At 72.6% G+C, this 57,671-nt stretch carries 46 protein-coding genes, 5 tRNA genes and 1 pseudogene (1 of these 52 running past the window's edge); 33 read left to right on the top strand and 19 right to left on the bottom strand.

The features are described from left to right. Positions 1 to 122: 122 nt before the first annotated feature. On the bottom strand, positions 123 to 563 hold the full coding sequence (locus ABVB68_RS21800) for a carboxymuconolactone decarboxylase family protein (RefSeq protein WP_353602776.1): 441 nt from the start codon (positions 561 to 563) through the stop codon (positions 123 to 125). 306 nt (positions 564 to 869) lie between these two features. On the opposite strand from ABVB68_RS21800, the gene ABVB68_RS21805 reads away from it, so the two are divergent. The 5 genes from ABVB68_RS21805 to ABVB68_RS21825 all read left to right on the top strand — a co-directional run bounded on the left by ABVB68_RS21805 (position 870) and on the right by ABVB68_RS21825 (position 6,666). Next, on the top strand, positions 870 to 3,449 hold the full coding sequence (locus ABVB68_RS21805; RefSeq protein ID WP_353602777.1) for a YfhO family protein: 2,580 nt from the start codon (positions 870 to 872) through the stop codon (positions 3,447 to 3,449). Between the two features lie 21 nt (positions 3,450 to 3,470). Continuing rightward, positions 3,471 to 4,421, top strand: a complete 951-nt coding sequence (locus tag ABVB68_RS21810; protein WP_353602778.1) for a glycosyltransferase family 2 protein — start codon at positions 3,471 to 3,473, stop codon at positions 4,419 to 4,421. A gap of 131 nt (positions 4,422 to 4,552) precedes the next feature. Then, positions 4,553 to 4,948, top strand: coding sequence for a GtrA family protein (locus ABVB68_RS21815; RefSeq protein WP_353602779.1), 396 nt, complete (start codon positions 4,553 to 4,555; stop codon positions 4,946 to 4,948). A 151-nt stretch (positions 4,949 to 5,099) separates the two neighbouring features. Further along, positions 5,100 to 5,321, top strand: a complete 222-nt coding sequence (locus tag ABVB68_RS21820) for a transposase (RefSeq protein WP_353602876.1) — start codon at positions 5,100 to 5,102, stop codon at positions 5,319 to 5,321. A gap of 151 nt (positions 5,322 to 5,472) precedes the next feature. Beyond that, entirely contained in the window at positions 5,473 to 6,666 is a 1,194-nt protein-coding gene (locus ABVB68_RS21825) for an ROK family transcriptional regulator (RefSeq protein WP_353602780.1), read from the top strand. A gap of 932 nt (positions 6,667 to 7,598) precedes the next feature. On the opposite strand, the gene ABVB68_RS21830 is transcribed toward ABVB68_RS21825, so the two are convergent. Beyond that, entirely contained in the window at positions 7,599 to 7,838 is a 240-nt protein-coding gene (locus tag ABVB68_RS21830) for a hypothetical protein (RefSeq protein WP_353602781.1), read from the bottom strand. A 505-nt stretch (positions 7,839 to 8,343) separates the two neighbouring features. Between ABVB68_RS21830 and argC the strand changes: the two genes are divergently transcribed. Genes argC through ABVB68_RS21855 form a run of 5 tightly spaced genes read left to right on the top strand, consistent with a single transcriptional unit; the run spans position 8,344 to position 13,201 of the window. Further along, positions 8,344 to 9,372: an N-acetyl-gamma-glutamyl-phosphate reductase gene (argC, locus tag ABVB68_RS21835; protein WP_353602782.1), complete on the top strand. Its 1,029-nt coding sequence runs from the start codon at positions 8,344 to 8,346 to the stop codon at positions 9,370 to 9,372. Beyond that, a complete protein-coding gene (gene argJ / locus ABVB68_RS21840) occupies positions 9,369 to 10,520 on the top strand; it encodes a bifunctional glutamate N-acetyltransferase/amino-acid acetyltransferase ArgJ (RefSeq protein WP_353602783.1) in 1,152 nt (383 codons plus the stop codon). Before argC ends, argJ begins: the two co-directional genes overlap by 4 nt. Continuing rightward, positions 10,517 to 11,443 carry an acetylglutamate kinase gene (gene argB / locus ABVB68_RS21845; RefSeq protein WP_353602784.1) on the top strand — a complete coding sequence of 309 codons (927 nt, stop codon included), beginning with the start codon at positions 10,517 to 10,519 and terminating at the stop codon, positions 11,441 to 11,443. Before argJ ends, argB begins: the two co-directional genes overlap by 4 nt. Then, on the top strand, positions 11,440 to 12,648 hold the full coding sequence (locus ABVB68_RS21850; protein ID WP_353602785.1) for an acetylornithine transaminase: 1,209 nt from the start codon (positions 11,440 to 11,442) through the stop codon (positions 12,646 to 12,648). The genes argB and ABVB68_RS21850 overlap by 4 nt, the downstream gene beginning before the upstream one ends. Positions 12,649 to 12,655: 7 nt before the next feature. Continuing rightward, entirely contained in the window at positions 12,656 to 13,201 is a 546-nt protein-coding gene (locus tag ABVB68_RS21855) for an arginine repressor (protein ID WP_353602786.1), read from the top strand. 103 nt (positions 13,202 to 13,304) lie between these two features. On the opposite strand, the gene ABVB68_RS21860 is transcribed toward ABVB68_RS21855, so the two are convergent. From ABVB68_RS21860 to ABVB68_RS21890, 7 genes and pseudogenes are all read right to left on the bottom strand, one after another. Continuing rightward, the gene (locus ABVB68_RS21860) at positions 13,305 to 14,045 is read right to left on the bottom strand and encodes an FAD:protein FMN transferase (protein WP_503006213.1); all 741 of its coding nucleotides are present in this window, start codon (positions 14,043 to 14,045) and stop codon (positions 13,305 to 13,307) included. 67 nt (positions 14,046 to 14,112) lie between these two features. Continuing rightward, positions 14,113 to 14,565: pseudogene (locus ABVB68_RS21865) on the bottom strand (FMN-binding protein); the annotation flags it as partial. Between the two features lie 36 nt (positions 14,566 to 14,601). Next, on the bottom strand, positions 14,602 to 15,984 hold the full coding sequence (locus tag ABVB68_RS21870; RefSeq protein WP_353602788.1) for a ferredoxin reductase family protein: 1,383 nt from the start codon (positions 15,982 to 15,984) through the stop codon (positions 14,602 to 14,604). A gap of 476 nt (positions 15,985 to 16,460) precedes the next feature. Further along, on the bottom strand, positions 16,461 to 17,066 hold the full coding sequence (locus ABVB68_RS21875) for a hypothetical protein (protein ID WP_353602789.1): 606 nt from the start codon (positions 17,064 to 17,066) through the stop codon (positions 16,461 to 16,463). Next, on the bottom strand, positions 17,063 to 17,449 hold the full coding sequence (locus ABVB68_RS21880) for a hypothetical protein (RefSeq protein WP_353602790.1): 387 nt from the start codon (positions 17,447 to 17,449) through the stop codon (positions 17,063 to 17,065). Before ABVB68_RS21880 ends, ABVB68_RS21875 begins: the two co-directional genes overlap by 4 nt. Further along, complete coding sequence (locus tag ABVB68_RS21885) at positions 17,442 to 22,400, bottom strand: HD domain-containing protein (RefSeq protein WP_353602791.1); 4,959 nt, start codon at positions 22,398 to 22,400, stop codon at positions 17,442 to 17,444. Before ABVB68_RS21885 ends, ABVB68_RS21880 begins: the two co-directional genes overlap by 8 nt. Positions 22,401 to 22,466: 66 nt before the next feature. Then, positions 22,467 to 23,171: a L,D-transpeptidase family protein gene (locus ABVB68_RS21890; RefSeq protein WP_353602792.1), complete on the bottom strand. Its 705-nt coding sequence runs from the start codon at positions 23,169 to 23,171 to the stop codon at positions 22,467 to 22,469. A gap of 218 nt (positions 23,172 to 23,389) precedes the next feature. On the opposite strand from ABVB68_RS21890, the gene ABVB68_RS21895 reads away from it, so the two are divergent. The 5 genes from ABVB68_RS21895 (at position 23,390) to ABVB68_RS21915 (ending at position 30,060) form a co-directional block, all read left to right on the top strand. Then, positions 23,390 to 24,586, top strand: a complete 1,197-nt coding sequence (locus tag ABVB68_RS21895; RefSeq protein WP_353602793.1) for an argininosuccinate synthase — start codon at positions 23,390 to 23,392, stop codon at positions 24,584 to 24,586. Positions 24,587 to 24,722: 136 nt separating this feature from the next. Then, positions 24,723 to 26,156: an argininosuccinate lyase gene (argH, locus tag ABVB68_RS21900; RefSeq protein ID WP_353602794.1), complete on the top strand. Its 1,434-nt coding sequence runs from the start codon at positions 24,723 to 24,725 to the stop codon at positions 26,154 to 26,156. Between the two features lie 435 nt (positions 26,157 to 26,591). Further along, positions 26,592 to 27,563 carry an aldo/keto reductase gene (locus tag ABVB68_RS21905; protein ID WP_353602795.1) on the top strand — a complete coding sequence of 324 codons (972 nt, stop codon included), beginning with the start codon at positions 26,592 to 26,594 and terminating at the stop codon, positions 27,561 to 27,563. Positions 27,564 to 27,862: 299 nt separating this feature from the next. Further along, positions 27,863 to 28,411, top strand: a complete 549-nt coding sequence (locus ABVB68_RS21910) for a TetR/AcrR family transcriptional regulator (RefSeq protein WP_353602796.1) — start codon at positions 27,863 to 27,865, stop codon at positions 28,409 to 28,411. Between the two features lie 122 nt (positions 28,412 to 28,533). Further along, the gene (locus tag ABVB68_RS21915; RefSeq protein WP_353602797.1) at positions 28,534 to 30,060 is read left to right on the top strand and encodes an MFS transporter; all 1,527 of its coding nucleotides are present in this window, start codon (positions 28,534 to 28,536) and stop codon (positions 30,058 to 30,060) included. Positions 30,061 to 30,218: 158 nt separating this feature from the next. Here the strand turns inward: ABVB68_RS21915 and ABVB68_RS21920 are convergent, their stop codons facing one another. Together ABVB68_RS21920 and ABVB68_RS21925 are read right to left on the bottom strand one after the other, a co-directional pair. Continuing rightward, positions 30,219 to 31,865, bottom strand: a complete 1,647-nt coding sequence (locus ABVB68_RS21920; RefSeq protein WP_353602798.1) for a multicopper oxidase family protein — start codon at positions 31,863 to 31,865, stop codon at positions 30,219 to 30,221. Between the two features lie 124 nt (positions 31,866 to 31,989). Then, positions 31,990 to 32,661, bottom strand: a complete 672-nt coding sequence (locus ABVB68_RS21925; protein ID WP_353602799.1) for a lysophospholipid acyltransferase family protein — start codon at positions 32,659 to 32,661, stop codon at positions 31,990 to 31,992. A gap of 397 nt (positions 32,662 to 33,058) precedes the next feature. On the opposite strand from ABVB68_RS21925, the gene ABVB68_RS21930 reads away from it, so the two are divergent. The 3 genes from ABVB68_RS21930 (at position 33,059) to ABVB68_RS21940 (ending at position 35,379) form a co-directional block, all read left to right on the top strand. Then, positions 33,059 to 34,237, top strand: coding sequence for a glycerophosphodiester phosphodiesterase (locus ABVB68_RS21930; protein WP_353602800.1), 1,179 nt, complete (start codon positions 33,059 to 33,061; stop codon positions 34,235 to 34,237). A gap of 92 nt (positions 34,238 to 34,329) precedes the next feature. Next, the gene (locus ABVB68_RS21935) at positions 34,330 to 34,836 is read left to right on the top strand and encodes a sigma-70 family RNA polymerase sigma factor (protein ID WP_353602801.1); all 507 of its coding nucleotides are present in this window, start codon (positions 34,330 to 34,332) and stop codon (positions 34,834 to 34,836) included. 45 nt (positions 34,837 to 34,881) lie between these two features. Beyond that, on the top strand, positions 34,882 to 35,379 hold the full coding sequence (locus ABVB68_RS21940; RefSeq protein WP_353602877.1) for a GNAT family N-acetyltransferase: 498 nt from the start codon (positions 34,882 to 34,884) through the stop codon (positions 35,377 to 35,379). Positions 35,380 to 35,497: 118 nt separating this feature from the next. Here the strand turns inward: ABVB68_RS21940 and ABVB68_RS21945 are convergent, their stop codons facing one another. Both ABVB68_RS21945 and ABVB68_RS21950 read right to left on the bottom strand, forming a co-directional pair. Then, positions 35,498 to 35,917, bottom strand: coding sequence for a hypothetical protein (locus ABVB68_RS21945; protein ID WP_353602802.1), 420 nt, complete (start codon positions 35,915 to 35,917; stop codon positions 35,498 to 35,500). 1 nt (position 35,918) lies between these two features. Continuing rightward, positions 35,919 to 36,278, bottom strand: coding sequence for a hypothetical protein (locus ABVB68_RS21950; RefSeq protein WP_353602803.1), 360 nt, complete (start codon positions 36,276 to 36,278; stop codon positions 35,919 to 35,921). A gap of 70 nt (positions 36,279 to 36,348) precedes the next feature. Here ABVB68_RS21950 and ABVB68_RS21955 point away from each other — a divergent pair, with 70 nt between their 5' ends. From ABVB68_RS21955 to ABVB68_RS21995, 9 genes are all read left to right on the top strand, one after another. Next, the gene (locus tag ABVB68_RS21955; RefSeq protein ID WP_353602804.1) at positions 36,349 to 36,999 is read left to right on the top strand and encodes an HAD family hydrolase; all 651 of its coding nucleotides are present in this window, start codon (positions 36,349 to 36,351) and stop codon (positions 36,997 to 36,999) included. 411 nt (positions 37,000 to 37,410) lie between these two features. Then, entirely contained in the window at positions 37,411 to 38,454 is a 1,044-nt protein-coding gene (locus ABVB68_RS21960) for a methionine ABC transporter ATP-binding protein (protein WP_353602805.1), read from the top strand. Further along, entirely contained in the window at positions 38,451 to 39,194 is a 744-nt protein-coding gene (locus tag ABVB68_RS21965) for a methionine ABC transporter permease (RefSeq protein ID WP_353602806.1), read from the top strand. The genes ABVB68_RS21960 and ABVB68_RS21965 overlap by 4 nt, the downstream gene beginning before the upstream one ends. 69 nt (positions 39,195 to 39,263) lie before the next feature. Then, complete coding sequence (locus tag ABVB68_RS21970; RefSeq protein ID WP_353602807.1) at positions 39,264 to 40,094, top strand: MetQ/NlpA family ABC transporter substrate-binding protein; 831 nt, start codon at positions 39,264 to 39,266, stop codon at positions 40,092 to 40,094. Between the two features lie 211 nt (positions 40,095 to 40,305). Next, complete coding sequence (locus ABVB68_RS21975; RefSeq protein ID WP_353602808.1) at positions 40,306 to 40,944, top strand: GNAT family N-acetyltransferase; 639 nt, start codon at positions 40,306 to 40,308, stop codon at positions 40,942 to 40,944. A gap of 122 nt (positions 40,945 to 41,066) precedes the next feature. Further along, complete coding sequence (gene cbiE / locus ABVB68_RS21980) at positions 41,067 to 42,278, top strand: precorrin-6y C5,15-methyltransferase (decarboxylating) subunit CbiE (RefSeq protein WP_353602809.1); 1,212 nt, start codon at positions 41,067 to 41,069, stop codon at positions 42,276 to 42,278. Between the two features lie 342 nt (positions 42,279 to 42,620). Next, positions 42,621 to 47,594, top strand: a complete 4,974-nt coding sequence (gene cobT / locus ABVB68_RS21985) for a nicotinate-nucleotide--dimethylbenzimidazole phosphoribosyltransferase (RefSeq protein WP_353602810.1) — start codon at positions 42,621 to 42,623, stop codon at positions 47,592 to 47,594. Between the two features lie 144 nt (positions 47,595 to 47,738). Continuing rightward, positions 47,739 to 48,971: a uroporphyrinogen-III C-methyltransferase gene (gene cobA / locus ABVB68_RS21990; RefSeq protein ID WP_353602811.1), complete on the top strand. Its 1,233-nt coding sequence runs from the start codon at positions 47,739 to 47,741 to the stop codon at positions 48,969 to 48,971. Positions 48,972 to 49,044: 73 nt separating this feature from the next. Continuing rightward, the gene (locus ABVB68_RS21995) at positions 49,045 to 49,863 is read left to right on the top strand and encodes a TrmH family RNA methyltransferase (protein WP_353602812.1); all 819 of its coding nucleotides are present in this window, start codon (positions 49,045 to 49,047) and stop codon (positions 49,861 to 49,863) included. A gap of 17 nt (positions 49,864 to 49,880) precedes the next feature. On the opposite strand, the gene ABVB68_RS22000 is transcribed toward ABVB68_RS21995, so the two are convergent. Further along, complete coding sequence (locus tag ABVB68_RS22000; RefSeq protein ID WP_353602813.1) at positions 49,881 to 51,293, bottom strand: serine/threonine-protein kinase; 1,413 nt, start codon at positions 51,291 to 51,293, stop codon at positions 49,881 to 49,883. A 604-nt stretch (positions 51,294 to 51,897) separates the two neighbouring features. Here ABVB68_RS22000 and ABVB68_RS22005 point away from each other — a divergent pair. The 3 genes from ABVB68_RS22005 to ABVB68_RS22015 all read left to right on the top strand — a co-directional run bounded on the left by ABVB68_RS22005 (position 51,898) and on the right by ABVB68_RS22015 (position 54,115). Next, complete coding sequence (locus ABVB68_RS22005; protein ID WP_185091440.1) at positions 51,898 to 52,074, top strand: hypothetical protein; 177 nt, start codon at positions 51,898 to 51,900, stop codon at positions 52,072 to 52,074. A gap of 686 nt (positions 52,075 to 52,760) precedes the next feature. Beyond that, positions 52,761 to 53,741 carry a phosphotransferase family protein gene (locus tag ABVB68_RS22010; RefSeq protein WP_353602814.1) on the top strand — a complete coding sequence of 327 codons (981 nt, stop codon included), beginning with the start codon at positions 52,761 to 52,763 and terminating at the stop codon, positions 53,739 to 53,741. A gap of 80 nt (positions 53,742 to 53,821) precedes the next feature. After that, positions 53,822 to 54,115 (top strand): TFIIB-type zinc ribbon-containing protein, encoded by a 294-nt coding sequence (locus tag ABVB68_RS22015; RefSeq protein ID WP_353602815.1) that lies wholly within the window; start codon positions 53,822 to 53,824, stop codon positions 54,113 to 54,115. A 56-nt stretch (positions 54,116 to 54,171) separates the two neighbouring features. Here ABVB68_RS22015 and ABVB68_RS22020 read toward each other — a convergent pair. The 5 genes from ABVB68_RS22020 to ABVB68_RS22040 all read right to left on the bottom strand — a co-directional run bounded on the left by ABVB68_RS22020 (position 54,172) and on the right by ABVB68_RS22040 (position 54,647). After that, positions 54,172 to 54,243 (bottom strand) — tRNA-Val (locus ABVB68_RS22020). A 29-nt stretch (positions 54,244 to 54,272) separates the two neighbouring features. Then, positions 54,273 to 54,344 (bottom strand) — tRNA-Val (locus tag ABVB68_RS22025). Positions 54,345 to 54,389: 45 nt separating this feature from the next. Next, positions 54,390 to 54,461 (bottom strand) — tRNA-Val (locus ABVB68_RS22030). A 1-nt stretch (position 54,462) separates the two neighbouring features. Then, positions 54,463 to 54,536 (bottom strand) — tRNA-Cys (locus ABVB68_RS22035). 38 nt (positions 54,537 to 54,574) lie between these two features. After that, positions 54,575 to 54,647, bottom strand: a tRNA-Gly gene (locus ABVB68_RS22040). A gap of 178 nt (positions 54,648 to 54,825) precedes the next feature. On the opposite strand from ABVB68_RS22040, the gene ABVB68_RS22045 reads away from it, so the two are divergent. From ABVB68_RS22045 to ABVB68_RS22055, 3 genes are all read left to right on the top strand, one after another. Further along, a complete protein-coding gene (locus ABVB68_RS22045) occupies positions 54,826 to 55,884 on the top strand; it encodes a chorismate-binding protein (RefSeq protein WP_353602816.1) in 1,059 nt (352 codons plus the stop codon). Then, complete coding sequence (locus ABVB68_RS22050; RefSeq protein WP_353602817.1) at positions 55,881 to 56,702, top strand: aminotransferase class IV; 822 nt, start codon at positions 55,881 to 55,883, stop codon at positions 56,700 to 56,702. Before ABVB68_RS22045 ends, ABVB68_RS22050 begins: the two co-directional genes overlap by 4 nt. Positions 56,703 to 57,104: 402 nt before the next feature. Further along, positions 57,105 to 57,671, top strand: partial view of a GNAT family N-acetyltransferase gene (locus tag ABVB68_RS22055; RefSeq protein ID WP_353602818.1) — the 5' portion only. It continues 258 nt past the right edge of the window; only the first 567 of its 825 coding nucleotides appear in the window; it begins with the start codon at positions 57,105 to 57,107; its stop codon lies beyond the right edge, outside the window.

Genomic DNA, 57,671 nt, shown 5'->3' on the forward strand with positions numbered 1-57,671 from the left:
CCCGCTGGAACAGCTCCCACAACTCGTCCGGCACCATTCGCTCAACCATCACCACACAGTGAAGATTACCCAGCACTCCAAATGAGACGACGTCTTAAGGGGGGCGGCAGCCGACCCCGTCCTCAGGAGGAGGCGGCCGGGGGCTGCGGCGCGGACTCCGGCGTGAGCGGCAGCAGCCCGCGCTCGGCGAAGACCTTCTTCGCGACGAAGGTGGCGTTGAGGGCCTTCGGGAAGCCGCAGTAACCGGCCGAGTGCAACAGCGCCTCCACGATCTGCTCCGGGGTGAGCCCCACGTTCAGTGCCGCGTTGACGTGGACCTCCAGCTGCGGTTCGCAGCCGCCCAGCGCGGTCAGCATGCCGAGGGTCACCAACTGGCGGTCGCGGGGCGCGAGCTGCGGCCGGTCGTAGATCTCGCCGAAGCCCCAGGAGACGATCTGGTGCCCCAGCTCGGGGCTGATGTCGGCGAGCGAGTCGACGACCCGCTGTCCACTCTCGCCGTCGACGCGGCGCAGCACCTCCAGGCCATGCGCGAAACGCTCCTCACGGGTGGTGCTCTCGTTCATGTCGGCTCGTCCGTCCTCGGGTGATCGGTCTCGTGTCCGGCGCGGTGCACCGGCCATGCCCCGAACGGTAGGAGTTGGAGTGCGCTCAAGGTCAAGTGCCCGAGCGTGCCCGCACAGGAGCGTGATTCACCCAGGCATCACCTTCCGGAAATCCTCGGTTTCCCGGAACACCGAGGAATTCATAATTCGTTTACCGGATTCGAAAGGATGCACCTGAATTTTGCGTGGGTGGACAACCAATAGGCATGTGCGCCCGTCTAAGACGGCGAAATCCGTGAAGTGAATTCGCTGGGAGCCTGCCGATAAATGGAACGCTCGACCTCACCCGGTGGACCCCGCCCGCCCGCGCGGGCCGCCGCGCTGCTCGCCGCGGCCGTCACGATCACGGCGTTCTGCGCCGCCGACGTCCTCGCGCGCAGCTATCCCTTCGGCCCCCGCACCCGCAGCGTCAACGACCTGGGCAACCAGTACGTGCCCTTCCACGCCCATCTGTGGGACCTGCTGCACGGCAGGGCCGACGGGGGCCTCCTCGTCAACTGGCAGTCCGGCTACGGCTCGAGCTTCCTGCCCGACCTCGGCACCTACCTCAGCAGCCCGTTCGCCCTGCTCGTCGCCCTGTTCCCCAGGGACCGGATCGACCTCGCGGTCTACGCCGTGACCGTCCTGAAGACCGCGTCGGCCGCCGCGGCGATGGCCTGGCTGCTGCTCAGCCTGCGCCCCGGCCGCTGGTGGGCGGCGGGCCTGCTCGGCGCGTCCTACGCCCTGTGCGGCTGGAGCGTCGCCGACGCCTCCTACAACCCGATGTGGCTCGACGGCCTGATCGCCCTGCCGCTGCTGTGCCTGGTCGGCGAGTGGGCCCTCGCCGGACGCCGCCGGGTGCTCGGCGTCCTGATCGTCGCCCTGGCCTGGACCGCGAACTTCTACACCGCCTACATGGCCACCCTGGGCGCCGGCCTGGTGCTGGTGCTGCGCCTGGTACTGGCCCGCCCGTCGCGCCGGCAGGCGCTCGTCACGGCCGGCCGGGCCGTCCTCACCGTCGCCCTGGGCGTGGGCCTGGCCGCCCCGCTCGTGACGGTCGTCTACTTCGGCACCAAGCACGCCTACCCGGGCCGCGTACGGCAGTTCGCGCCCGTGCCGGGCGAGGACGTGGCGGCCCGGCTGCTGCCCGCGACGTACGGCTTCGGCTCCCCGGCGCTCTACGTCGGCATCACCGCCCTGCTGCTCGCCCTCGCGCTGCCCTTCCACCGGGCGGTCCCGCCCCGCGTGCGCGCGGGCTGGACGGCGCTGGTGCTCGCGGTCGCCCTGTCGCTGCAGTGGGCGCCCACCCACCTGGTCTGGCACGCCTTCGCCACCCCGCAGGGCAGCCCCTACCGGCAGGCCTTCGTGCTGTGCGGGCTGCTGGTCATCGCCGCCTGGCACGCCCTCGCGTACGGCCCGCCCGACCGGCGCGCCCTCGGCGCCGCGACCGCGCTGCTCGCGCTGATCACCGCCGTCGCGAGCCGCAGTGAGCTGATACGGCCGTCGTACACCTGGCCCGTGCTGCTGCTCGCCGTCGCGGGGGCCCTGGGCGGCCTCCTGCTGCTGGGCCGCACCGGGCAGCGCGGCGCACTCGCCGCACTGGCCGTCGCCCTCCTGCTGGGCGCCCAGCTGGGGGAGACCGCCGCGACCTCCGCCGTGGCCACCCGGCTCCGGCTGGGACACCTCGACGACTACGCGCCCTGGGGGCAGCGCCAGGACCGGCAGACGGCGGCGGTCGCCGCGGTCGACGGCTGGCCCCGGTACCGCACCGACCCCGGCCGCGAACAGACCGTCGGCAACGACCCGATGCTGGTGGGCGGCCAGGGCGCCCAGTACTACAGCAGCCTGACCTCGGACGTCCTCAGCCACACCCTCACCGCTCTCGGAGGCGGCTGGACCTCGCGCGGCCGCAGCGTGCAGAGCCTCGACAACGCCGTCACCGACGTCTTCTTCTCCGTCGGCGCCCGGGTGCACAACCCGCCGGACCCGCACCAGAAGTACCTGCCGGGGACCGGCGGCCCGGTGTCCGTTACCCGGCAGGACGTGCCGCCCCTGGTCACGGTCCGGACCGCACCCGGCACCGCGCCCTTCGGCCCGTCGCCGTACCGCAACCAGGAACTGCTGCTCGGCAGCCGCGTCTACACCGTGCCCGGCCGTGTCGTGCGCGACGACGCCGGGCAGCCGGTCCCGGCGGCCCGGGTCGGCACCGGGCACGCGAAGACCAAGCCGACGATCACGGCCCGCTGCCCGGCCGGGACCCAGGTGAACCTGTGGGCTCCGCACTACTCCGGCACCGCGCGGCTCGCCGGCGCCAGCACCCCCGCCGCCCGGTTCCGGTTCGAACTCCCGCGCAACCGCGCCGCCATGGAACCGCTGGGCATCACCCCGGCCTCCGGGCGGCTGACCGTCGAGCTGTCCCCGGAGCGCCCCGGCCGGATCCCGGCCGGCGCCGTCGGCTGCCTGGACACCGGGCGGCTGCACACCGCCGCCGCCCGCCTGAAGGCCACCGGCGCCACGCGGGTGACGGTCTCCGACGGCACCGTGCGGGCCCGGCTGCCCGCCGGCAGCAAGGGGATCGCCGTGGTCGCCGCGCCCCGCATCGCCGGCTGGCGGTGCGCCACCGGGACCGGCCCCGCCCGGCCCGCCGAGGACTACCACGGGCTCGTCGCCGTCCCCCTCGACGCCGACTCGACCAGTCTGACCTGCACCTTCCACCCACCCGGCCTGCGGCTCGGCGGGTACGTCGGGGCCGCTTCGCTCGGCGTCCTGGTGCTGATCACCGCCCTGACCGCCGTCCGCCGCCGGCGACGCGCCCCGGCGCCGCCCCCGACCCCATCACCACGCGAGCCCGTGGCCACCGCTTCCTGACCGCGCCCTAGGGGACCCACCATGCTGATATCGATCGTCGCGCCCTGCTACAACGAGGAAGACGTCATAGAACGCTTCCACACGGAGATCCAGAAGATCGCCGACGAACTGCTGCCGCTCGGCCACGACATGGAGTTCGTGTACGTCGACGACGGCAGCCGGGACCGCACGCTCGCCGCCCTGGAGCACCTCGCCGACCTCGACCCGCGGGTGCGCTACGTCTCCTTCAGCCGCAACTTCGGCAAGGAGGCGGCCCTGCTCGCGGGCCTCCGGCACGCCTCGGGCGACTCCGTGGTCGTGATGGACGCCGACCTGCAGCACCCGCCGGCGCTGATCCGGCGCATGGTGGAGCTGCGGGAACAGGGCCACGACCAGGTCATCGCCAGGCGCAGCCGCACCGGCGACCGTTTCACCCGGACCCTCACCGCCCGCCTGTACTACCGGATCATCAACCGCCTGGTCGACGTCGAACTCGTCGACGGCGCGGGCGACTTCCGCCTGCTGTCACGCCGGGTGGTGGACGCCGTCCTGAACCTCACGGAGTACAACCGCTTCTCCAAGGGCCTGTTCGCCTGGGTGGGCTTCCCGAGCGTCACCTTCGAGTACGAGAACGCTGTGCGCGAGGCGGGCCAGAGCTCCTGGTCCTTCCGCAGCCTGCTCAACTACGGCCTCGACGGCCTGCTCTCCTTCAACAACCGCCCGCTGCGCGCGGCCCTCTGGCTCGGCATCAGCCTGCTGGCGTGCGCCGGGCTCTACACGGCCTGGATCGTCGGCGCGGCCATCGTCCAAGGGGTCCAGACCCCCGGCTATGTGACCATCATCACGGCCGTCACGGCCCTCGCGGGCGTCCAGATGGTCATGCTGGGAGTCATCGGGGAGTACACCGGCCGCATCTACTACGAGGTGAAGGGGCGCCCTCACTTCCTGGTGAAGGCGACCAACGTGGAACGGACGAAGGACCTCATCCCCTGATGTCGAGACAGACACCGAGCCGGACGCCGGGGCAGACACCGGGCCGCATGCCGGGGCAGACACCGGGCCGGACGCCGGGAGGGGCGCCGGGGCAGACGCCGAGCGGGGCGCCGGGACAGACGCCCGGGCAGATGCCGCGGCAGATCCTCACCTTCGCCGTGGTCGGCGCCGTCAACACGGCCACCTATTACGGTCTCTATCTGCTGTTCCTGACCCGGCTGCCGTATCTCGCCGCGCACATCCTGGCATTCCTGCTCAGCATGATCGGCTCCTTTTTCCTGAACGCGCGTTTCACCTACCGCACGCGGCCGACCTGGCGGAAATTCCTGCTGTTCCCGCTGACCAACGTCACCAATTTCCTGATCACCACGGTGGGCGTGTACGTGATCGTCGACGTCCTCCACGCCGGCAGCCGATTCGCTCCGCTGATCGCCTCGGCGGCGGCGATCCCGGTGACCTTCGTGGTCTCCCGCTGGGTCATGCTGCCCACGGCGGACGCCGCGCCCGAGGCCGCGCCGCACCGGTGAGAGGCGCTCCGGCGCGTGTGACCGATAATTTTAGTTGGTGCTACATGCCTATGTCCGTGCAGCTGAGACAGGCGTGGAGAATCCTTGCCAGCGGATCTTGAGAGTTCTAGGCTCCGTCTTCAAAGATCATCGGGTGGTGGATCCTGGCCAGGTGATACGTCGCCATGAACTCGCCGACCAGGCGTGGGAGTTACTCGTTTCGCTGATACCACGAGCCGTGACGGGGCGACCCCGCGTCGCGGACCGGCAGGTGGCCAACGGCATGGTCTACAAGATCCGGACTGGTGCCTCCTGGCGTGACCTGTCGGAACGCTGCGGGCCATGGATGCCCGACTCGCCTGAGTGTGACGCCGGGGCCACCGGGCTGAGGTGATTGTCACCCCCGCGACGCCAGATCCTCGATGCCCGCAGATCGGCCTTCGACTTCCGTACCGGAAGCTCAGCCGGTTCGAATTGAAGGTCCTGCTGCTAGTATTCCGATTCGATCATAAAAAATCGCAGTGCGGCTATCGAGGCTAGGGGCAATGGCGGACGTGCAAGATCTTTTCGGTCGGCTGCCGGAGGCGGGCCCCACGCGAGCAGCTAACCGCAGGAAAGTGCTGCTCGCTGTGGCGATCAAGTCCGGCACCCAGGCCGACATCGCGTACCGCACCCTGCTCTCGCAGGCTACGGTCTCGGCTGCGGTCCGCGAACTCGTGGAGGCCGGACTCGTACCCGGGACCAAGGAGCGCGGCAAGATCGTCCTGTCACCCGTGAATGACGTCGGCGTCGGCGTGCACCTCGGGACGAACCATACGACGGTGGTTGCACGCAGACTTGACGCAGATTTCGACCAGGTGACCTCGCGGGTCAGTTCGGAAGGTGTCAGCAGGGGCTGGCATCGGGCTCTCCCGGAAGTCCGGCAAATGATCGACGCAGCGATCGCGGGGACAGGGGGGCGGCGCTCCGACGTGTTCTCGCTCGGGATCGCCGTACCTCGGATGATCAACCCCCGCACCGGCGGCTTCACCCAGCCGATCCTGCCTCCCTGGCGAGAGGGCGACGATCCGGCGGGCGATCTGGGCGCGTGGCTGGGTGTGCGTACGTTCATTGACAACGACGCCAACCTTGGAGCGTTGGCCGAACGGACGTACGGTACACGAGAGCACGCCGAAACAGTGGTCTACGTGAAGGCGTCGACGGGTATCGGTGCCGGGATCATCGTGCACACCTCCGTGCTGCGCGGCCACGGTGGCATGGCCGGTGAGATAGGGCACCTCACCGTGGATCCGAACGGTGCGGTCTGCCAGTGCGGCGGACGGGGTTGTTTGGAGACCGTCATCGGTGCCGATGCCCTGATTGCGCAGGTCCATGGCGCGCGCACCAGGAACGGCGCGCCCGTGCTGGAGACTCTGGAGCAGGTCATCGCGGCAGCCCACGCGCGGGACGCGGTCTGCATGCGGGTGATCCGCGATGCAGGGCGGATCCTTGGTCAATCCCTGGCGCAGTTGTGCAACCTGCTCAACCCTGACCTCGTGGTCCTTGGCGGTCGGCTCGCACAAAGCCAGCTCTTGCTGGAAGGCTGCCGCGAGTCCCTACAACGTTTCGCGCTGCCCGGGGCCGTTGTCGAAAACCCTCAGTTCGTCCTGGACTCAAGTGAACTGGGCACCTGGGCCGAAGCGCAGGGGGCCCTCATTCTTGGACTTCGCGGTATGGAGTACGCAGGCAGCAACGCATAGGCAAGCCACGGTGCCGTGCTGAGCTGTCGCAGTGGGAGAGGGCCACCTGGGAGCTGCCCTCGCCCACTTGTCCCGGTCCGAGAGGTGGCATCAGGCCGATCTCGCGGTGGTGGCGTCAATGACAGCGTTCAGTGCCACCTGCATGATCAGTCTGCATTCCGGCCCGCTGCCGGCGGATCACCAGCCGGTCGGCGAGGTACCTACGACAGGCGAAGCGCGGTCTGACGGGGGATGGGACGGGACTTCGTCGTGCGGGCGCGTGTCTCCGGGCCGTTGGGGACGCCCGAGACGGCTGACGTCGACGGTCACGGCATGCTGCACTTCCCCTCGATCCCGGCGGAGCGGTAGGTGCATTAGATTTGGCTTGACTTGCTGGTCCACCCTCGAGTGATTCATTCAAATCGATGATGCCTCTAGCCGTGCAGGCGTGTCTCGCTTAGAATCAGCGTACTGAGGATCTCAAGGGGCCCACGCGATCTTCTGTACGGGTTCGGGTCCCTGACTCTGGGGCGCCCCCGCAAGTAGGGTTCTCGCTCCCGCGACCGATGCACGTAAGTGAACCTGGCGCACCGCAACGAACCCCCGTCGATGGAGATCGCCATGCCACCGAAGCCTCGCAGGAGCAAGGAACCAGTGCCGGATGCAACGTGCGGGGAGCGTGGGGCTGTCGTGCCGTCCGAGAGCGGCCGTCACGCGCGCGGGTGGAAGAAGAGGCAGCTGACGTTCTGGACACCACCAGTACCCCCAGCGACGGGCCTCGGTGTCGGTGCCGGAAGTGGCTGGTTCACCTTCGCCTTAGCGACAGAGAATGTGGATCCCGGATATGTCTGGCCGTCAATTGTGTTCATAGGAATGGGTATGTCCTATGATCTTGGCCGTCGCTTCCTCGAAAGGTCGAAATAGGCTGTCTGGGGGTGAAGGCTGCTTCTGCCTCACAGGCATGCCGGGGGCTCATATTCGCTGGGCCGTGCCGGCTCCCACCCGTTGACCGGCCGTCGGCGCTCGTTGTTGGCGGTGCGGCGGCCTTCGTCCATGAGGCCGGAGCCGGGGATGTCGACGCCGACCAGGGCGAGGGTGAGGTGCATGCTCATGAATGCGCGGATCAGGTCCAAGGTGTCCTGGTCATCGGCGCGGTGCATCCGCAGCCGGGTGATGTCGTCAGGGATCAGCAACTTCGTGCCGTGGTCGGTGAGTGAAGCAGCGACCTGGGCGACCAGCTCGGGCAGGTCCAGACCCTTCGTCGGGGCGCCGTAGAAGTCGAGGATCGCCTCGGGCCAGGGTCATGTGCGGCGTGGGCGTGAAGTCGTGCCGAGTGAGCCGCCACGCGCCCCAGCCCGCCATCGTGTCCCGAACCGGGATGTCACCGCTCGTCCTGTCATCCCTCCCCGCCCGCCGTATCGCCGGTGTCCTCGGTACCGCGGTCATCGTGATCGGATCGGGGTCTGGCCGTCGGGTAGAGCATGCGAGCGCACGTCGTCGCCGAGTGCCTGCGCGGGCACCGGAGGTGTACCGCCCCGTTGCCTCACGGCGGCGCCGGGCACGGTCGGCAGTGATCGCCTCCCGTGCGGCCGCGGCGGCTATCGCGCTCAGTCGCAGCGGTCAGGCGTCCCTCACCAGGGCCTCATTGCATAAAAGTGCAGCGAAACGTATAGTCATGCCATCTAGAGGAGGGTGGACATGGCGGTACGTGCGGCGGTGGCCGGAGCGAGCGGATACGCGGGCGGAGAACTCCTGCGCCTGCTCCTCGCGCATCCCGAGATCGAGATCGGTGCCCTGACCGGCAACTCCAACGCCGGGCAGCGCCTCGGCGCCCTCCAGCCGCACCTGCTGCCGCTGGCCGACCGCGTCCTGACGGCGACCACCGCGCAGGCCCTCGCCGGACACGACGTGGTCTTCCTGGCGCTGCCGCACGGGCAGTCCGCCGCTGTCGCCGAGCAGCTCGGCCCGGACGTCCTCGTGATCGACATGGGCGCCGACTTCCGGCTCGAGGACGCGGCCGACTGGGAGACCTTCTACGGCTCCTCGCACGCCGGCACCTGGCCCTACGGCCTCCCCGAGCTTCCCGGCGCCCGCGCCCGGCTCGCGGGGTCCAAGCGCGTCGCGGTGCCCGGTTGCTACCCGACCGCCGTCTCCCTCGCCCTGTTCCCGGCCTACGCGGCACGGCTCGCCGAGCCCGAGGCGGTGATCGTCGCCGCGTCCGGCACCTCCGGCGCGGGCAAGGCGCCCAAGCCCCACCTGCTCGGCAGCGAGGTGATGGGCTCCATGTCGCCGTACGGCGTCGGCGGCGGCCACCGCCACACGCCCGAGATGATCCAGAACCTCAGCGCGGTGGCGGGGGAGCGTATCTCCGTCTCCTTCACGCCGACCCTCGCGCCGATGCCCCGCGGCATCCTCGCCACGTGCAGCGCCAAGGCCGCCGGCCCCCTGACCGGCGAGACCCTGCGCGCCGCCTACGGCAAGGCCTACGCCGACGAGCCGTTCGTCCGTCTGCTCCCCGAGGGCCAGTGGCCCGCCACCGCGTCCGTCCACGGTTCCAACGCCGTTCAGGTGCAGGTCGCGTACGACGCGGCCGCGGGCCGCATCATCGCGATCGGCGCCATCGACAACCTGACCAAGGGCACCGCCGGCGGTGCCGTCCAGAGCATGAACATCGCCCTGGGTCTCTACGAGACCACCGGGCTCTCCACGATCGGAGTCGCACCGTGAGCGTCACGGCAGCCAAGGGATTCACGGCGGCGGGCATCGCCGCCGGGATCAAGGAGAACGGCAACCCCGACCTGGCCCTCGTGGTCAACGAGGGGCCCCGCCGTGCCGCCGCGGGCGTCTTCACCTCCAATCGCGTGAAGGCCGCGCCGGTGCTCTGGTCCGAGCAGGTCCTCAAGAGCGGCCAGGTCTCGGCCGTCGTCCTGAACTCCGGCGGCGCCAACGCCTGTACCGGCCCCCGGGGCTTCCAGGACACCCACACGACCGCCGAGCGGACGGCCGAGGTGCTCGGCCGGGGCGCCATCGAGATCGCCGTCTGCTCCACCGGCCTCATCGGCGTCCTGCTGCCGATGGACAAGCTGCTCAAGGGGGTGGAGAAGGCCGCCGCCCAGCTCTCCGAGCACGGCGGCGAGAAGGCCGCCATCGCCATCAAGACCACCGACACCGTCCACAAGACCGCCGTGGTGACCGTGGACGGCTGGACGGTCGGCGGCATGGCCAAGGGCGCGGGCATGCTCGCCCCCGGCCTCGCCACCATGCTGGTCGTCCTCACCACCGACGCCGACCTCGGCGACGAGGTGCTGGATCAGGCCCTGCGCGCCGCCACCAAGGTCACCTTCGACCGCCTCGACTCCGACGGCTGCATGTCCACCAACGACACCGTGCTGCTGCTGGCCTCCGGCTCCTCCGGCGTCACCCCCGAGTACGGCGTCTTCGCCGAGGCCGTGCGGCAGGTCTGCGACGACCTCGGCCGGCAGCTCATCGGCGACGCCGAGGGCGCCGGCAAGGACATCAAGGTCGAGGTGATCAACGCGGCCAGCGAGGACGACGCCGTCGAGGTGGGCCGCTCCATCGCCCGCAACAACCTCCTGAAGTGCGCGATCCACGGTGAGGACCCCAACTGGGGCCGCGTCCTGTCCGCGATCGGCACCACGCGGGCCGCCTTCGAGCCGGACCAGCTCAACGTCGCCATCAACGGCGTGTGGGTGTGCAAGAACGGTTCCGTCGGCGAGGACCGGGAACTGGTCGACATGCGCTACCGCGAGGTCCACATCGTCGCCGACCTCGCCGCGGGCTCCGAGACCGCGACCATCTGGACCAACGACCTGACCGCCGACTACGTCCACGAGAACAGCGCCTACTCCTCATGAGCGACTCCGGTACCAGCGGCACCACACGCAAACACACGGCACTGCCCAAGGCGCAGATCCTCATCGAGGCGCTGCCCTGGCTGACCCGGCACCACGGCAAGACCGTCGTCATCAAGTTCGGCGGCAACGCCATGGTGAACGAGGAACTGAAGAGCGCCTTCGCCCAGGACGTCGTCTTCCTGCGGCACGCCGGCCTCAAGCCGGTCGTGGTACACGGCGGCGGCCCGCAGATCAGCGCCGCCCTCGACCGGCACGGCATCGTCAGCGAGTTCAAGGCGGGCCTGCGCGTCACCACCGAGGACGCCATGGACGTCGTACGCATGGTCCTCGCCGGGCAGGTGCAGCGCGAACTGGTCGGCCTGCTCAACCGGCACGGCCCGCTCGCCGTCGGCCTGACCGGCGAGGACGCCCACACCATCACCGCCACCAGGCACCGGCCCGAGATAGACGGCGAACGCGTCGACATCGGCCGGGTCGGCGAGATCACCGCGATCGACACCGGCGCGATCGAGGCCCTGCTGGCCGACGGCCGCATCCCGGTCGTGTCGTCGATCGCCCGATCCGAGGACGACGGACATGTCTACAACGTCAATGCTGATACGGCGGCTGCGGCACTCGCTGCGGCACTGGGCGCCGAGACCCTCATGGTCCTCACCGACGTCGAGGGCCTCTACGAGGACTGGCCCCACTCGGACGAGGTGATCAGCCGTCTCACCGCGTCCCAGCTGGAGAAGCTGCTGCCGGAGCTGTCCTCCGGCATGGTGCCGAAGATGGAGGGCTGCCTGCACGCCGTGCGAGGCGGCGTGACCACCGCCCGGGTCATCGACGGCCGGGTCCAGCACTCGATCCTGCTGGAGATCTTCACCGACGAGGGCATCGGCACCATGGTCGTGCCCGACGAAGCCGAGGGGGAGCAGTCATGACGGATACCGCGACCAACGCAGAGCTGACCGCGCGGTGGCAGGGCGCGCTCATGAACAACTACGGCACCCCGCGCCTGCCCCTCGTGCGCGGTGCGGGCACGAAGGTGTGGGACGCCGAAGGCCGGGAGTACCTCGACTTCGTCGGCGGCATCGCCACCAACGCCCTGGGCCACGCCCACCCGGCGATCGTCGAGGCCGTCAGCGGGCAGATCGCCTCCCTCGGCCACATCTCCAACTTCTTCATGGCCGAGCCCACCGTCGCCCTGGCCGAACGGCTGCTGCAGCTGGCCGGCCGCGAGGGCAGGGTCTTCTTCTGCAACTCCGGCGCCGAGGCCAACGAGGCCGCTTTCAAGATCGGCCGGCTGACCGGGCGCGCCCACATGGTCGCCACCGAAGGCGGCTTCCACGGCCGTACCATGGGCGCCCTCGCGCTCACCGGCCAGCCCGGCAAGCAGATCCCCTTCCAGCCGCTGCCCGGCGACGTCACCCACGTCCCCTACGGCGACGCCCAGGCGCTGGCCGCGGCGGTCACCGAGGAGACCGCCCTGGTCGTCCTCGAACCGGTCCAGGGCGAGAACGGCGTGGTCGTGCCGCCCGCCGGCTACCTGAAGGCGGCCCGCGCCATCACCGCCGCCACGGGCGCCCTGCTGGTCCTCGACGAGGTGCAGACCGGCATCGGCCGCACCGGCAACTGGTTCGAGTACCAGGCGCACGAGGGCGTACTGCCCGACGTCGTCACGCTCGCCAAGCAGCTCGGTGGCGGACTGCCGCTCGGCGCCACCATGGCCTTCGGCCGCGCCGCCGAACTCCTGCGGCCCGGACAGCACGGCACGACCTTCGGCGGCAACCCGGTCGCCTGCGCCGCCGGGCTCGCCGTACTGGACACCATCGACCGCGAAGGGCTGCTGGAGAACGTCAAGCGGCTGAGCGCCGCGCTGCGCGACGGGATCGAGGCGCTGGGCCACCCGCTGATCGATCACGTCCGGGGTGCGGGCCTGCTCCTGGGTATGGTGCTCACCGGGCCGCACGCGTCGCAGGTGCAGCAGGCGGCCCAGGAGGCCGGGTTCCTGGTGAACGTGCCCGCTCCCGACGTCGTACGGCTCATGCCGCCGCTGAACCTCCGCGACGACGAGGCGGGTGCGCTGCTCCAGGCGCTGCCCGGCATCCTTGACGCGGCCCACGGGGACGGACGATCCGGAGAATGAGACGACGATGAGCCAGGCGCAGGACCATGAGCAGGCGGCGGGCAACGGGCCCGCCGTGCCGCAGACCCGCACCGCGCGCCACCGCCGGATCGTGGACATCCTCAACCGGCAGCCGGTGCGCTCGCAGAGCCAGCTGGCGAAGCTGCTGGCCGACGACGGGCTGAGCGTCACCCAGGCGACGCTCTCCCGGGACCTCGACGAGCTGAACGCGGTGAAGATCCGCAACACCGACGGCGACCTGATCTACGCGGTACCGAGCGAGGGCGGCTTCCGCACCCCGCGGGCGCCGCTCGGCGGGTCGGCGAAGGAGGAGCGGATGCGGCGGCTGTCCCAGGAGCTGCTGATCTCCGCCGAGGCCTCGGCGAACCTGGTGGTCCTGCGTACGCCGCCGGGCGCGGCCCAGTTCCTCGCCTCGGCCATCGACCAGGCCGAGCTGCACGACATCCTCGGCACCATCGCCGGCGACGACACGCTCCTGCTGATCAGCCGGGACCCGACCGGAGGCCAGTCCCTGGCGGACCACCTGCTCCGCCTGGCGCAGAACGGCCACTGAGCGCTTCGGCGGTGGGCGGCGGCCGAGCGTCCCGGCGAGGCCGCCGCCCACCGGGGTACCTGCCCCGCCGGCCGGCATCGGAGGGACGCCGGGCCGGCCGCGGTCAGCCCAGCCTCGCCGCCAGGCCGCCCGTGCACCGCACCTCGTCGCCCGCCGTGATCAGCAGGGCCTCCACCTCCGGCAGGGACTCCAGCCAGGTGAGGCCCGCGCGCGATCCCATCGCGAAGGCTGCCGTGGCCCAGCAGTCCACCCAGGTCAGCCGAGGCCCCACCACGGTCACCGAGACCAGGTCGGTGACCGCGGACCGGCCCGTACGCGGATCCACGATGTGGGCGCCGCGCTCCGCCGTCCCGGACGTCGCGACGGACAGCTCCGCCGCGCCCGCCGACGAGACCACCGCAGCGAGACCCCCGGTACGCAGCGGATCGGCCACGCCCACCCGCCACGGCCGCCGTGGTTCCGGCGCGCCGAGCATCTGGACGTCCCCGCCCCCGTTGACGCTGACCCCGCGCACCCCGTCGACCGCCGCCAGCAGCCGCGCCGCCCGCTCCGCCGCCCAGCCCTTGACGATGCCCGTGGGGTCCAGCGAGCCGCGGTACCGGGCGCTGAACCAGCCCCCGCTCAGCCGCTCCGCCTCGGCCGCCAGCTCCAGCACCTCGGCCACCTCGGGAGCGCACCGCGCCACGGTGAGTTCGCCCCGGGCCAGCCGCGACACCTCGCTGTCCTCGCGGTAGGTGCTGAACAGCGCGTCCGCCCGGTGCAGGCCGGCGACGGCCGTGGTGAGCGCCGCCCGCACCGCGCCGGTTTCCCCGCCGCGGACGTCGAAGGAGAAGACGGTCCCCATGACCTCCTCCGCATGGCGCACCACTGCGGCCGCCCGGTCCGGTTCGGCCACCGTCTCAGCCACCGGCCCGGTCCAGCGCCGACTGCAGTGACTGCCGGTAGCCGGTGCTGGTGTAGGTGGCACCGGAGACGGCGTCGATGTTCGCGGTGCCCGAGGCCACGGCCTCCTGGTTGAGCTTCGGGACGGCCAGCCGTGTCTTCTGGTCGCTGGTGCCGCCCTTGGGGGCCTGGACCGCCTCCGCCTTGGTGATCTTCCCGTTGCTGACCGTGATCCGTACCTGGACCGGGCCGTACTGCGTCTGCGCGACGTCGCCGGTCACCGTGCCGGAGCCGGTGGCGCCCCGCGCGCCGCCCCGCGGGGACTCCTGCCCGGCCGCCGGCCGCTGCTGGGCCGAGCCCGCCGCCGACGCCGACGCCGAGGCCGGGTCGGACGCCGGCTTCAGCGACAGCAGCAGCACGACACCGGACACGGTCGCGGCGGTGGTCAGCACGACCCGCCGCAGGGGGTGGCTCTTCCTCATGGGTGCGTAACTCCCGCTCTCTCTCGTCGCTGCCGCTCACATCTCGAACGACTCGTGATGGATGCGGCGGGCGGGGACCCCCGCGCCGCGCAGTGCCTCGTACACCGTCTGCGCGAACCCGGGCGGGCCGCACATGAAGACGTCGTGGTGGTCGATGTCCGGGATCTTCCGCTGGAGGGTCTCCGCGGAGATGTCGGGCCGCTCGCCCTCCGGGCTGTTGACCGCGTACATCAGCCGGGCGCCCCGCTCCTCGGCGATCGCCGCCAGCTCGTCCCACAATGCCAGGTCCTGCGTGGTGTTGGCGCGGTAGAGCAGCGTGATGTCACCGGCCGCACCCGGCAGCGTCTCGAACAGCGCCCGCATCGGCGTGATGCCCACGCCACCCGCGACCAGCAGCACCTTGCCCCGGCTGCGGCGCTGCGCGGTGAGCGCGCCGTACGGGCCCTCGGCCCACACCCTGGTGCCGGGCGTCAGCTCGCGCAGCCGGGCGCTGTGGTCGCCGATCGCCTTCACGGTGATCCGCAGCAGGCCGGGCCGGGGCGCCGCCGACAGGGAGTACGGGTGCGAGCTGAAGCGCATGCCGGGCGCGAGGAAGCGCCAGCGGAAGAACTGGCCCGCCTCCGCGCCGATCCGGTGCAGCCTGCGCCCGCTGATCAGCACCGACACGATGCCCGGGGTCTCCTCGATGACCGCCTCCACCCGCATCCGGTGGCGCAGGTTCAGCCGGACGGGGGTCAGCACCCGGTACCAGACCACCAGCGCGGTGACCGTGCCGTACAGCGCGTACCAGAAGGTCCTGGCGGTGGGCTCCACCGCGAAGTCGTTGCCGGCGGTGATCTGGTGCCAGAACGTCAGGAACACCGCCCCGTAGGTGAGCAGATGGACGTGGTACCAGGTGTCGTAGGGCAGGCGGCGGCGGATCCCGCCGATCGACGTCAGCCCGATCAGCACGAACAGGCCCATGCCGATCGCGGCCTTGCCCATGTCCGGCAGCTGGTTGATGGAGTCGACGGTCTGCTGGACGATGTCGCCGAGCGACTTGCCCGCCTGCAGGGCGTACCCCCACATGGTGAGGAAGACGTGCGCGAGGATCAGGCAGAGGGTGTACCGGCCGCTCATCGCGTGCCAGCGGGCCACCCGGTCGGAGCCGACGCGCCGTTCCAGCGCCGGTACGCGCGCCATCTGGAGCACGACCAGGGCCATCAGATAGCCGGCCAGCAGGCCGGTGATCCGGCCCGCGTTCAGGATCCTGCTGTTGTCGTCGGCGATCGAGGGCGTGTTGTGCCACCAGAGCCACAGCACGGCGGCGGCCCCCGCCCAGACCGCCAGCAGCAGCGGAACGGCCGGGGAGCGGCGCGGGCGGATGCGGCGCATCGTCTGGCGGCGGGCGGCACGTCCGCCTGCGAGCGTGGTGGTCACGGTTCCTCCGTCGGGACTCGGCCCTTGGCCCACAGATACGTGGGCGGCCCGCCGAGTGTTCAGAGGCGGACGATGCGGGAGGGGAACCGAGTGACCGGCGGTAACCTCCAGGTCGCCGGAGCCGCCGGAGCCGCCGGAGCCGCCGGAGCCGCCGGAGCCGCCGGAGCCGCCGGAGCCGCCGGAGCCGCCGGAGCCGCCGGAGCCGCCGGAGCCGCGGGAGCCGCGGGAGCCGCGGGAGCCGCGGGAGCCGCGGGAGCCGGGGGAGCCACCGGAGTCGCGAGCCGCGGGAGCCGCGAGCCGCGGGAGTGGCGGGAGTGGCGGGAGTGGCGGGAGTGACCGTAGTGGCGGGAGCTATCGGAGTGACGGAAGTGGCCGGAGTCGCCCGAGCAGCCCGGGCTGCGTCCGCGCGGGCGCGGACGGCCGGGGCCGCGGCGGAGCGGGTGCTGCTCCGGAGCGGGCGCCGCTCCGGAGTCCGGCTAGCCGCCCGAGTCGCAGGCCGGGACCGGGCTCACCGAGGTGACCGTGCGCGCGGGCAGCACGGCACGCCGGCCGCCGTCCGTGCGCAGCACCACACCGTCCGGCCCGGACCCGAGGAACTCCCCACAGCGCTCGCCGCTCGTCGTCACCACCCGCACCAGATGGTCCGGGGCGGTATCGGTCGTCAGCCAGGCCACCATGACGGCCGCCGCCACCAGCGCCACTCCGGCCAGACAGCACACGGCCGCGTACCGCAGCGCTCCGGAGACCCGGTCGACCTCCCGCCGGCTCCAGTCGCGCAGTGCCTGGCCGGCCAGCAGCACCCGGGCACCGGGAACGCCGTGAGCGGCGCGTACGGCGAGGACGGAGCCCAGCAGCAAGAGCAGGAACGCGAGGCCGAGCAGGACGCCCACGGCCTGCTGCGCGGCGGACGGGAGCCGGGTGAGGTCGTCCCGTCCCTTCAGCGTGACCAGGACCGCCAGCAGCGCGGTGAGCCCGGTCAGCCCGGTGCGCCAGCCCTCGGCCTGCCGCCTCAGCTCGGGGAGCTGGGCGAATTCCAGTTCACGCGCGAGCTGTGCCCAGCGCCGGTCGGACCGGTCACTCATCCGGTCGCCCCCTCCTCGCTCAGGCCGGGCAGCCGCCAGCTCGCCCCGCAGCCCACGAAGGGGGCGTCGGCCGGCAGGCCGCCGTGCGCGTACCCGCACTCGCAGAAGTGCACCTCCCGCAGCAGCGCCGCGTCCTGCTCCCGCGGGGCCGGCGCCTGGCGGCCGGCTCTCAGCCGGTCCAGCAGTCCCTTCGTGCCGGTGCCGGGTGTGCCGTAGCGGTACTCCGAGGCGGTCCCGCCCAGGCAGCGCGGGCAGGTCCCCTCGACCCGGACGCCCTGTCCGTCGGCGGTGGGGCCGCGCACGAATGCCTCCGGAGCCACACCCACGTAGTCCTCGCCGTACGCCGTGGCGAAGTCGTGCCGTATGCCGCGGGGTTCACTCATCGCCGTCGCCTCCCGACCCGTCGTCTGCGCCGCTGCCTTCCCACTCGTCCCCGACCAGGCCGAACATCGGCGCGTACAGCCGGAGCCGCTTCGCCACCCACGCCTCGCTCTCGCCTGTGGCCCGTGCGGCCAGCCGGATCCGCGCCGCGGTCACGGTGCCTTCGAGGGCGGGCAGCAGGCCGTCGCAGCCCTGGGTCAGCAGCGCCAGATCCTGCCACAGCGGTACGGTGTCGGGCACCTGGGGGAGCGCGCTGGGGGCGGAACACAGGGGCAGGTAGGGGGCGATGCGGGCGACGGTGCGGGGGAGCGGCTCGCCGAGGCGCCCGGCGATGCTCACCAGGTCCAGGGCGCAGTAGGGGTCGTACCAGCGCGACACGCGGTGACCGCTGCCCAGCGCGACGACGTCCCGGGCATCCGGCACGGCACCCCGCAGGGCCTCCACGTCAGCGGCGCTCAGTTCCGGAACGAGGGCGCCGATCGCCCGCAGCGGACGCAGCCGCAGATAGGCCGTCGCCGCGTCGACCGCGGACCGCCGGGCGTACCGGGCCAGCGCGAGCGGTGTCAGGGGCACCCAGGCCGCCGTGCCGAAGTCGATCGCGGCACGGCTCAGTTGGTCGACGAGTGCGGTCTTCATCGTCTCGGTGGGGAGGAAATCGGCCAGCTCCACGGGCAGCCGGGGAACGGTGAGCCCGAAGCGTCCGGCGTGCCGGGCCGCCAGCGCCCAGACGTCCTTCAGCGGCTCGTTGAGCCGCTGTGCGGCGTGGAAGAGGGCGGCCGGGGTCAGCTCCGCAGCCGCGAAGTCCTCCTCCTCGTTGAAGGGTTCCTTGCCCGACAGAACGTAGCGATCACGCAGCGAGAGATCGTCCCAGGCGAACAGGAGGGAGATGTCGTCCGGGACCCGGACACCCGAGGCCCGCAGATCGTCGACGGTCGTCTCCAGGTCGAGGTCGTCCGTGCGGACCACGGCCAGGTCCTCCAGACTCACCCCCGCCTCGAGGTCGATGCCCATGCCCGCCAACCGCCTCACCAGGATGGCCGTGTAGGACGAGGGGGTGTGGGCGGCGGACGGGTCGCCGTCGGTGTACCTGCGCCGGTAGCGCAACCCGAGGTCCTCGGCCAGCGCGGCGAGCCGCTCGTCAGCCTCGGCGAGGTCCGTCTCGAGCGTGTCGGCGTAGTCCACGGTGGCGGCCCAGGGCAACACGCGAGAGCCGCTCTCGGTCTCCGACGCGAACACGTTCACGACGTCGTACAACTCCTCGTCGATCTCCTGCCAGCGGGCCAACTCCTCAGCGGCCGGCGGGGTCCAGCCCAGCCAGGCGAAGTCGCCGAGCCGGCGGGCCACCTCCTGGGCGGTCACGTTCCCGTTCTCGCACAGTTGGCTCAGTTCCAGGGGGCCGTCCGGCAGGCGCCAGGTGACGGACTGCCCGCTGTGGTAGCGGAGGAAGAGCCCGTCGAGGTCGCTCTCGGCGCACACGTGGTGCTCGTGACGGGCGGGCACCTCGGGCAGGGCGGCCGGAAGGAGGGCGGTGAACCGTGCCAGCCGGCGCACGAGTTCGCCCAGCGGAAGGGAGAGGCGCGCCGAGGCCAGCACCAGACCACCCCAGTGCTGGGTACCGGCACCGCCCACCACCGTGCCCTGGCCCATGCCGGCGTCGTGCAGACACTGCGCGAGGGCGAGGTCCGCCTCGTCCGGGACCCAGTCCAGGTCGCCCTCACGGACGGGCAGCGGCGCGAAATCGGTGTGCACGATGCGCAGGCACCGCTGCCGGCGCAGCACCTCCGCCAGCTGCAGCCGGTGCCTGGCCGCGTAGGCGACCACCCGAGACCAGGCTTGCAGAGGGGTCGTCGCGATCCGGGCGTCCCCGGGTGCCGGTACGGGATGTCCGGCGAGGCTCGCCGGCGGCTCGACGTTCCGTCGCGTCACGCCCAGCACGGCCGATCGCCACGGAAGGATCTCGTCGAACCCGGCCTGACTCATTCTCGCGGTGGTGTCGGCGACGGCTCGGTCGACGTGGAACCAGCCCACCCGGTCCAGTTCCACACTCTCTCCGTGCCACCCCGGCACCCGGAGCCCCTTCCCCCGCCACTCACCGTCCAGCACCCGGGCCAGTTCCGTGCTCTTCTCGTCCAGGTGCGCCAGCCAGTCCAGCGACAGGTGGGGCCAGTCGACCAGCGCCTTGGCCCCCTGACGCCACAGCGACCCCACCCACTCGGCGTCGAAGGCCTGCAGTTCGTTCCGGCTGACGCTGAGCTTTCCCGCGTGCGACCCGGTCAGGTTCACGACGTAGCCGAACGGCTTGTGGTCCGTCACGATCCCGTCGCACAGGGTCGCGCCTTCCCCCAGCACCCACCACAGCGTGTCCGGTACGGCCGTGAGCGCCGTGTCCGGGGTCTCGCCCGGCGCGGGTTGCAGCACCCCCGGCTCCCAGGCATGCGAGGGACCCTCCTCCTCCCCGGCCTCCAAGGTGAACTCGCTCACCCTGACGAGCCCGCGCAGCACCGACACGCAGGACAGCCGGTCGGTCGCACCGTGTTCACGCAGATACAGCCGCACCCGCGTGCCGCCCTCGGCGAGACCGTCGTCCGAGCCGTCGTGGCGCCGGATGCGGAAGAGGCTCCCGCTGCTGGGGATCTCCACCCGCAGCGCGTGCTCGGCCGGGATGCCCTCGGGGCTCACCTGCCGGGTGACGATCGTCATCTCGTCGGCGAGCATGAAGTAGCTGAACACACCGATCCCGAAACGGCTGTTGGGATACAGCCGCAGCGCGGGATCATGGCGCAGCCACCGGGACTGCTCCTGGCGGAAGGACCGGGACCGCTCGAAGCGGCTGCCCGCACGCGTGAAGGTCTGTTTGAGCTGCTCCGCGCTCATGCCCACGCCGTTGTCCCGGCACTCGACGTAGCGGCCGCGCTCGTCCCGTCCCTGGGTGAACACGATTCGGCCCGCCCAGTCGGCGGGCGGGGACGCGATGCGGTTCAGGTACTCCCGGCGCATGGCCCGGTAGCGGCAGGCGTCCATGGCGTTCTGGTACAGCTCCCGGAGCGCCAGTTCCGGCCGCCCGCCGTACAGTTGCTCCCCCATCAGCAGGTCCCGGACCTCGGTCTGGGCGAGGTGGAAACGCAGCAGTGGCACCTCGTAGGCGGGGTGGCTGCCCAGCCGGAGCGGCCGCAGGTCGCGGTCGGTGACGCGGCCGGGCACGGCCGACAGGAGCACCGCCTCCGCCTCGCGCAGGTCGCCGGCCAGCCGCTCGGTCTCGGCGGCCATCCGGTCCGCCTCCTCCGTGACCTCCGCGAGAGCGGCGTGCATGGCCTGGTGCGGGCAGAGCGCGTCCAGGTGCAGGGCGTTGCCCTCCCGGTGCCAGCTGAGGCCCCGCGCCATCGCGACGGTCTGCTGGGGCAGCACGGGATCCGTCACGGCCAGGTGCTCGGCCACGATGTCCGGCAGGGTGCGCACGTCGACGGCCAGCAGGCCGGCGAGCCGGAGCAGCGCGGCCAGGGGGCGGATCCGCAACGTCTGGTACCCGCCGGACAGCAGCACCTTGCGGGACGCCCAGGTGTGCGAGTCGTCGAACGGCTCGTCCGCGGCCAGGGCCGATGCCGCCGTGAGCAGCAGCTGCGAGACCTCCTGCACCCTCTCGTCCGGGACCCCGAGCAGGGCGGCCAGCTGCTCGCCGCCCGTGGCCGGACCGCCCTCGTCGTCGGTCCGGAAGCGGTCAGCGATCCAGCGGTGCACCAGCCACATGACGATGGCGTTCGCGTCCTCGGCGCGGTCACGGGCCCGGCAGTGGGCCAGCTGGCGGGCCAGACGCCCGTACTGGCCGACGATCTGCTCGTAGTGCCGGCGGTGCGCGCTCGCGTGCCCGGGGCTCTCCAGCTCCGCGGGGGACACCTCCGCGGCCTGGCTGAGCCGCTGGGCCCAGGCCACCTCGTGCAGGAACGGTGCCGCGACGAGCAGGGCCACCTCGATCGCCGCCAGCGGCTGGTCGGCGGGCAGCAGCTGGGGCAGCCGGTCGCACAGCAGCCGGACGGGGAATCCGTCGTCGGCCCACGGGTCGGGGAAGGGCAGGCGCTGCTGGGCGAGATGGACGGAGCGCGCGCACTCCTCGGTGAAGACGCCGAGGGCGTCCTGGAAGCCGGGCACGCTCGCCGCGTCCCCGGCCGTGACCCGCTGCCACAGCGGGGTCGACCGGGCCGCGTCCAGCCAGGCTTCGAGCAGGGGACGGCCGCCGCAGATCTCGCGCTCCCTGGTCTCCGTCTCGGCATGGGTGCCGTAGCGGATCAGGGGCGTCTGCGACAGCCCGTGGCGGCGGGCGGCCTCGCGGGTCCTGGCCCGCGCGGTGGCGAACACGTCCTGGACCGTGCGGGCCGGCGTCAACGGACCGAGGGCGTCGGCGAGTCCGCGGGTGAAGAAGCTCCCCTCGCTCGTGAAGCCGCTGTGCTCACCGGCCGAGCAGCCGGTCAGGACCGCGAAGCCGCCGGTGGGCGGCCCGTTGTCGATGCTGTTGCCGAACGCCTCGCCGTCACTGGCCGTGTCGGTCCGGCAGGCGTCGATGAGCCACAGCACGGTGCCCGCCCGGCAGTCCGCCAGCAGGGGACTGATGTTGGCCGGCAGCAGCAGATCCGTGTACGGGGCCCGCCACTTGCCGTCGGCCGGCGGGACGGCGTCGGCCGGGACGAGGTAGTCGGTGCGGCCGACGCGCAGACCGTGGCCGGTGAAGTAGAGCAGCAGCGTCCCGCCCGCCGGGATGGCGGCCGCGGCCTCGTAGATCCTGGACTTGATCAGGCTCAGCCCGGCGCCGGGAAGCGTCTCCACCTCGTAGCCGGAGGCCTGCAGCGCCGTACTCATCAGCCGCAGGTCCGCCTCGACCGGCTCCTCGATCGGCTCCAGCGTGCCGGCCACCGCCGGCGCCTGCCCGATGCCGATGAGCAGGGCCTTGCGCGCCTCGTCCATGTTCCCCGTTCCCCTCCGCTGCACAGGGGAACATGATGGCATCGCGCACCGACGGTGCGGCGGCTGTCAGTAGTTGATGAGCGCCGTGGGCCCGTCCACCGTGCCGATCGCGATGTGCGGGCCGGCCGCGGGCCGCGCCCACTGCAGGATCCGCTGCATCGCGTCCAGCGGTACCGACACGCAACCGGCCGTCGCCGCCTGCCCGTTGACGTGCAGGAAGATGCCGGCGCCGCGGCCGTGCACGGGCCGCTCGTAGTTGAAGCCGATGACGAGGGCGTGCGCGTACTGCGTCCCGTAGTCGATCAGGTGCTCCGACTCGGCGGCGCGGCAGTCGGCGGGCAGCGGCTCGGTCCAGCGGTTGTAGGAACTGGAGTCGTTGTCCTGGCACCACCAGGAACTGTCCCGCACCGGGCGGTACTCGACGCTCGTGCCGGACGGCGCCGCCTTGATGCCGAAGGCGAAGGGCAGGTCGTACAGGCCGGTCGGCGTCGTCTGGGTGCCCTGCTTGCGGGAGCCGCCCTCCGCGAGCCCGTTCGCCCCGAACCGGGCCGGCGCGGTCCCGGCCTGCACCCACCGCCCGTCCCGCAGGTCCCACCAGGTGACCGTCCCCGACGTCGAGCCGGTCGCCGGTGCCTCGGCGGTGATCAGCTGTGTGCCGCCGCCCGTGTCCGCCAGCCGCGCGGGCAGCGGGTCCGGTTCGGGGCCGCGCGTGAAGCCGGCCAGGGCCAGACAGGAGAGGGACACGAGGGCGAGGGTGAGACCTGGGCGCATGACTCAGACGCTAGGCGGGGGGAGCGGCGGCGGCAGCCCGGGTGGTCCGTCCGGGCCGCTCGCCGCAGGCCCTGCTCGGAGGCCTTTCCCAGGTCCGTGGAATCGCGACCGAGCTCGGTGGACCGTCCGAGGAGCTCCCCCGAACGGGTTGATTGACGAATCATGCGGAGTGCTGCATACTCATGCATATCAGCGAATGCACTGTGAGGAGAAAACCCGTGACCGAGCGCGTCGTACTCGCCTATTCAGGCGGTCTGGACACCTCCGTCGCCATCGGCTGGATCGCCGAGGAGACGGGCGCCGAGGTCATCGCCGTTGCGGTCGACGTCGGCCAGGGCGGCGAGGACCTGGACGTCATCCGCAAGCGCGCCCTCGCGTGCGGCGCGGTGGAGGCCGAGGTCGCCGACGCCAAGGACGAGTTCGCCGACGAGTACTGCCTGCCGGCGATCAAGGCCAACGCCCTCTACATGGACCGCTACCCGCTGGTCTCGGCCCTCTCCCGGCCGACGATCGTCAAGCACCTCGTCGCCGCCGCCCAGAAGCACGGCGCCACCACGGTCGCCCACGGCTGCACCGGCAAGGGCAACGACCAGGTCCGCTTCGAGGCCGGCATCGTCGCCCTCGCCCCCGACCTGAAGTGCATCGCCCCCGTCCGCGACTACGCGATGACCCGGGACAAGGCGATCGCCTTCTGCGAGGCCAAGCAGCTCCCGATCGCCACCACCAAGAAGTCCCCGTACTCCATCGACCAGAACGTCTTCGGGCGCGCGGTCGAGACGGGCTTCCTGGAGGACATCTGGAACGCCCCGATCGAGGACATCTACGAGTACACCTCCAACCCGGCCCTCCCGCGTGAGGCCGACGAGGTGGTCATCAGCTTCGAGGCCGGCGTCCCGGTCGCGATCGACGGCAAGCCCGTCTCCGTCCTGCAGGCCATCCAGCAGCTCAACGAGCGCGCCGGAGCCCAGGGCATCGGCCGGATCGACATGGTCGAGGACCGCCTCGTCGGCATCAAGTCCCGCGAGGTCTACGAGGCCCCCGGCGCGATCGCGCTGATCACGGCCCACCAGGAGCTGGAGAACGTCACCGTCGAGCGCGAGCTGGCCCGCTACAAGCGGCAGGTCGAGCAGCGCTGGGGCGAGCTGGTCTACGACGGCCAGTGGTTCTCCCCGCTCAAGCGGGCCCTGGACGGCTTCATCGACGAGGCCAGCCAGCACGTCACCGGCGACATCCGGATGACCCTGCAGGGCGGCCGCGCGGTCGTCACCGGCCGGCGCTCCCCGTCGTCCCTGTACGACTTCAACCTCGCCACCTACGACACCGGCGACACCTTCGACCAGGCGGCGGCCAAGGGCTTCATCGACATCTACAGCCTGTCGTCGAAGATCGCCGCACGCCGGGACCTCCAGGCATAGCCTGACCCGAGACCTCGCACAGGCCTCCGGGCCACCTCGCAGCATCGCCTGACAGCCGCCTCCCCGCCCGCAAAGGCGGGGAGGCGGCCGCACACAGAGACCTGTGCACGAAAACACCTCCGAGGAGCAACGCAAAGTGAGCAGCAACAGCGGTGACGTACGGCTCTGGGGCGGCCGTTTCGCCGACGGTCCCGCCGAGGCCCTGGCGAAGCTGTCCGCGTCCGTCCACTTCGACTGGCGGCTCGCGCCCTACGACATCGCCGGCTCGCGCGCCCACGCGCGCGTGCTGCACAAGGCGGGGCTGCTCACCGAGGACGAACTCACGCGCATGGTCGCCGGCCTGGACCGGCTCGAGGCGGACGTCGCCGACGGCTCCTTCACCGGCACCATCGCCGACGAGGACGTCCACACCGCACTGGAGCGCGGCCTGCTGGAGCGCCTCGGCCCGGACCTCGGCGGCAAGCTGCGCGCGGGCCGGTCGAGGAACGACCAGATCGCCACCCTCTTCCGGATGTACCTGCGGGACCACGCGCGGATCATCGGCGGCCTGATCGCCGAACTCCAGGACGCGCTGATCGGCCTGGCCGAGGCCCACCCGGACGTGGCCATGCCCGGCCGCACCCACCTCCAGCACGCCCAGCCCGTGCTCTTCGCCCACCACGTCCTCGCCCATGTGCAGTCCCTGTCCCGGGACGCGGAGCGGCTGCGCCAGTGGGACGAGCGGACGGCCGTGTCGCCGTACGGCTCCGGGGCGCTCGCGGGCTCCTCGCTGGGCCTGGACCCGGAGGCGGTGGCCGCCGACCTCGGCTTCGAGCACGGCAGCGCCGGCAACTCCATCGACGGCACGGCCTCCCGCGACTTCGCCGCCGAGTTCGCCTTCATCACCGCGATGATCGGCGTGAACCTCTCCCGGATCGCCGAGGAGATCATCATCTGGAACACGAAGGAGTTCTCCTTCGTGACCCTGCACGACGCGTTCTCCACCGGCTCGTCGATCATGCCCCAGAAGAAGAACCCGGACATCGCGGAGCTGGCGCGCGGCAAGTCCGGCCGCCTGATCGGCAACCTCACCGGACTGCTCGCCACCCTGAAGGCCCTGCCCCTCGCCTACAACCGCGACCTGCAGGAGGACAAGGAGCCCGTCTTCGACTCCTGCGACCAGCTGGAGGTACTGCTCCCCGCCTTCACCGGCATGATCGCCACCCTCACGGTCAACCGCGAGCGCATGGAGGAACTGGCCCCGGCCGGCTTCTCGCTCGCCACCGACATCGCCGAGTGGCTGGTCAAGCGGGGCGTGCCGTTCCGCGTGGCGCACGAGGTCGCGGGGGAGTGCGTGAAGGCCGCCGAGGCCGAGGGCAAGGAGCTGGACGGTCTGACCGACGAGGAGTTCGCGAAGATCTCCGCGCACCTGACCCCCGAGGTCCGGACGGTCCTCAACGTCCCCGGCGCCCTGGCCTCCCGCAACGGCCGTGGCGGTACGGCGCCCAGCGCGGTCGCCGTCCAGCTGGCGGAGGTCAAGGCCGACGTGGCGGCCCAGCACGAGTGGGCCGAGGCCAAGGGCAAGAAGTAGGGAAGCGCCCCCACGCCCCGGGCGCCCGTCGGCGGACCGGTGTCACGCGACCGGCGCCGCGTCGGGGGCGCGGGGAACTGCGCGACGGGCCAACGGCGATCGGCCGCCCGTCGACATGGACCGGTGTCACGCGACCGGCGCCGCGTCGGGGGCGCGGGGAACTGTGCGACAGGACACGGCGATGGGGCACCCGTCGGCGGGCCGGTGTCACGCGATCGGCGCCGCGTCGGGGCCGCGAGGAACTGCGCGACAGGCCACCGCGATCGGTCGCCCGCCGACGCGGACCGGTGCCCGCCGACCCCTCCGCTTCCCGACTCCCCGCGCCCCGATCCGGGCCTCGGCTTTCCGAGCCCCGGTTCCCCGCTCCCCGGGTGAAGCGCCGTCGCGGGTTACGTTGGTCGCGAGCCCTACCGGAGCCGACCCACGGAGCCCGCGATGCCCTTCGACCGTCTCGCGCACGCCACGACGCCGACCTGCCACATCGGACTGGGTCTCGCCGCCGTCGGCCGCCCCGGATACATCAATCTGGGCAGGGACCGGGACCTCGGGGAGGACCGCAGCGTCGAGACGCTGCGCACCCGCACCCACGAACTCCTCGACGCCGCCTACGCCCAGGGCGTCCGGTACTTCGACGCGGCCCGCTCCTACGGCCGTTCGGAGGAGTTCCTCGCCGGCTGGCTGGACGCCCGCCCCGACGTGGACGACGTCGTCGTGGGCAGCAAGTGGGGTTACACCTACACCGCCGGCTGGTCCGCCGACGCCGAGCGGCACGAGGTCAAGGACCACGGCCGCACCACCTACGAGCGGCAGCGGGCCGAGACCGACGCCCTGCTCGGCAGCCGGCTGGACCTCTACCAGATCCACTCGGTGACCCCGGACAGTCCCGCGCTCACCGACAAGGAACTCCACGCCGAACTGGCCCGGGCCGCCGCCGAGGGACTGACCGTCGGCTTCTCCACCAGCGGTCCGGCCCAGTCCGACGCCATCCGCGCCGCCCTCGCCGTCACGGTCGACGGCGAGCCCCTCTTCCGTACCGTTCAGTCGACGTACAACGTCCTGGAGACGTCGGCGGGACCCGCTCTCGCCGAGGCGCACGACGCCGGAGTCACCGTGATCGTCAAGGAGGGCATGGCCAACGGCCGGCTGGCGGCGCCGCACGCCCCGGACACGCTGCGGGCCGTGGCCGAGGAGGCCTCCCTCGGCTGCGACGCCGTGGCCCTGGCGTGGATCCTGCGGCAGCCCTGGACCGGTGTCGTCCTCTCCGGCGCCGCGACGGTCCCGCAGCTCGTCTCCAACCTGCACGCTCCCGCCGTCGACCTCGACGTGGACCAGCTGACCCGCCTCGCCACGCTCGCGGAGGACCCGCACGCCTACTGGGAGCGGCGCGGCCGGCTGCCCTGGCACTGAGCCGCCCCCGGGCGCCGACGGAAACGCCGTCGGGCACCGGCGGCCCCGTCCCGCACCGCCGACCGCGTCCCGCACCGGCGGCCCCTATCCGAACCGCGAACCGCGAACCGCGCACCGCGCACCGCGAACCGCGAACCGCAGCCCGCGTCCCGCGCCGGCGGCCCCGTCCCGCACCGCAGCGCGCGTCCCGCACCGCAGACCGCCGTCCCGCACAGGTGGAACACCGTGATGACCTGCATCTATGAGTCGCCCGTGTCATAGGTGAGACAATTATGTCTCACCTGGGTTACCCTTGTCTCATGGCTCTGGATCGTGACCACGTACTGCGCAGTGCGGCCGCCCTGCTGACCCGTAAGTCCACCGCGACCATGGACGAGGTCGCCAAGGCCGCCGGGATCAGCCGGGCCACGTTGCACCGCCGCTTCGCCGGCCGGGACGCGCTCGTGCGGGCGCTGGAGGCGCTCGGCATCGCCGAGTGCGAGGCGGCGCTGGACGCCGCCCGGCTGGACGAGGGTCCGGCGGGCGCGGCCGTGCACCGCCTGGTCGCCGCGATCGAACCCGCGGCCGGACTGCTCGCCTTCCTCTACACCGAGAACCAGCTGTTCGAGGGCGAGCAGCAGAACCAGGGCTGGGCCCGGATCGACGAGCGCCTCACGGCCCTGTTCCGGCGCGGCCAGGAGGCCGGCGAGTTCCGCATCGACCTCACCCCGGTCTGGCTCACCGAGGCGCTGTACGCCCTGCTGGCCTCGGGTGCCTGGGCGGTGAGCGAGGGCCGCGTGGCGGCGAAGGACTTCACCTACATGATCACCGAGCTGCTGCTCGGCGGCGCCCGGCGCACCGATGCGTGACGGGACACCCGCACACGTACCCCCGCACAGGAAGACGCGTGCCGAACACCCGCACACGAAGACGCATGACTAAGACGCGTGACCAAGACGCGTGACCAAGACGCGTGACGGAGAGAGGAATCATGACCAGCACCCTGCAGCCGGCTCGCACGGCCGAGGTGGAGAAGCGCCCGGGCCGCTGGCTCGCGCTCTCCGTCCTCGTCCTGGCCGTGCTGCTGGTGGCCGTCGACGCCACCGTCCTCGGCCTGGCGACCCCTTACATCAGCGAAGACCTGGACCCCTCCGGCACCCAGTTGCTGTGGATCGGTGACGTCTACTCGTTCGTCATCGCCGGTCTGCTCGTCTCCATGGGCAGCCTCGGCGACCGCATCGGCCGCAAGCGGATCCTGCTCGGCGGCGCCACGGCGTTCGGCGCGATCTCGGTGCTCAACGCCTACGCGACGACACCCGAACTGATGATCCTGGCGCGGGCCCTGCTCGGCGTCGCGGGCGCGACCCTGATGCCCGCCACCCTCGCCCTGATCCGCAACCTCTTCCACGACTCGCGCGAGCGCAGCCTCGCCGTCGGCATCTGGGGCGCCACCGCCTCCGCCGGTACGGCGGTCGGACCGATCGCGGGCGGGTTCCTGCTCGAGCACTTCTGGTGGGGCTCGGTCTTCCTGATCAACCTGCCGGTGATGGCGGTGCTGGTGCTCGTGGGCATCCGCACGCTGCCCGAGTCCCGCAATCCGCGTCCGGGCCCGTGGGACCTGATCAGCGTCCTGCTGTCGCTGGTCGGCATGATCGGCCTGGTCTACGCGGTCAAGGAGGCGGCCACCCACGGCTTCACCGGGACGACCGCCGGCACCGGTCTGCTGGGCGCGGCGGCCCTGTACGGCTTCGTCCACCGCCAGCTGACCATGCCGATCCCGCTGCTGGACATGCGGCTGTTCAGGAGCCGCGGCTTCAGCGGAGCGGTCCTCGCCGACCTGCTGACCGTCCTCGGCATGTCCGGCCTGGTGTTCTTCCTCTCCCAGTATCTGCAACTCGTGCAGGGCAGGCGTCCGTTCGAGGCGGGCCTCGCCGAACTGCCCGCGGCCGTGGGTGCGGTGGTGGCCGGGCTGGTCGCGGGCCGCGCGGCCCGGCGCCTCTCGGTCCGCACCGTGGTCTCCGGGGGCCTCGCGGCCGTCGGACTGGCCCTGGCCGTGCTGACGGTGCTCGGCCGGTCCACCGGCTATCCGATCCTCGGCGCGGCCCTGCTGGTCGTGGGTGTCGGCGCGGGCTTCTCCTTCACGGTCACCTCCGACGTGATCCTCTCCAGCGTGCCCAAGGAGCAGGCGGGCGCCGCCTCGGCGGTCTCCGAGACGGCGTACGAACTGGGGGCGGCCCTGGGCATCGCCCTGCTGGGCTCGATCGTGACCGGTGCCTACCGCGACTTCGCGGGACCGGCCGGCACCCCGGCCGGGGCCCACGAGTCCCTGGGCGCGGCGGCGCAGGCCGCGGCCGGGATGCCCCCGCACCAGGCGGAGGCGCTGCTCGACGCCGCCCGCACATCCTTCGTCCACGGCCTCCACCTGGCCTGCGGTGCCGGCGCGGCGGTCCTGCTGGGGGCCTCGGCGGTGGCCTGGTTCCTGCTGAAGGGACAGAAGCTGGACGGCGGCCGGAACTGACCGGTCAAGGGGCGCGGGGACCCACTCGCCCGCGCCCCGGGAACAAGTGGGCACCTCTCGCTCACCCACGCCCCCGGAACGAGTGGACACTCCCACGCCGGGACGGGGGGCGGCACCCGCTCACCCGGATCCCGGGGCGGCCCGCACCGCCCCGGACGTCACTTCTTGTAGCCGAGCACCGTCATCATCCCGCTCTCCGAGTGGTACTGGTTGTGGCAGTGCAGCATCCACAGCCCCGGATTGTCGGCGTCGAAGTCGACCACCAGCTTGCGGTGCGGCAGCACCATCGCGGTGTCCTTGCGCGCGCCCAGGCCGTCCAGGCCGGTCACCGCGAAGGTGTGCCCGTGCAGGTGCATCGGATGCCACATGTCCGTGGCGTTGATGAGGGTCAGCCGCACCCGTTCACCGGACCTGACCGGGTGGCGTTGCTGCACGGAATAGGCCTTGTGGTCGAATCCCCAGTCGAACTTCTTCATGCTGCCGGTGATCCTGATGCGCATCTCGCGGTCGGGATCACGGTCTGCGAGGGCCACCGAGTCGTCGGGCAGGAGGCGGCGCGCGGGGACGGTCTGCCCGTCGAGTTCGTCCGGGCGGGCGTCGGCCGAGGGCAGGTTCCCGGTCCTCTTGTCGGTGCGCAGGACGGCGAGGGCCTTGCCCTTCTTGCCCTCGGGGAGCGCGACCAGCGGGAAGACGCCGTCCTTGACGGTGACCAGTACGTCGTACCGCTCCGCCATGCCGATGATGAGGGCGTCCGTCATCTTGTGCTTCACGGGATAGCCGTCGGTGTGCGTGATGGCCATCGTGTGGCCGCCCAGTGCGACCCGGAAGGCGGTCTCGGAGCCGGCGTTGATGAAGCGCAACCGGACGCGGTCGCCGGGGCGGCAGCGGAACACCGAGGGGTTGCCGGGCAGGTGCCCGTTGATCAGGTAGTGCGGATAGGCGACGCTGCCGCCCTCTCCGTGGAGGATGCGGCTGTACGAGTCGTGCAGCACCCGGTTGGGGCCCGTGGACTTCTTGGGCGACGAAGGGTGCGCGCTCGCCGACCGGCCGTGGCCGGCGCTGCCGTGCCCGGGACCCATGGCCGCGTGCCCCATGTCCATGCCGCCCATGTCCATGGCGCCACCGGGCTTGAGCTGCTCCAGGACGCCCTCGGGGGTGGAGCCCTCCACCCCGTCCAGCCAGTCGTCCAGCACCACGATCCACTCCTTGTCGTAGGAGAGGGGTTCCTTGGGGTCGTCGACCACCAGCGGCGCGTACAGGGCCCGGTCGGGCTGCATTCCGACGTGGGAGTGCAGCAGATAGGTCCCCGGATGCTTGACGGTGAAGCGGTAGCGGAACTCGGTCCCCGGGTGGATGGCCTGCTGGGTCAGGTCGGGCACGCCGTCCATGTCGCAGCGCAGCCGCACCCCGTGCGAGTGCAGTGTGGTCGTGGCGGGCAGCCGGTTGGTGAGCGTCAGGTCGAGCGTGTCACCGGCGGTCACCCGGACCAGGGGGCCGGGCACCGTCTCGTTGTACGCCCACGTCCGGACGGATCGCCCGCCCAGGTCCAGCTTGGCCTCGGCAGCGGTGAATCCGAAGGTGCGTACACGGCCGGACCCGCGTCTGCGCTCGGCGGCAAGAACCTCCGGGTCCGACGGGTTGACGTACCCCTTGGGCCCGGCCGGGACGAACGTCCCCCCGCCGCTCGCCCTTTGGGGGCCGGAGCTGGTGGGCTCGGAACCGGAGCTGGTACAGGCTGCCAGGAATCCCGCGCCGACGGCGGCGATCGGGGTACGGAGCAGAGTACGCCGAGAAGGTTTGCGCATGTCTGCATCAGACATGTTGTGTGGTCATATGGGCGGTTTATACGGCCGAATGCCCGAAGTGTCGGCGGTAGATTCCACCTGCAGGCGGACGGGCACCGGCACCGCGTCGGCCGGCCGGAAGGGGCTAGGCGGCCTTGGCCTTCGTGGCGTACATGTCCACGTACTCCTGGCCGGACAGCCGCATGACCTCCGCCATGACGGAATCGGTCACGGCGCGCAGCACGTAGCGGTCCCGGTCCATGCCCTCGTACCGCGAGAACTCCATCGCCTCGCCGAACCTGACGGTCACGCGGCCCGGCCGCGGAATGCCGCTACCGCCCGGCTGCAGCTTGTCCGTACCGATCATCGCGAAGGGGACCACCGGCGCCCCGGTCATCAGCGTCAGCCGCGCGATGCCGGTGCGCCCCCGGTACAGCCGTCCGTCGGGCGAGCGCGTGCCCTCGGGGTAGATGCCGAAGACCCTGCCCTCCTCCAGGATCCGACGCCCGGTCATCAGCGCGGCGACACCGCCGTTCGCCCCGTCCCGGTCGACCGGGATCATGCCGACGCCGGTGAAGAACCAGGCCATGAGCCGGCCCTTGAAGCCGGTGCCGGTGACGTACTCGTCCTTGCCGATGAAGCAGACCTGCCGCTTGGTGACGATCGGCAGCACGATCGAGTCGATGAACGTGAGGTGATTACCGGCCAGGATGACCGGTCCGTCCCCCGGGATGTGCTCCGCGCCCTCCACCTGTGGGCGGAACATCAGACGCATGATCGGTCCGAGCACTGCCTTGATGAGCGCGAAGCGGGACAACGGGTCCTCCGGCGTCGGGGGGAGCGATATGAGTCTGTGCAGGTGAGGACATTACTCGCGGCGCCCCGGCGAACGCACATCGGGGAGGCCCGGTTCACCGAGGTCTTACGAAGTGTTGACGCGGGTTTACCTGCGGTGGCGCGCCGGGGGCGGCCCGTCGCGGCGGGGTGCCGGTGTGACGGACATCGCGCCGAGCCCTCCCCCCTCCGGGTGCCCGGCCCGCACCGGACGATGCCGACGGGCCGTCATCTCCCGCCGCCGACAGGACACGCGGCGGCACCCGCGTGTTCGGGCCGAGGACTCCCTCCCGTCATGCGCGCGCCCCTACGATCAGCGCGCACCGAAGGCGCGGAGCGCCGAAGACGGAACCCAGTGCGAAAACGGCAGGAGGGCCCCGATGGGCGGCGACAGGGTGAACGAGCGGACACAGGGCACCACCGGACGGCGGGCGATCCTCGGCGCGGCGGTGCTCGGCGCGGGGGGAGCGGTCCTCGGACTGCCCGGCGCGGCCGGAGCCGCCGAGGCGCGCGGCGCCGGGCGCGGCGGGCGGGGTCTGAAGGGCCTCCCGGTGCCGGCGATCATCGGTCACCGGGGCGCCAGCGGCTACCGCCCCGAGCACACCTTCGGCTCGTACGACCTGGCCCTGGACCTCGGCGCCGACGTCGTCGAGGCCGGTGACCTGGTCCCCACCCGGGACGGCCACCTCGTCTGCCGGCACGAGCCCGAGATCGGCGGCACCACGGACGTGGCGGACCGTCCCGAGTTCGCCGGCCGCAGAACCACCAAGGTCCTCGACGGCGTTCCCACCACCGGCTGGTTCACCGAGGACTTCACGCTCGCCGAGTTGAAGACCCTGCGGGCGGTGGAGCGCATACCGGCCAACCGCCCGCACAACACCCTCTACGACGGGCGCTGGGAGATCCCCACGTTCGAAGAGGTCCTCAAGTGGCAGGACGAGCAGACCCGCAGGCGCGGCCGGCAGGTCTGGATCTACCCCGAGACCAAGCACCCCACCTACTTCCGGCGGCTCGGCCTCGCGGTGGAGGAGCGGGTCGCGAAGCTGCTGCGGAAGTACGGCAAGGACGGCCGGAACTCGCCTGTCATCCTGCAGTCCTTCGAGCCCACCAGCATCCAGAGACTGAACCAGCTGGTCGACAACCCGCTCGTGGTGCTGCTGTCCTCGGCCGACAGCCGCCCCTACGACTTCGTGGCGGCCGGCGACCCGCGCACGGTCGCCGACCTGATCACGCCCAAGGGCCTCCGGGAGATCGCCGGCTACGCGCAGGGCATCGGCCCCACCCTGGACCTGGTCATCCCGAAGAAGGCGGACGGCACCCTGGGGCAGCCGACCACGCTGGTCGCCGACGCGCACCGGGTGGGGCTGGTCCTGCACCCCTACACCATGCGCAACGAGAACCCCTTCCTGCCGGCCGAGTACCGCAAGGGGAGCGCGGCCGACGCCTACGGTGACGCCTTCGGCGCCTTCAAGGCTTACTTCGCGACCGGCATCGACGGCGTCTTCACCGACAACGCCGACACCGGCCTGCTCGCGCGCGCCGACTTCCTGAACGGCTGACCGCGTCAACCGGCGACCGCGCCGGCACCCCGTTCGGGGTGACTACGAGCCGCCCCGGCAACTCACCGCCGGGGCGGCTCGTCGTTCCGCATATGACAGACGACCTGGTGGACACCCTCCGCCCGCTGCTCACCGCCGAGGCCTTCGCGGAGGCATATTCCTCCGGAAGCGAGCCGGGCGACCTCGAACAGGCCGTCTGGCTCCGCCTGCTGGAGCGGCTCGAGGCCGGCGGTCCGCCGCCGGATCCACAGGGCTGGCTGCGCAAGGCCGTCCGGGCCGAGGCGCGGCGCATCCGGCGCACCACCCGCCTCGAACGCCCGTACGGTGCCGAGCCGGCCGACGACATCCGTCCCGGCCCCGAGCAACTCGCCGTGACGGCGGCCCGGTACCGGGCCCTGCGGGACGCCGTGCGCCGGCTGCCCGGCCGTTGCCCCCGGCTCCTGGAGGCGCTGCTCTCGCCGAAGGACCTGACCTACCGGGAGATCGCGGGGGAGTTGGGTATCTCACAGGGAAGTCTCGGGCCGGAACGCTCCAGATGTCTGGGATGTCTGCGTCGTTTGCTCGGCCCGGAGGTTGCCTCCCCCGAAGGGCGGGGATAGGAGTGAGGGACGACAGGTGATCAGGTGAGCGGGAGGCATGCGCACATGGGCATGAGCGTGACCATCTCGGTGGCGTCCGAGCAGGACGCGGAGCAGATCTTCAGGCTCCAGTACCTCTGCTTCCAGAGCGAGGCGGCGCTGTACGGCAACTACCGCATCGACCCGCTCGTGCAGACTCTCGACTCCGTCCGCCAGGAGGTCGACGCGGACTGCGTCTTCGTCGCGCGGCTCGGCGACGAGGTGGTCGGCGCGGTGCGCGGCAAGGTCACCGAGGACGGCGCCGCGGCCATCGGCAAGCTCTGCGTCCATCCGCGCCTGCAGGGGCACGGCATCGGCGCACGGCTGCTGCGCGCGGCCGAGGCGGCGCTCGCCGGGGAGCGCGGGGCCAAGAGGTTCCGCCTGCACACGGGCCACCGCAGCGAGGGCAACCTCCGCCTCTACCGCCGCTCCGGCTACGAGACGGTGGGCCGCTCCACCGGCGCGGACGGCGTGGAGCTGATCGTCCTGGAGAAGCAGGCGGGGACGTACGCGGCCACGGCGTGAGGAGCACCCCGGCACGGGGCGCGGCGAGGGGCGCGAGGCGTGGGAAGAGGCGCGGGGCCGCATGACGGGCCCCGGCACCGCATGACGGGTCGCGCGGAGCCGGCGGCCGCCGGTGTTCTCAGGCGGCCGTGCGAGCCCGCGCCCTGCGCAGCCAGTACATCGCGGAGAGCGGCAGCAGCACGGGGATGAACACGTAGCCCATGCCGTAGTCGGACCACACGGTGGAGTCGGGGAAGGCGGACGGCTCGACGACGGTCCACGTGCCCACGATCAGCACGCCCGCCAGTTCGACGGCGCAGCACACCAGCGCCGCCCGCCGGGCCTTCTCCCCGCCCCGGACCAGCGTGTAGGTGATGAACCCGTACACCACGCCGGCCACGGCCGACAGGGAGTAGGCGAGCGGCGCCCGCTGGAAATCCGTGGCGATCTGGTAGGCCGAGCGCGACACCGCGCCGACCACCATCACGCCGTAGAACCAGACGAGCAGCATGCCCGGCCCGCCGATCAGCCGGGCCGGCTTGTCCTGCGCCGTCGTCATCTCAGCCTCCCCAGATGTCGAAGAGCCGTACTTCCAGCACGGCCAGCACCACGCCGCCCGCCGCGGCCGTCACCGACCCCCAGCGGGACCGCTCGGACAGGGACATGAGCCCCGCCGCGGGAACGCACGCGAAGGCGCCCAGCAGATACGCCACGAAGATCGTCGTGCCCTGCTCCGGCTTCTCGCCCCGCGCCAGCTGCACGATCCCGACCACCAGCTGCACGAGGGCCAGCAGCGACACCACGGCCATGCCGATGAAGTGCCAGTCCTTGGTCGGCTGGTCGCGGTAGGCCGCCCAGCCGCACCACGCGGCGAGCAGCAGCGCGGTGATCGCGACCACCAGCGTCAGGGCATTGAGCATGCCGTGACCTTATTACGGCCGAAACGACCCACCGCCGCCGCCCCCGTCGCACGCCCGTAGGGTCGGAAGCATGACGATCCACGCAGACGCCCTCCTGTTCGACAACGACGGCACCCTGGTCTCCTCGCTCGACTCCGTCCGGCGCTGCTGGACCCGCTGGGCCGGGGAGTACGGGATCACCGCCGAGGAGTTCGGGCGCGTGGAACTGCACGGGCGGACCGCGGTGGAGATAGTCGCCGACCTGCTGCCCGCCCACCTGGTGCCGGAGGCCGTCGCCCGGGTCGAGCGGCTGGAGGTCGAGGACGTACCGCGCGGCGGTGTGCGCCTGCTGCCCGGCACCCGGGACTTCCTGGACTCCCTGCCCGCCGACCGCTGGGCCGTGGTCACCTCCGCCACCCGGCGCCTGGCCGAGGCCCGCCTCGGTGCCGTGGACATCCGCCCCAAGGCCCTGATCTGCGCCGACGACGTCACCCACGGCAAGCCCGACCCCGAGCCCTACCTGCTCGCCGCCCGGCAGCTCGGCGTGGACCCGGCCCGGTGCGTGGTGTTCGAGGACGCCCCCGCCGGACTTCGCGCGGGCCGCGCGGCCGGCATGACCACCGTGGCGTTGGCCACAACCCACCCGGCCGGGGAGCTGGACGCCGACCTCGTGGTGAGGGACCTGTCGGCCTTGTCCGCACTGGCGACCGACGGGGGAGTGGAGATCTCCGTCCGCGACTGAGCGCTGTCCGCCGCCGTCCAGCATGCGGACAGCGGCCGCGGGTCAGCACCGTACGTCTGGTTTACTGATCGCATGACCACGACGAGCAGCCGCATCCTTGCGACCGAGGCGACCAGCACGCCCGGTGTTCGTTGTATGTGTCCGTGCCGAATGTGCGCCTTCTAGAGGGCCCCCGCACCACCTGAGCCTCGCGCCCCGAAGCGAGAGCCGTGGCCCGTCCGCCGCCGACGTGCGTGCGGACCGAGGCCGCCCCCACCGCCCGCACGGCATGGGGACCCCCACCGCGCACGCCGTTCTCCCCGGTTCCACCGCCACCGCGAGAACCGTGCCGCGTCCCTGAACGAACGCACGAAATGCACCCGTGTCCCGGGCACACCCACGCCCGCGCACTCGACAGTGACGGAAACCCACGTGATCACCACCTCGGGCCTGACCAAGGTCTACCGCTCCCGCGGCCGTGAGGTCACCGCCCTCGACGGCGTCGATCTGCACGTCCGCGAAGGCGAGGTCTACGGCGTCATCGGCCAGTCCGGTGCCGGCAAGTCCTCCCTGATCCGCTGCGTCAACCTGCTGGAGCGCCCCACCGCCGGCACCGTGACCGTCGCCGGGCGGGACCTCACCGCCCTGGCCGGCCGCGGACCGCGCGCCGGACGGGAACTGCGCCGGGCACGCAGCCACATCGGTATGGTCTTCCAGCACTTCAACCTGCTGTCCTCGCGGACCGTCCAGGAGAACGTCGAGCTGCCGCTGGAGATCCTCGGCAAGTCCGGCAAGGAGCGCTCCCGCAAGGCGCTGGAGCTGCTGGACCTGGTCGGCCTCGCCGACAAGGCCGGGTCCTACCCGGCCCAGCTCTCCGGCGGCCAGAAGCAGCGCGTCGGCATCGCCCGGGCCCTCGCCGGCGACCCCCAGGTGCTGCTCTCCGACGAGGCCACCAGCGCCCTCGACCCGGAGACCACCCGCTCCATCCTCCAGCTGCTGCGCGACCTGAACCGGCAGCTGGGCCTGACCGTCCTGCTCATCACCCACGAGATGGACGTCGTGAAGTCGGTCTGCGACTCCGCCGCCCTGATGGAGAAGGGCCGGATCGTGGAATCCGGCACCGTCACCGAGCTGCTGGCCACCCCCGGCTCCACGCTCGCCGCGTCGCTGTTCCCGGTGAGCGGCGAGCGCACCGGCGCCGACCGGACCGTCCTCGACGTCACCTTCCACGGCGAGGCCGCGACCCAGCCGGTCATCTCCCAGCTCTCGCGCACCTACAACATCGACATCTCGATCCTCGGCGCCGCCATCGACACCGTCGGCGGCCTGCAGATCGGCCGCATGCGCATCGAGCTGCCCGGCCGCTACGAGGACAACGTGGTGCCGATCGGATTCCTGCGCGAACAGGGCCTGCAGATCGATGTCGTCGGCCACCGGGACGAGGCGCCCGCGCTGGTCAAGGAGGGTGCGAAGTGACCTGGTCGGAGATGCAGCCGGTGCTGTCCCAGGCCTGTTGGGACACCCTCTACATGGTCGGCTGGTCCACGCTGATCGCCGTCGTCGCCGGACTTCCGCTCGGCATCCTGCTCGTCCTCACGGACCGGGACGGACTGCTGCGGAACGTCGTCGTGAACAAGGTCATCGGGCAGGTCGTGAACGTCGCGCGCTCGATGCCCTTCATCATCCTCATGGTCGCGCTGATGACCTTCACCCGCTGGGTCACCGGCACCACCATCGGCCGCGACGCCGCCATCGTGCCGCTCGCGATCGGTGCCATCCCGTTCTTCGCCCGCCTGGTGGAGATGTCCGTCCGCGAGGTGGACGGCGGGCTCGTCGAGGCCGTCCAGTCCATGGGCGGCAGCACCTGGAAGGTCGTCCGCAGCGTCCTGGTCCCCGAGGCGCTCCCCTCGCTGATCTCGGGCGCCACCACGACCGTCATCGCCCTGATCGGCTACTCCGCCATGGCGGGCACGGTCGGCGCCGGAGGCCTCGGCGACGTCGCCGTCCGCTACGGCTACCAGCGCTTCGAGACCGGCATGATGTGGATCACCGTCGCCATCCTGGCCGTCGTGATCTCCCTGCTGCAGGTCGTCGGCGACGTCGCGGCCCGCTCCCTGCACCGCCGCGGCGGCAGGTCCGGCGCCCCGCTGCTCTTCAGGCCGCTCCGAGGCGTCTTCGCCGGCACCGTCGCCGCCGACGCCGTGAAGAAGAGCTGACCGCTCTCTCCCGAACTCCCCGTTCACCCGTACACGGGGTCGCACCACCTTTAAGGAAAGGCACTTTTCGTGCGTAACACCGCAAAGCTCACCACCGCCGTCCTCGCCACCGGAGCCCTCACCCTCGGGCTGACCGCCTGCGGCTCGGGCAAGAACTCCGGCTCCTCCGACACCAGCGGCCCGCTCGTCGTCGCCGCGAGCCCGACCCCGCACGCCGAGATCCTCGACTTCGTCAAGAAGAACCTGGCGAAGAAGGCGGGGCTCGACCTGGAGGTCCGCGAGTTCACCGACTACATCACGCCGAACACGGCGACCGAAGACGGCGACGTGGACGCCAACTACTTCCAGAACCAGCCGTACCTGGACGACTTCAACAAGAAGCGCGGCACCCACATCGTGCCCGTCGTCACGGTGCACCTGGAGCCGCTCGGCCTCTACTCGCACAAGGTGAAGAAGGCCGACGCCCTGAAGAGCGGTGCCACCATCGCCGTGCCGAACGACGCCGTCAACGAGGCCCGCGCGCTGAAGCTGCTGGCCGCCAACGGGCTCATCACCCTGAAGGCCGGCGCCGGCAACGAGGCCACCCCGCAGGACATCGCGAAGAACCCCAGGAACCTCAGGTTCAAGGAGGTCGAGGCGGCCCAGACCGCGCGCTCCCTCGACGACGTGGACGCGGCCGTGGTCAACGGCAACTACGCCATCTCCGCAGGCATCAAGCCCGCCAAGGAGGCGCTGGTCCTGGAGTCCGCGAAGAACAGCCCGTACGGCAACTTCCTCGCCGTGAAGAAGGGCGACGAGAAGGACCCGCGGGTGCAGAAGCTCGCGAAGCTCCTCACCTCCCCCGAGGTGAAGAAGTTCATCCAGGACAAGTACCAGGGCTCGGTCATCCCGTCGTTCTGATCCACCGGAACGACACCTCCGCAGGACGGGGCCCGCACCCGGCGCCGGCCGTCCACCGCCCTCGGCGACGCACGGGGTCCACTCCCTCACGAGGAGTGGACCCCGTCGTGCGGTTCAGTGGTTTCATGCTGCATGCTGGGCAGTTCAGCAGGCCGGCCCCCCACGGTCCTGATGGCCCATCAACGGTTTTCCGAAGGTTACGGAGCGGCGCATGACTAGCACCTTCCCCAACGTCTCCATCAGCACGGAGCGGTTGGTGCTGCGTCCCCTCGACGAGGACGACGTGCCCGCGCTGGCCGAGATGATGAACGACGAGCAGATCGCCGCCTGGACCGACGTGCCCCAGCCGTTCACCGAGGGCGGCGCCCGGCACTGGATCACCGAGTACACGCCCGCCGAGCGCACCGCCGGCCGCGGCCTGGACCTCGCCGTCACCGAGTTCCTCACCCAGCGCCTGGTCGGCATCGTCCAGCTCGCCAAGACCGACTGGCACATCCGCTCGACGGAACTGTCGTACATCATCGCCCCCTGGGCCCGCGGGGAGGGCTACGCCTCCGAGGCCGCGCTCGCCACCGCCCAGTGGCTCTTCGGCGACCAGAAGTTCGAGCGCATCGAGATCCGCACCGCCGCCGACAACACCGCCTCCCAGCAGGTCGCCCAGAAGATCGGCTGCATCAGCGAGGGCGTACTGCGCAACGCCTGCATAGTCCACGTGCGCACCGAGGACGGCACCTGGACCGACATGCGCACCGACTTCATCGTGTGGAGCCTCCTGCCGGAGGACCTCGAAGGCACCGAAGGACAGCTCGCCGACCCGGACGGTTTCGCGTCCTACTCCGACTGGAACTGACCCCGACGGGGAAGGCGGCCCTCGGCCCCCGCGCACGGCCGACCGCCCCACCGGGTAGTCTCACGGAGCCCGACACGGGCCCTCCCCCCTGACGACCTGCGGAAACCAGGAGACACACGACGATGGCCGACCGGGTCACGGTGATCGGCTGGGACGGTTCGCCGCCGACCGACGCGGCACGCTCCGCCCTCGCCGCCGCCACGCTCGTGGCGGGCGCCGCCCACCACCTGGCGCTGCCCGAGATCCCTCCCGCCGCCGAACGCGTCCGCCTCGGCAGCGTCGCCCTGGCCGCCCGCCGGATCGCCGCCCACCGCGGCACCGCGGTCGTGCTCGCCGACGGCGACCCCGGCTTCTTCGGCGTCGTACGCACCCTGCGCGCCCCCGAGTTCGGCCTGGAGGTCGAGGTCGTGCCCGCCGTCTCCCCCGTCGCCACCGCCTTCGCCCGCGCCGGCATGCCCTGGGACGACGCCCAGGTGGTCGTCGCCCACCCCCGCACCCTGCGCCGCGCCGTCAACGTCTGCCGCGCCCACACCAAGGTCGCCGTCCTCACCGCGCCGGGCGCCGGCCCCGCCGAACTCGGCCTCCTGCTGGAGGGCGTCCACCGCACCTTCGTCATCTGCGAGGAACTGGGCACCGAACGCGAGCAGGTCACCGTCGTCACCTCCGACAAGGCCGCCGACCACAGCTGGCGCGACCCGAACGTCGTCATCGTCATCGGCGGCCCGATGGAGGTCGCCGCGGGCGGTGGCTGGATCGCCGGGCGCGACCCCGGCGCCGGGCCGCGCGGCTGGGTGCAGCCCGCCCACGCCTACGGCGGCGGCCTCGGCGAGGGCGAGACCGAACTGCTCCGCGCCGCCCAACTCGCCCGCCTCGGCCCCCGGGTCGGCGATCTCGTCTGGGACATCGGCTGCGGCAGCGGTGCGTTCGCGGCCGAGGCCGCGCGCGCCGGAGCCGCCGTCATCGCGGTCGACCGGGACGGGCAGGCCTGCGCCCGGACCGAGGGCGCCGCGCGCCGGTTCGGTGTACAGCTGCAGGTCGTGCAGGGCACGGCCCCGCACGTCCTGGAGAACCTGCCCGAGCCGGACGTCGTACGGGTCGGCGGCGGGGGAGCGGCCGTCGTCTCCGCGGTCGCCGACCGGCGCCCGCAGCGCATCGTCACGCACGCCGCCACCCGAGACGCGGCCGAACTCGTCGGCCGCGACCTGACCGAGCACGGGTACCGGGTGGAGTGCGCCCTCCTGCAGTCCGTCGAACTCGACACCCGCGCCTGGACCGAGACCGAGCGGAGCGTCGCGTTCCTGCTCAGCGGCGTTCTGCCGGATCGCGCCCCGTGATCGGGTTGTCGTACCGCGCGCGGTAGGCTGGCCGATCGTTGTACCGCACCGAGCCCGGAGCTTCGTTCGCCAATGTCCGGAACGCGCGCCCCGTTTGAGGTGGGTGTGGTACGGCGGACCGGAGGACGCGCAACGTGGCGCAGTCCACAGCGGACTGTCGCGGATCATGCTGTCGCGACGGCGGAACGGCCGGGACAATGCCACTGAATGGCTTTGTCGTCTTTTGCGGGCGGGTCGTTCGTGCCGCTGGGCACGGACGCTCGTTCTTCACAGCGGGGCGGTCGGTGCGCCGTTCCGGGTGAGCTGGTCGTGGAAGCACTAACCGATGGGCGAGGGGTACGCATGACGGACACCGGCCAGGTCCCGGGCGAGGGGCAGCCGGAGAGCGCAGGCATGGTGGAGCAGCCGGGCGCTGCGTACACCTACCTCTCCGAGGCACCCGCCGGCGACGAAGACCTGCTGCTGCCGGGCGCCCAGGGCGCGTGGGGCAACGAGGTTCCGCCGCCGGCCCCGGAGCCGGTGGTCGAGGCCGTCCACGAGCCGGGCCCACACGAGACGTCCGGCCGCGACAGCGGCTCGGTCGACCTCAGCGGCGTCCGCCTGCCCGCTTCGGCTCCGGCATCCGTACCGCCGTCGCCGATCCTCTCCGCCCCGCACGACCCGGCGGCCGCCCCGCAGCCGGCGCGCCGCCCGCTGCACCTCGGCCCGCCGATCCCGGACGCCTCCGCGAGCCCGGTCCGCTCCCTCGCCGACCGCGGCCCCGCCGGCGCGCCGGTACGGCAGCCCGGCCCGGCCGCGAGCGGCCCCGAGTACCTCGACGGGCAGCCTCTGCGGGACATGGGCCCGCAGACCGCGAGCCCCTGGGGCGCGGCACCGGGCGCCCCGGCCGACGCCGGCGCCGGCACGGACGCCGTCGCCGCCACCGAGGTGGGGCCGGAGGCAGATGCGCAGGCCCCGGCCGCCGAAACGGTCGACCCGCTCGCCGGTCCCGCTGCGGACACCTCCGCCGACCCCTCCGGTGCCGCCCAGGCCACGCTGGCCCGCCTGGCGACCCAGGCGGTCGCGCAGCCACCCGCCCCGGCCCAGGTCGTGCACGGCCACGACGGCGTCCAGCCGGCCCACGGCCATGACGGCGTGGACACCGTTGCGGTGGCCCAGGCAGCCGACGAAGCCCAGCAGGCCGCGGCCGCGCAGGTCGGGCAGGCCGCCATGGCGGCTGCCGGCCGGGTCGCCGTGGCGGGCGATCTCGCCGCGGACGGTGGTCCGGCCGTCGAGACCTCGCCGATGACCGGGGCGCCGGCCGCACAGCCGGCCGACGGCACCCCGCCGGAACCGGAAGACGGCGCCCCCGGCCGGCCCGCCGACGCACCGACCGCGTTCCAGGAGACGGAGGCGGGGACGGCCCAGCCGGGTTCCGTCCAGCAGCCGGAGGAAGCCGGGCCGGAGTCCGTCCAGGGCGAGGCCGAGGGTTCCCTCCAGGGCGGGGCCACGGCGGGTTCCGGCCAGGGCGGCGTCGACTTGCCTTCCGTTCAGGACGGAGCCGAGCCGGCGTCCGTCCAGGGCGCTGTCCACCCTGGTTCGGTTCAGGACGCGGGGCACGGGGTGCCCGCCGACGCCGCGGCGGCCGGGATGCCGCTCGGCGGTCCGGTCGCGGACGGCGCCGAGACGGCCGAGACCGCTCTGCTCCGGCAGGCGGCACCGGAAGGAGGCCCGGCACAGGCAGCGGCAGAAGCACCGGCAGGGGCCTTCGAGGTGGCCGGGCCGGAGCAGGGACCGGAGCAGGGCGTGAGCCTGCCGGAGGGTGCGGACGCGGAAAGCCCCGCCGGGGCTCCCGTTCCCGTGGTCGCCGGGGGCGCGTCGACGGACGCGGTCGAGGCCGACGCCACCGGCACCACCGGGGAGGCAGCGGGTGCCGCCCCCGCGCAGGCCGAAGCCGTCGCTTCCGGCCAAGGTACGGCGGGTGCCGAAGCCGCTGCTTCCGCCCGTCCCGCGAGCGAGGCCGACACCGCCTTCGCCGTGCAGGGCATGGCCGAGGCCGCCGCCCGGCCGCAGTCCGCCCCGGACACCGAGGGCACCGCGCGGATGCAGCCCGGCAGCACCGGGACCGAGTCCGGGACGGAGGCTCAGCCCGCGACCGCGGAGGCTGGGCCCACCCCCGCGCAGCAGCAGGGCGGCGTCGTGGAGGCTCAGTCCGGCACCGCCCAGGACTCGCCCACCGGCCGGGCCGTGCATGCACCCGAGTCGGCAGAGACGTCCGGCGCTCCGCAGGCACCCGAGTCCGTCACCCCCCATGCCGTACCGGATGCGGTGGAAGCCGAGGTCCCCGTGGCACAGGAACCTGAACAGGTCCAGGCCGAGGGCGACGGCATCCCCGAGCCGCATCTCCTTCCGGCGCAGGGCCCGCAGCCGGCCGAACCCGGCCTGCCCGTGGCCGAACCCCTGGCAGCCGTGCCGCAGACTCAGCCCTCGGACCTGACCGGGGCCGAGCCCCCCGCAGGCGTGCCGTGGTCCCAGCCGTCGGGCCCGCTGGAGGCCGAGGCCGCGGTCCGGCCCGAGCCGTCGGCCGTGGTCCAGCCCGACCCGCAGGCCCCCGCGGCCCGGCAGGAGCCCGTGGCCCAGGACGCCTTCGCCCAGGACGCCTTCGCCCAGGACGCGTCGGCCGAGGACGCCGTGGCCCAAGGCGCGGCGTACCCCCCGGCCACCGCCCCCGGCGTACCCGCGGGCCCGCAGGACCGGCCGGCCGAGCCCGCCCCCGCGGCGGCCGGGGCCGACGTCACGGCGGACCCTTCCGCCGTGCCCGCGCACGAGCCCCAGCCCGATCCCGGACCCGCCCCCGTGGTCGCCGGTGCCGAAGCCGCGGCGACGTATCCGGAGGCCGCGCAGGCCGACGCCGCCACCGGCCGGCCCGGTGCTCCCGGGTGGCCGGATGCCGCCGGAAGCGCCGAGGCGTTGCCGTCCGGCGTCCCGCTGGGCTCCCATCCCGACCAGCCGCTCGGCCGGTTCGTGCCGGTGGAGGGCCAGGTGCCGACCACTCCGCACCTGGCGCCGACCCCGCCGCACCCCCTCGTACTGCCCGCCCAGGGCCCCGACGGCACGCAGGCACCCGAGGCTCTCCAGGGCCCGCAAGCGGCCGACGCCCCCCAGAACTCCCAGGACGCGCAGGTGCCGGACGCCCCGCAGGACCCCCAGGACGCGCAGGTGCCGGACGCCCCGCAGGACCCCCAGGACGCGCAGGTGCCGGACGCCCCGCAGGACCCCCAGGACACGCGGGTGCCGGACGCCCCCCAGGACTCCGAGGGTCCGCACGTGCCCGAGGCCGTCGAGCCCGCGCAACCCCTGCCGGCCGCCGCTCAGGCTCCCCAGGGTCCCCAGGCCGCCCAGGAGTTGCCGCAGGTGCCGCAGGAGCAGCCGGAGCCCGTGGCGACGGTGCCCGCGCCGCGCGAGGCCGAGCCGGACGGCGTGCCCGCCGGGCCGGACGCCGGGCACGCACCCGATGTCGTACAGCACGCGGAGGACCTGCGGACCAGGGCCGCCGACCAGGAAGAGAGCACGGCCGACGTGGCAGAAGCACGACAGTCCACCGGCCCGGCCGCGCCCGGCTACGCCGACGCCGAACGCGAGGCCGTCCTGAAGGTCATGCGCGAGCGCCGCGACATCCGCAACGGCTTCCGCGGCGACCCGATCCCGCACGACGTGCTGCTGCGCGTCCTGGAGGCCGCCCACACGGCGCCGTCCGTGGGCCACTCGCAGCCCTGGGACTTCGTCGTCATCCGCTCCGCCGAGACCCGGCGGACCATGCACGAACTGGCGATGCGTCAGCGTGAGGCGTACGCCAAGTCGCTGCCCAAGGGCCGGGCCAAGCAGTTCAAGGAACTGAAGATCGAGGCCATCCTCGACACCCCGGTCAACATCGTCGTCACCGCGGACCCCACCCGCGGGGGCCGCCACACCCTCGGCCGTCACACCCAGCCGCAGATGGCGCCCTACTCCTCGGCGCTCGCGGTGGAGAACCTCTGGCTCGCCGCCCGCGCCGAAGGCCTCGGCGTCGGCTGGGTCAGCTTCTTCGACGAGCGGGAGATGGTCCGCGAGCTCGGTCTGCCCGAGCATCTGGAGGTCGTCGCGTACCTGTGCGTAGGGTACGTGGACGAGTTCCCGGACGAGCCCGAGCTGATGCAGGCCGGCTGGTCCAAACGGCGCCCCCTGTCCTGGGTGGTGCACGAGGAGACGTACGGCCGCCGCGCCCTGCCCGGAGAGGACCCCCACGACCTGCTTGCCGAGACCGTCGCACAGATCCGCCCGCTCGACGCCAAGGCGCTCGGCGAGGCGTGGGAGCGCCAGAAGCGCATGACCAAGCCGGCCGGTGCGCTCGGCATGCTGGAGATCATCTCCGCGCAGCTGTCCGGGCTGTCCCGGCAGTGCCCGCCGCCGATCCCGGAGCCCGCCGCCGTCGCCATCTTCGCGGGCGACCACGGCGTGCACGCCCAGGGCGTCACCCCCTGGCCGCAGGAGGTCACCGCCCAGATGGTGGCCAACTTCCTGGGCGGGGGCGCGGTCTGCAACGCGTTCGCCACCCAGGTCGGCGCCGAGGTGTGCGTCGTGGACGTCGGCGTCGCCGCCGACCTGCCCGCCACCCCCGGGCTGCTGCCCCGCAAGATCCGCGGTGGCACGTCCGACATGACCACCGGCCCCGCGATGACCCGCGAGGAGGCCAAGGCGGCCATCGAGGTCGGTATCGAGACCGCCCGCGACCTGGTGGCGGCGGGGAACAAGGCCCTGCTCACCGGTGAGATGGGCATCGCGAACACGACCGCGTCCGCCGCGCTGATCTCCGTCTTCACCGGTGTCGACCCGGCCGAGGTGACCGGTCGCGGCACGGGCATCAACGACGAGACGCTCGCCCGCAAGACCGACGTGGTCCGCCGGGCCCTGGAGTTCCACCAGCCGGACCCGGCCGACCCCGTCGGGGTCCTCGCGGCCATCGGCGGCTTCGAGCACGCGGCCATCGTCGGCCTGCTCCTCGGCGGTGCCTCGCTGCGTACGCCGGTGATCCTGGACGGCGTCAGCGCCGGCGCCGCGGCCCTGGTCGCCCGCGCGATCGCCCCCGAGGTCCTCGCGGCCTGCATCGCGGGCCACCGCAGCGCCGAGCCCGGCCACGTGGCCGCCCTCAACAAGCTGGGCCTGCGCCCCCTGGTCGACCTCGACCTGCGCCTCGGCGAGGGCACCGGCGCGCTGCTCGCCCTGCCCCTGGTGCAGAGCACGGCGCGGGCCATGCACGAGGTGGCCACGTTCGACTCGGCGGGAGTCACCGAGAAGTAGCCGCCGACGCACGGGGCGGTCCGGGTGCCCGGCTGCCGGACCACCCGTGCGTCCCGCCCTGCCCACAGCGTAAAATCCGCACGTCAGGGCCGCTTCACAGGTGCAGCGCGCCCACCTCACAGCTGCACGAGGGAGCCCTATCCCATGGCCGAACACCCCGCCTACCCCGTAGGCCTCCGCCTCTCCGGCCGCCGCGTGGTCGTCCTCGGCGGCGGTCAGGTGGCCCAGCGGCGGTTGCCGGCGCTCATCGCCGCGGGTGCGGACATCGTGCTCGTCTCGCCGGCGGCGACGCCCTCGGTGGAGGCCATGGCGGACGCGGGTGAGATCAGCTGGGAGCAGCGCGACTACGCCGACGGCGACCTCGCCGAGGCCTGGTACGCGCTCATCGCCACCAGCGACCCCGAGGCCAACGAGCGGGCCTCCGCCGAGGCCGAGCGGCACCGCGTCTGGTGCGTGCGCTCCGACGACGCCGACCGGGCGACCGCCTGGACCCCGGCGACCGGTCACAGCGAGGGCGTCACCGTCGCGGTACTCACCACGAACGCGCGCGGCCGCGACCCGCGTCACACCGCCGCCATCCGGGACGCGGTCGTCGAGGGCCTGCGCGACGGCACCCTGGTCGCCCCGCACCACCGCACCCGTACCGCCGGCGTCGCCCTGGTCGGCGGCGGCCCCGGCGACCCGGACCTGATCACCGTCCGCGGCCGCCGGCTGCTCGCCGAGGCGGACGTCGTCATCGCCGACCGGCTCGGCCCGCGCGATCTGCTCGCCGAGCTTCCGCCGCACGTCGAGGTGATCGACGCGGCGAAGATCCCGTACGGGCGGTACATGGCCCAGGAGGCCATCAACAACGCGCTGATCGAGCACGCCAGGCAGGGCAAGTCGGTCGTCCGGCTCAAGGGCGGCGACCCGTACGTGTTCGGCCGTGGCATGGAGGAGGTCCAGGCGCTGGCCGAGGCCGGAATCCCCTGCACGGTGGTGCCCGGCATCTCCAGCTCGATCTCGGTCCCGGGCGCGGCGGGCATCCCGGTCACCCACCGCGGGGTCGCCCATGAGTTCACCGTGATCAGCGGCCACGTCGCCCCCGACGACGAGCGCTCCCTGGCCGACTGGCCGTCGCTCGCCAAGCTCACCGGTACGCTCGTGATCCTGATGGGCGTCGACAAGATCGGGAAGATCGCCGAGACGCTCGTCGCGCACGGCAGGTCGCCCCAGACCCCCGTCGCCCTCGTCCAGGAGGGCACCACGGCCGCGCAGCGCCGGGTGGACGCCACCCTCGCCACGGTCGCCGAGACCGTACGGGTCGAAGACGTGCGGCCCCCGGCGGTCATCGTCGTCGGAGAGGTCGTGAACGTCGGTCCGGAGTCCGCCTCTTGATCACGCGTAACCCGGGGTAACGCACCCCCGCCCAGCCGTTGGCACCACACCCAGGACAAGGCAGTATCACCCTGTGGCCGATCTCATCACCGTCGAGGATCCCGACGACCCCCGCCTGTCCGACTACACGGGCCTGACCGACGTCGAGCTGCGCCGCAAACGCGAGCCCGCCGAAGGCCTGTTCATCGCCGAGGGCGAGAAGGTCATCCGCAGGGCCAAGGAAGCGGGCTACGAGATGCGCTCCATGCTGCTCTCGGCCAAGTGGGTCGACGTCATGCGTGACGTCATCGACGAGCTGCCGGCCCCGGTCTACGCCGTCAGCCCGGAGCTCGCCGAACGGGTCACCGGGTACCACGTGCACCGCGGCGCCCTCGCCTCCATGCAGCGCAAGCCGCTGCCGACGGCCGCCGAACTGCTCCGCTCCGCCCGCCGGGTCGTGGTCATGGAGTCGGTCAACGACCACACCAACATCGGCGCGATCTTCCGCTCGGCCGCGGCCCTCGGCATGGACGCGGTCCTGCTGTCACCGGACTGCGCCGACCCCTTGTACCGCCGCAGCGTCAAGGTCTCCATGGGCGCGGTGTTCTCGGTGCCGTACGCGCGGCTCGAGACCTGGCCCAAGGGCCTGGACTCGGTCCGCGAGGCCGGCTTCACGCTCCTCGCGCTCACCCCGGACGACAAGGCCCGCACGCTCGACGAGGCCGCCGCGCACAAGATGGACCGGGTCGCGCTCATGCTCGGCGCCGAAGGCGACGGACTGTCCACGCAGGCCCTGGTCGCCGCCGACGAATGGGTCCGCATCCCGATGTCCCACGGCGTCGACTCGCTCAACGTGGGCGCCGCCGCGGCGGTGGCCTTCTACGCCGTGGCCACCGGCCGGCCGGAGTCCTGAAGCGGCCCGGCCGCCCCTCACTTCCCGAAGTCCGGGCCCAGCGTCGTCGGCATGCGCCCGTCGGACGCCGAGTCGTCCCCGTCGATCGGCAGGGAGCCGGGCTGTGCGTGCCGCTGGACCCCGTCCTCACCGCCGAGCCCGCGCGCCGGGCCCTGGCAGCCCTGCGCCACCGCGATGCCGAGCGCCACGAGCAGCGTCACCACCACGAACACGAACAGCCGCTGCCGCAGCAGCCGCGGATTGGCCGGTCCCCGCCGCCCGGCTCCCGTCGTGCGCTGCCCCGGCCGCCCGGAACCGCCGCGCGGAGCGGGCCGGCTCCCGCTGCCCGAGCGCGGGGCGCCGCCGCGCGGCGCCGGGGTCGGGCGTGCCGCACCCGGCCGGGAGGCGGTCCCTCCGGCACGGGAGCCGCTGCCGCCCCGCGAGGGCACCGCGCCGCGCGCGGGCGTCCCGCCACGGGCGGGCGCGGCACCGCGGGGGACCGGTGTGCCGGGAGCGGTGCGGCGCTGGGCGCGCTGCTGCTCGGGATAGGTTTCGACGAGCCGTCCGGTGGGCCGGTCCGCCTCGGCGGAGCGCGGCGCCGGCGGCCGCACGTCGGGCAGGCCCTGCGCCTCGCGGGCGGCGATCTCCTTGAGCCGCAGCGACAGCTGCAGCGTGCTCGGCCGGTCTTCGGGGTCCTTGGCCAGACAGGCCCGCACCAGCGGGGCGAGCGCGTCGGGTACGCCGGACAGGTGCGGCTCCTCGTGCACCACGCGGTACAGCATCACCTCGGAACTGCCCTGCCCGAAGGGCGAGTCACCGGTCGAGGCGTACGCCAGGGTCGCGCCCAGCGAGAAGACGTCCGTCGCCGGGGTGACCGCCGCGCCCCGCACCTGCTCCGGGGCGAGGAAGCCGGGGGAGCCGACCGCGGTGCCCACATGGGTGAGGGTGGAGGCGCCGGTGGCCCAGGCGATGCCGAAGTCGATGATCCGCGGCCCCTTGGGGGACAGCAGGATGTTGGACGGCTTCAGGTCCCGGTGCACGACACCGGCCTCGTGTACGGCGACCAGTCCCTCGGACAGGGCGGCGCCGACCGCGGCCGTGTCCGCCGCGCCGAGTGGTCCCTCGTCGGCGACCTTGTCGTGCAGGGAGGGCCCGGGGACGTACTGCGTGGCGAACCAGGGCCGCTCGGCCTCCAGGTCCGCGGCGACCAGCCGGGCCGTACAGCCGCCCCTGATCCGCCGGGCCGCCGACACCTCACGCGCGAACCGGGACCGGAACTCCTGGTCCTCCGCGAGGTCGGGCCGGATCACCTTGAGCGCGACCCGCTGGCCCTTCTTGTCGGAGCCGAGATAGACCACGCCCATCCCGCCCGCGCCGAGCCGTCGGTGAAGCCTGAACGAGCCGACGACGCGCGGGTCCTCGCGCCTCAGGCGCATCATCGCCATGTTCATCCCCGCTGCCCGGTCCCTGTGACGTGGCACAGCTTACGTTTCCACGGCCGCCCGCGCGCAGAGGCCGCGCCCTCCGGGCCGGTCGGATTACGCGAGCCTCCCGCACGAGGTGAAACACGGTCAGGAAGCCTCCGCACGCGGGACCATTGACCATGCGGCGACATCAACCCGACGGCACCTGAACGGTGTTGGGGTCGTGAAGGGGGCGTGCAGGTGGCGGGCCCTACCCGTCACGCCCTCGCCGCGAACGGCTCACGGGGCCGGGCGCGCAGGGGATCGCGCGGCGCCCCGCGCTCCCCTTCCACCCCCTGGTGGAGTGAGGGAAGTCACTCCTCCCGGCCCAGCGGACGCTTCGGAAATGACGGGACACAGTGGACGCCCCCTCCGGGAAGACCCCGAGACCTAGGACCGCTTCTCCACCCAGGGGAGTAGTCCGCAGGTCATGGCTCATCCTCCGGGAGGCCCGGCAATCGGTACGAAGGCATGACGCCGGTCAGCGGCCCCGCGCCTAGATTTGAGGTCAAGCGGCGGGTGCAGCACTCGTCCCCCGAGGTCAGACACCCGCCGCTGCGCAACGACAACCGAAACGGTCAGGAGAGGGACCATGGCCCACACGGCACCGCGACGCACGACGTTCGCCCCTCGCCGCACGGGCCGTCGCCACCCCTTGGTGGCGACGCTCATGGCCCTTCCCCTGGCGGCCCTGCTCCTGCTCGTCTTCGACGGCTGGGAGACGGTGGCCACACAGGCGTCGTCCGTGGGTGTGATGCTGGGGCGCTGAGCGGCGTCCCCAGGCCCGGAAGAGCGGTCCGGGCGGGGACATCCATCCATGAAACCCCGTGGGGACGGGGGTGCGGCGGACGGCACAAATGCCGGCGCAGCTGGGGAGCTGCGCCGGCATTGCCCCGTTTCCGGCGAGCCGCGGCCACCTGCCCGCGAGCACCCGTGATCCGGCCGCCTGCGCAGGCGGCGGGCGAAGGGGAGTGCGGGGCGGGCGCGGGCGGGTCCGGCGCCGAAGCGGTGAAGCAGGCCGCGTTCCTGGGCCGGCACGGCTCGAAGGCGGCCAGGCGCTGGGCGTTCCTGGGCCGGCACGGCTCGAAGGCGGCCAGGCGCTGGGCGGTCCTGGGCCGGCACGGCTCGAAGGCGGCCGGGCGTACCCGTGGGCCTGGGCCTGGGCCGGCACGGCACGTGAGCGGCCGGGTGCTGCGCGGGTCTGGGCCGGCACGGGACGAAGGCGGCCGGGCGTTCCGCGGGGTTGGTCCTGGGCCTGGGCCGGCACGGCTCGAAGGCGGCCGGACGTTCCGCGGTCCTGGGCCTGCCTGGGCCGGCACGGCACGAGAGCGGCCTGGCGCTGCGCGGTCCTGGCCGAGCCGTCCCCTCCCGTCCGCCGGGGGGTCCGCGGTGCCGGTGGGCCCGCGCGGGCGGCCGGGTACGCTCACCCCCGCACACCCGACCCCAGAGGCCTTCGTGAACCTCCTGACCGCACTCGCCGCGAGGGCGAGAGCAGCCGCCCACCCGCGAGCGGGCGCAGCCGGATGCGCCTGCGACACCCCGGCCCCGCTCGCCGACCGGCCCGACGCCACCGTCGTACGCCATGCCGGCACCGTCGCGAAGGCCCACGCCCCCGGCACCGACCCCGCCGAGCTGAGCCTCCGCCTGGCCACGGCCGCCCGCCTGCCCGACGTCCTGCTCGCCCCGCTGGCCCCCGCCCCGGCCCCGCTGCACGACCGCCTGGTCACGCTCTGGCCGTACGGCACCCCCGTGGACCCAGGCGATCCGGACGCCGCTCCCTGGGAGGCCGCCGCCACCCTCCTGGCCCGGCTCCACCGCACGCCTCCGCTCGGCGCGCTGCCGGCCATGCGCGGCCCCGCCAAGGCCGCCCGGGCCGTCGGCCGCCTGCACGAGGCCCTGCGCACGGCGCCGCACGGCCGCCTGCACGAGGCCCTGCGCACGGCGCCGCACGCCGCCGCCCGCCCCGTACTGCGGGCGTGGGCCGCGTTGCCCGCCTGGGCCCGGGGCGAGGCTCCGATGCCCGGGCCGACGGCCCTCTGCCACGGTGACCTGCATCTCGGCCAGCTCGTGCGGCACCCGGTGCCGGACGGCTCCTGGCGACTGATAGACGTCGACGACCTCGGCACCGGCGTCCCGGCCTGGGACCTCGCCCGCCCCGCGGCCTGGTACGCCTGCGGACTCCTGCCGCCCGGCGAATGGGACCGCTTCCTGACCGCCTACCGAAGGGCCAGCGGCCCGGCCGTACCCCCGGACGGCGATCCCTGGAGCGCCCTGGACGTCCCGGCCCGCGCGCTCACCGTGCAGACGGCCGCGCTGGCGATCGCGAAGGCGCTCGCGGCCCGCCGGCCCCTGGACGAGGTGCAGCAGGCCCTGATCGACGCCTGCGCCCGAATGACCTCCGTTCGCCGCCGGTTGACCTCCGGATTCCCGGACTAGGCTGCAACCACCCGAGGCCGGACGGAGTCTGTCCTGGGGAAACACGAAGCAGGACCGACCGGCGAGGAGTTGAGCCGACCATGCAGTGTCCGAAGTGCCATGCGCCGATGCACACCTACAACCGCAACGGCGTTCAGATCGAGCAGTGCAGCGGCTGCCGCGGCATCTTCCTCGACTACGGCGAGCTGGAGTCGCTGACCCGCCTGGAGTCCCAGTGGGTCCAGCCCGCGCCGCCGCCCCCGCCCGCCCCGCAGTCGTACCCGGCTCCGCCCGCGCCCGCCTGGGGCGCCCCGCACGGCGGCCACCACGGCGGCCACGGTCACTACGGCCACCAGCGTCACAAGAGCTTCGGCCACATGCTGTTCTCCAGCTGAGCGCCTCCACAGACAATGCCCCCGGCCGTCGAGACGGCCGGGGGCATTGCGGTGTGTGGACGATACTGGGATTGAACCAGTGACCTCTTCCGTGTCAGGGAAGCGCTCTCCCGCTGAGCTAATCGTCCGCGGGCTGTGACTCGGGGATCACAGTCTGTGCGCGATACTGGGATTGAACCAGTGACCTCTTCCGTGTCAGGGAAGCGCTCTCCCGCTGAGCTAATCGCGCGGAAACGGATCTTCGAGAGGACCCGCGGGTCCTTCCAAGATCCAGTGGACGATACTGGGATTGAACCAGTGACCTCTTCCGTGTCAGGGAAGCGCTCTCCCGCTGAGCTAATCGTCCTTGGAGGTGGAGACGGGATTTGAACCCGTGTAGACGGCTTTGCAGGCCGTTGCCTCGCCTCTCGGCCACTCCACCAGGAGTGTAGGGGATCGGGACGACCCCTTCTTCCTGCGAGCGGACGACGAGGCTCGAACTCGCGACCTCAACCTTGGCAAGGTTGCGCTCTACCAACTGAGCTACGTCCGCTTGTCGTTTCGGTCCGCTTCCGCGTCCCGGCGACGTGTTGAACTCTAGCGGATTCCCGGGCCAGTACAAAAACGCGTTTGCGCAGCGTGCTGCGGTGCACCCGGCGGCCCCGGTGGCCAGGGCCACCCCCGGGTCGTCCCCGGGCCACCTCTGCGACACCCGACCTAGACTCGGCCATGTGTTCCAGCACTCATCCGGCCCCCCTCCTCTGGCCCGCTTCGGCGACCGCGTCGCCACCGGCCTCCTCGACGTGACCAGCGATCCGGCCGCCCTGGAGTCCTCCGGCTTCTGGGCCGTCTGCGCGGACTTCGAAGGCCGGCTGACCTGCGCCCGCTTCGCCGACGTACGCCGGACCGGGGTGCCCGCGCCGGTGCCGGGCGGCTGGCGCGGCCCGGCGGTGGGGGAGTGGACCTCCTCCCTGGACCGGGCCGCGTACACGGCGGCCGTGCGCCGGATCCGTGAGCACATAGCGGCCGGGGAGGTCTACCAGGCCAACCTCTGCCGGGTGCTCAGCGCGCCCGTCGCCCCCGGCGCCGACGTGGACGCCCTGACGGCGCTGCTGGCCCGCGGCAATCCGGCGCCCTACGGGGGGACGATCCGGCTCCCCGGGCACGGCGTGGAGATCGCCACCGCCTCGCCCGAGCTGTTCCTGCGCCGGGCCGGCCGGACCGTCGAGTCCGGACCGATCAAGGGCACCGGACGCACCGAGGCGGACCTGCTGGAGAAGGACTACGCCGAGAACGTGATGATCGTGGACCTCGTGCGCAACGACCTCGGGCGGGTCTGCGCGACCGGCAGCGTCACGGTCCCCGACCTGTGCGCCGTGGAGAAGCACCCGGGCCTGGTCCACCTGGTGTCGACGGTCCGGGGCGAGCTGCGGGCCGGGGCCGGGTGGCCCGAACTGTTCGCCGCCGCCTTCCCGCCGGGCTCGGTGACCGGCGCGCCGAAGTCGAGCGCCCTGCGGATCATCGCGGCGCTGGAGCCGGCCCCGCGCGGACCGTACTGCGGAGGTATCGGCTGGGTGGACGCCGACCGCGGGACCGGGGAGCTGGCGGTGGGCATCCGCACCTTCTGGATCGACCGCGCCGAGGGCGTCCTGCGCTTCGGCACCGGGGCCGGGATCACCTGGGGGTCCGATCCCGAGGGCGAGTGGCGGGAGACCGAGCTGAAGGCGGCCAGGCTGCTCGCGGTAGCGTCGGGGGCGTACGAAGAAAGCGGAAGGGCGTCGTTCGCATGAAAATCTGGCTGGACGGTGGACTGCGGGACCCGGAGTCCGCCCACGTGTCCGTCTTCGACCACGGGCTGACGGTCGGCGACGGCATCTTCGAGACGGTGAAGGCGGTGGACGGCAAGCTCTTCGCCCTCACCCGCCACCTCGACCGGCTGACCCGCTCGGCCCGCGGCCTGGGCCTGCCCGACCCCGACCACGACGAGATCCGCCGTGCCTGTACGGCCGTGCTGGAGGCCGGTCCGGTGCCGCTCGGCCGGCTGCGGATCACCTACACCGGTGGCCACGGCCCACTCGGCTCCGACCGCGGCGACCACGGCCCGACCCTGGTCGTCGCCCTCGACCGGACCACCCGGCGCCCGGACTCCACCGCGGTGATCACCGTGCCCTGGACCCGCAACGAGCGCGGTGCCCTCACGGGCCTGAAGACCACCTCGTACGCCGAGAACGTCGTCGCCCTGGCCCGCGCCCACGAACACGGCGCCTCCGAGGCGCTGTTCGGGAACACGGCCGGACAGCTCTGCGAAGGCACGGGCTCGAACGTCTTCGTCGTCCTGGACGGCGAGATCCACACCCCGCCGGTCGCCTCCGGCTGCCTCGCCGGCATCACCCGCGCCCTGACCGTCGAGTGGACGGGCGCCAAGGAGACCGAGCTGCCGCTGGACGTCCTGGAGCGGGCCGACGAGGTCTTCCTGACCTCCACGCTGCGGGACGTGCAGGCGGTGCACCGGGTCGACGACCGCGAACTGGCCGCCACCCCGGGCCCCGTGACCGCCAAGGCGATGCGCATCTTCGACGAGCGGGCGGGGCAGGACCTGGACCCCTGAGCGGGTGATCGGGTGAGAGTGGGGGAGCAGGTGAGCCGGGCGGCCGGGGAGGAGCCGGGCGACGCCCGGGTGAGCCGGGCGACGACGGCGGCGAATCCCCGACGACGGCGGCGAATCCCCGACACCGGAGATGAGCCGGCGGCGCCACCCCTGAGCGCGGCGCCACCCCTGAGCGGTGAACCCACGCCTCCGAGGGGCGAACCCACGCCCCCCGAGAGGCGAAACGCCCGTCTCCGAGCGGCGAACCCACCGCGCTCGGGCGGCGAACCCACGCCCCCGAGCGGCGAACCCCGGAACGCCCCGACTTCCGGTGCCGAACTCCCGGCCGTCGGGGTCGAACCCACGGCGCCGGGGCGGAATAATGGGCTGACGTGTCCACGCGCGCTGGGTAGAACAGGTGTGATGACCACGACCCTGCGGCCGGCCGAGCCGCTCCGACACCACCCCGACGGGACCCGATCGCGCCGCTACCAGGTGTGTGTGAACAGCCGCCCCGTCGGTGAGATCCACCTCGGAACCTCGCCGGCCCTCGGCGCCTCGGTGGCCCGCGTGATCGAACTGCGGATCGCCGAGCCCGACCGGCGGCGCGGCCGGGGCACGGTGGCCGCGCTCGCCGCCGAGGAGGTCGCGCGCGGCTGGGGCTGCCGACAGATCGAGACGCTCGTCCCCGCCGCCGCCGACTCCGCCCTGCGACTGTTCGGCGCCCTCGGCTACACCGCGCGCAACCGCGGCATGGAGAAACGCCTCGGCCGCACCCCGCCCGAGCTGCCGCCGGGCAGCCGTGCGCGGCTCATGACCGGGGCCGAGTTCGCCGCCTGGCAGGAGCACGAGGGCGAGCGGTACGCGCGCGAGTGGATCGGGCGCGGCCTCCCCGAAGCCGATGCCCGCGCCAAGGCGCACAGCGATCACGCCCGGTTGCTGCCGCGCGGACCGGCCACCGACGGCATGGTCTTCAGCGTCCTGGAGCAC

This window comes from Streptomyces sp. NPDC096012, assembly GCF_040426375.1.
Taxonomy (GTDB): domain Bacteria; phylum Actinomycetota; class Actinomycetes; order Streptomycetales; family Streptomycetaceae; genus Streptomyces.

Coding starts and splice junctions, on each gene's coding strand:
- ABVB68_RS21825 (WP_353602780.1), top strand. CDS start 5,473: ATGGCGGACGTGCAAGATCTTTTCGGTCGGCTGCCGGAGGCGGGCCCC.
- ABVB68_RS21815 (WP_353602779.1), top strand. CDS start 4,553: ATGCCGCGGCAGATCCTCACCTTCGCCGTGGTCGGCGCCGTCAACACG.
- ABVB68_RS22050 (WP_353602817.1), top strand. CDS start 55,881: ATGAAAATCTGGCTGGACGGTGGACTGCGGGACCCGGAGTCCGCCCAC.
- ABVB68_RS21850 (WP_353602785.1), top strand. CDS start 11,440: ATGACGGATACCGCGACCAACGCAGAGCTGACCGCGCGGTGGCAGGGC.
- ABVB68_RS21860 (WP_503006213.1), bottom strand. CDS start 14,045: ATGGGGACCGTCTTCTCCTTCGACGTCCGCGGCGGGGAAACCGGCGCG.
- ABVB68_RS21890 (WP_353602792.1), bottom strand. CDS start 23,171: ATGCGCCCAGGTCTCACCCTCGCCCTCGTGTCCCTCTCCTGTCTGGCC.
- ABVB68_RS21935 (WP_353602801.1), top strand. CDS start 34,330: ATGACAGACGACCTGGTGGACACCCTCCGCCCGCTGCTCACCGCCGAG.
- ABVB68_RS22015 (WP_353602815.1), top strand. CDS start 53,822: ATGCAGTGTCCGAAGTGCCATGCGCCGATGCACACCTACAACCGCAAC.
- ABVB68_RS21875 (WP_353602789.1), bottom strand. CDS start 17,066: ATGAGTGACCGGTCCGACCGGCGCTGGGCACAGCTCGCGCGTGAACTG.
- ABVB68_RS21975 (WP_353602808.1), top strand. CDS start 40,306: ATGACTAGCACCTTCCCCAACGTCTCCATCAGCACGGAGCGGTTGGTG.
- ABVB68_RS21915 (WP_353602797.1), top strand. CDS start 28,534: ATGACCAGCACCCTGCAGCCGGCTCGCACGGCCGAGGTGGAGAAGCGC.
- ABVB68_RS22000 (WP_353602813.1), bottom strand. CDS start 51,293: ATGAACATGGCGATGATGCGCCTGAGGCGCGAGGACCCGCGCGTCGTC.
- ABVB68_RS21810 (WP_353602778.1), top strand. CDS start 3,471: ATGCTGATATCGATCGTCGCGCCCTGCTACAACGAGGAAGACGTCATA.
- ABVB68_RS21920 (WP_353602798.1), bottom strand. CDS start 31,865: ATGCGCAAACCTTCTCGGCGTACTCTGCTCCGTACCCCGATCGCCGCC.
- ABVB68_RS21940 (WP_353602877.1), top strand. CDS start 34,882: ATGGGCATGAGCGTGACCATCTCGGTGGCGTCCGAGCAGGACGCGGAG.
- ABVB68_RS21885 (WP_353602791.1), bottom strand. CDS start 22,400: ATGGACGAGGCGCGCAAGGCCCTGCTCATCGGCATCGGGCAGGCGCCG.
- cobA (WP_353602811.1), top strand. CDS start 47,739: ATGGCCGAACACCCCGCCTACCCCGTAGGCCTCCGCCTCTCCGGCCGC.
- cobT (WP_353602810.1), top strand. CDS start 42,621: ATGACGGACACCGGCCAGGTCCCGGGCGAGGGGCAGCCGGAGAGCGCA.
- cbiE (WP_353602809.1), top strand. CDS start 41,067: ATGGCCGACCGGGTCACGGTGATCGGCTGGGACGGTTCGCCGCCGACC.
- ABVB68_RS21945 (WP_353602802.1), bottom strand. CDS start 35,917: ATGACGACGGCGCAGGACAAGCCGGCCCGGCTGATCGGCGGGCCGGGC.
- ABVB68_RS21800 (WP_353602776.1), bottom strand. CDS start 563: ATGAACGAGAGCACCACCCGTGAGGAGCGTTTCGCGCATGGCCTGGAG.
- ABVB68_RS21955 (WP_353602804.1), top strand. CDS start 36,349: ATGACGATCCACGCAGACGCCCTCCTGTTCGACAACGACGGCACCCTG.
- ABVB68_RS21930 (WP_353602800.1), top strand. CDS start 33,059: ATGGGCGGCGACAGGGTGAACGAGCGGACACAGGGCACCACCGGACGG.
- ABVB68_RS21910 (WP_353602796.1), top strand. CDS start 27,863: ATGGCTCTGGATCGTGACCACGTACTGCGCAGTGCGGCCGCCCTGCTG.
- argB (WP_353602784.1), top strand. CDS start 10,517: ATGAGCGACTCCGGTACCAGCGGCACCACACGCAAACACACGGCACTG.
- ABVB68_RS21950 (WP_353602803.1), bottom strand. CDS start 36,278: ATGCTCAATGCCCTGACGCTGGTGGTCGCGATCACCGCGCTGCTGCTC.
- ABVB68_RS21805 (WP_353602777.1), top strand. CDS start 870: ATGGAACGCTCGACCTCACCCGGTGGACCCCGCCCGCCCGCGCGGGCC.
- ABVB68_RS21905 (WP_353602795.1), top strand. CDS start 26,592: ATGCCCTTCGACCGTCTCGCGCACGCCACGACGCCGACCTGCCACATC.
- ABVB68_RS21880 (WP_353602790.1), bottom strand. CDS start 17,449: ATGAGTGAACCCCGCGGCATACGGCACGACTTCGCCACGGCGTACGGC.
- ABVB68_RS21855 (WP_353602786.1), top strand. CDS start 12,656: ATGAGCCAGGCGCAGGACCATGAGCAGGCGGCGGGCAACGGGCCCGCC.
- ABVB68_RS22005 (WP_185091440.1), top strand. CDS start 51,898: ATGGCCCACACGGCACCGCGACGCACGACGTTCGCCCCTCGCCGCACG.
- argC (WP_353602782.1), top strand. CDS start 8,344: ATGGCGGTACGTGCGGCGGTGGCCGGAGCGAGCGGATACGCGGGCGGA.